This is a genomic window from Rhodopseudomonas sp. WA056, assembly GCF_010906995.1.
In the GTDB taxonomy this organism is placed as follows: domain Bacteria; phylum Pseudomonadota; class Alphaproteobacteria; order Rhizobiales; family Xanthobacteraceae; genus Rhodopseudomonas; species Rhodopseudomonas palustris_G.
The window spans coordinates 1-45890 of record NZ_QPFS01000023.1 but is presented as its reverse complement, the minus strand read 5'-3'; the positions used below and the strand labels follow the sequence as shown (position 1 = coordinate 45890).

At 63.6% G+C, this 45890-nt stretch carries 36 protein-coding genes, 1 tRNA gene and 1 pseudogene; 11 read left to right on the top strand and 27 right to left on the bottom strand.

Annotation, left to right across the window (positions count from 1 at the left end):
• Positions 1 to 1385, bottom strand: a 1385-nt coding sequence (gene nifA, locus DU475_RS07285; RefSeq protein WP_164631546.1) for a nif-specific transcriptional activator NifA, incomplete at its 3' end; no start/stop codon positions are given.
• 313 nt (positions 1386 to 1698) lie between these two features.
• Positions 1699 to 2520 carry an SDR family NAD(P)-dependent oxidoreductase gene (locus tag DU475_RS07280; protein WP_047307721.1) on the bottom strand — a complete coding sequence of 274 codons (822 nt, stop codon included), beginning with the start codon at positions 2518 to 2520 and terminating at the stop codon, positions 1699 to 1701.
• Between the two features lie 332 nt (positions 2521 to 2852).
• On the opposite strand from DU475_RS07280, the gene DU475_RS07275 reads away from it, so the two are divergent.
• Positions 2853 to 3707 carry a xanthine dehydrogenase gene (locus tag DU475_RS07275; protein ID WP_142883622.1) on the top strand — a complete coding sequence of 285 codons (855 nt, stop codon included), beginning with the start codon at positions 2853 to 2855 and terminating at the stop codon, positions 3705 to 3707.
• Positions 3708 to 3763: 56 nt separating this feature from the next.
• Here the strand turns inward: DU475_RS07275 and feoB are convergent, their stop codons facing one another.
• Complete coding sequence (feoB, locus tag DU475_RS07270) at positions 3764 to 5644, bottom strand: ferrous iron transporter B (RefSeq protein ID WP_047307722.1); 1881 nt, start codon at positions 5642 to 5644, stop codon at positions 3764 to 3766.
• Between the two features lie 34 nt (positions 5645 to 5678).
• Positions 5679 to 5969, bottom strand: coding sequence for a FeoA family protein (locus DU475_RS07265; RefSeq protein WP_164631543.1), 291 nt, complete (start codon positions 5967 to 5969; stop codon positions 5679 to 5681).
• 385 nt (positions 5970 to 6354) lie between these two features.
• On the opposite strand from DU475_RS07265, the gene DU475_RS24045 reads away from it, so the two are divergent.
• A complete protein-coding gene (locus DU475_RS24045) occupies positions 6355 to 6516 on the top strand; it encodes a hypothetical protein (RefSeq protein WP_013504452.1) in 162 nt (53 codons plus the stop codon).
• A 102-nt stretch (positions 6517 to 6618) separates the two neighbouring features.
• On the opposite strand, the gene DU475_RS07260 is transcribed toward DU475_RS24045, so the two are convergent.
• From DU475_RS07260 to DU475_RS07225, 8 genes are all read right to left on the bottom strand, one after another.
• On the bottom strand, positions 6619 to 8310 hold the full coding sequence (locus tag DU475_RS07260) for a methyl-accepting chemotaxis protein (protein WP_013504453.1): 1692 nt from the start codon (positions 8308 to 8310) through the stop codon (positions 6619 to 6621).
• 346 nt (positions 8311 to 8656) lie between these two features.
• Positions 8657 to 10351 carry a methyl-accepting chemotaxis protein gene (locus DU475_RS07255; protein WP_164631541.1) on the bottom strand — a complete coding sequence of 565 codons (1695 nt, stop codon included), beginning with the start codon at positions 10349 to 10351 and terminating at the stop codon, positions 8657 to 8659.
• Between the two features lie 190 nt (positions 10352 to 10541).
• Positions 10542 to 10943, bottom strand: coding sequence for a hypothetical protein (locus tag DU475_RS07250; RefSeq protein ID WP_013504454.1), 402 nt, complete (start codon positions 10941 to 10943; stop codon positions 10542 to 10544).
• Positions 10944 to 11236: 293 nt separating this feature from the next.
• On the bottom strand, positions 11237 to 12622 hold the full coding sequence (locus DU475_RS07245) for a ribulose-bisphosphate carboxylase (protein ID WP_047308411.1): 1386 nt from the start codon (positions 12620 to 12622) through the stop codon (positions 11237 to 11239).
• 58 nt (positions 12623 to 12680) lie between these two features.
• Positions 12681 to 13766, bottom strand: coding sequence for a class II fructose-bisphosphate aldolase (gene fba, locus DU475_RS07240; RefSeq protein WP_164631539.1), 1086 nt, complete (start codon positions 13764 to 13766; stop codon positions 12681 to 12683).
• A gap of 59 nt (positions 13767 to 13825) precedes the next feature.
• Entirely contained in the window at positions 13826 to 15841 is a 2016-nt protein-coding gene (gene tkt, locus DU475_RS07235; protein WP_164631537.1) for a transketolase, read from the bottom strand.
• 34 nt (positions 15842 to 15875) lie between these two features.
• The gene (locus tag DU475_RS07230; protein WP_013504458.1) at positions 15876 to 16751 is read right to left on the bottom strand and encodes a phosphoribulokinase; all 876 of its coding nucleotides are present in this window, start codon (positions 16749 to 16751) and stop codon (positions 15876 to 15878) included.
• A 37-nt stretch (positions 16752 to 16788) separates the two neighbouring features.
• Entirely contained in the window at positions 16789 to 17820 is a 1032-nt protein-coding gene (locus tag DU475_RS07225; RefSeq protein ID WP_047308378.1) for a class 1 fructose-bisphosphatase, read from the bottom strand.
• 471 nt (positions 17821 to 18291) lie between these two features.
• On the opposite strand from DU475_RS07225, the gene DU475_RS07220 reads away from it, so the two are divergent.
• Positions 18292 to 19041 carry an alpha/beta hydrolase gene (locus tag DU475_RS07220; RefSeq protein ID WP_164631534.1) on the top strand — a complete coding sequence of 250 codons (750 nt, stop codon included), beginning with the start codon at positions 18292 to 18294 and terminating at the stop codon, positions 19039 to 19041.
• Between the two features lie 152 nt (positions 19042 to 19193).
• Here DU475_RS07220 and DU475_RS07215 read toward each other — a convergent pair whose 3' ends face one another.
• From DU475_RS07215 to DU475_RS07190, 6 genes are read right to left on the bottom strand one after another with little or no spacing between them, the layout of a single operon-like run.
• Positions 19194 to 20105, bottom strand: coding sequence for a flagellin (locus tag DU475_RS07215; protein ID WP_164631532.1), 912 nt, complete (start codon positions 20103 to 20105; stop codon positions 19194 to 19196).
• Positions 20106 to 20116: 11 nt separating this feature from the next.
• Positions 20117 to 21880: a flagellar hook-associated protein FlgK gene (gene flgK / locus DU475_RS07210; RefSeq protein ID WP_164631529.1), complete on the bottom strand. Its 1764-nt coding sequence runs from the start codon at positions 21878 to 21880 to the stop codon at positions 20117 to 20119.
• Between the two features lie 21 nt (positions 21881 to 21901).
• The gene (locus DU475_RS07205; RefSeq protein ID WP_164631527.1) at positions 21902 to 22357 is read right to left on the bottom strand and encodes a flagellar protein FlgN; all 456 of its coding nucleotides are present in this window, start codon (positions 22355 to 22357) and stop codon (positions 21902 to 21904) included.
• Positions 22354 to 22638, bottom strand: a complete 285-nt coding sequence (locus tag DU475_RS07200) for a hypothetical protein (RefSeq protein WP_164631525.1) — start codon at positions 22636 to 22638, stop codon at positions 22354 to 22356. The genes DU475_RS07205 and DU475_RS07200 overlap by 4 nt, the downstream gene beginning before the upstream one ends.
• Positions 22639 to 22641: 3 nt before the next feature.
• Positions 22642 to 23910, bottom strand: a complete 1269-nt coding sequence (gene flgE / locus DU475_RS07195) for a flagellar hook protein FlgE (RefSeq protein ID WP_164631523.1) — start codon at positions 23908 to 23910, stop codon at positions 22642 to 22644.
• A gap of 18 nt (positions 23911 to 23928) precedes the next feature.
• Positions 23929 to 24597, bottom strand: a complete 669-nt coding sequence (locus DU475_RS07190) for a flagellar hook assembly protein FlgD (protein WP_164631522.1) — start codon at positions 24595 to 24597, stop codon at positions 23929 to 23931.
• An 87-nt stretch (positions 24598 to 24684) separates the two neighbouring features.
• Between DU475_RS07190 and DU475_RS07185 the strand changes: the two genes are divergently transcribed.
• A complete protein-coding gene (locus DU475_RS07185) occupies positions 24685 to 25209 on the top strand; it encodes a hypothetical protein (RefSeq protein WP_164631520.1) in 525 nt (174 codons plus the stop codon).
• 50 nt (positions 25210 to 25259) lie between these two features.
• Here the strand turns inward: DU475_RS07185 and DU475_RS07180 are convergent, their stop codons facing one another.
• The 4 genes from DU475_RS07180 to DU475_RS07165 form a co-directional block, all read right to left on the bottom strand.
• On the bottom strand, positions 25260 to 25664 hold the full coding sequence (locus DU475_RS07180) for a flagellar export chaperone FliS (protein ID WP_164631518.1): 405 nt from the start codon (positions 25662 to 25664) through the stop codon (positions 25260 to 25262).
• Positions 25665 to 25666: 2 nt separating this feature from the next.
• Positions 25667 to 27361: a flagellar filament capping protein FliD gene (gene fliD / locus DU475_RS07175; protein WP_164631516.1), complete on the bottom strand. Its 1695-nt coding sequence runs from the start codon at positions 27359 to 27361 to the stop codon at positions 25667 to 25669.
• Between the two features lie 67 nt (positions 27362 to 27428).
• Positions 27429 to 28244, bottom strand: coding sequence for a flagellin (locus DU475_RS07170; protein ID WP_164631515.1), 816 nt, complete (start codon positions 28242 to 28244; stop codon positions 27429 to 27431).
• A 141-nt stretch (positions 28245 to 28385) separates the two neighbouring features.
• Positions 28386 to 29042: an RNA polymerase sigma factor gene (locus DU475_RS07165; RefSeq protein WP_164631513.1), complete on the bottom strand. Its 657-nt coding sequence runs from the start codon at positions 29040 to 29042 to the stop codon at positions 28386 to 28388.
• A gap of 591 nt (positions 29043 to 29633) precedes the next feature.
• Between DU475_RS07165 and DU475_RS07160 the strand changes: the two genes are divergently transcribed.
• Both DU475_RS07160 and DU475_RS07155 read left to right on the top strand, forming a co-directional pair.
• Complete coding sequence (locus DU475_RS07160) at positions 29634 to 31016, top strand: hypothetical protein (RefSeq protein WP_164631511.1); 1383 nt, start codon at positions 29634 to 29636, stop codon at positions 31014 to 31016.
• 299 nt (positions 31017 to 31315) lie between these two features.
• Positions 31316 to 32680 (top strand): tyrosine-type recombinase/integrase, encoded by a 1365-nt coding sequence (locus DU475_RS07155; RefSeq protein ID WP_164631509.1) that lies wholly within the window; start codon positions 31316 to 31318, stop codon positions 32678 to 32680.
• Here DU475_RS07155 and DU475_RS07150 read toward each other — a convergent pair.
• On the bottom strand, positions 32658 to 33155 hold the full coding sequence (locus DU475_RS07150; protein ID WP_155413296.1) for a hypothetical protein: 498 nt from the start codon (positions 33153 to 33155) through the stop codon (positions 32658 to 32660). The two genes, DU475_RS07155 and DU475_RS07150, sit on opposite strands and share 23 nt — an antisense overlap.
• A gap of 635 nt (positions 33156 to 33790) precedes the next feature.
• Entirely contained in the window at positions 33791 to 34435 is a 645-nt protein-coding gene (locus tag DU475_RS07145) for a GIY-YIG nuclease family protein (protein ID WP_164631507.1), read from the bottom strand.
• 159 nt (positions 34436 to 34594) lie between these two features.
• On the opposite strand from DU475_RS07145, the gene DU475_RS07140 reads away from it, so the two are divergent.
• The 5 genes from DU475_RS07140 (at position 34595) to DU475_RS07115 (ending at position 43284) form a co-directional block, all read left to right on the top strand.
• Positions 34595 to 35299 (top strand): recombinase family protein, encoded by a 705-nt coding sequence (locus DU475_RS07140; protein ID WP_164631505.1) that lies wholly within the window; start codon positions 34595 to 34597, stop codon positions 35297 to 35299.
• Positions 35300 to 36892: 1593 nt separating this feature from the next.
• Positions 36893 to 37258 (top strand): hypothetical protein, encoded by a 366-nt coding sequence (locus tag DU475_RS07135; RefSeq protein ID WP_164631503.1) that lies wholly within the window; start codon positions 36893 to 36895, stop codon positions 37256 to 37258.
• Positions 37258 to 38289 carry a hypothetical protein gene (locus DU475_RS07130; protein ID WP_164631502.1) on the top strand — a complete coding sequence of 344 codons (1032 nt, stop codon included), beginning with the start codon at positions 37258 to 37260 and terminating at the stop codon, positions 38287 to 38289. Before DU475_RS07135 ends, DU475_RS07130 begins: the two co-directional genes overlap by 1 nt.
• A 231-nt stretch (positions 38290 to 38520) precedes the next feature.
• On the top strand, positions 38521 to 41031 hold the full coding sequence (locus DU475_RS07125; RefSeq protein ID WP_164631500.1) for a hypothetical protein: 2511 nt from the start codon (positions 38521 to 38523) through the stop codon (positions 41029 to 41031).
• A gap of 294 nt (positions 41032 to 41325) precedes the next feature.
• On the top strand, positions 41326 to 43284 hold the full coding sequence (locus DU475_RS07115) for a DEAD/DEAH box helicase family protein (RefSeq protein ID WP_164631496.1): 1959 nt from the start codon (positions 41326 to 41328) through the stop codon (positions 43282 to 43284).
• Between the two features lie 553 nt (positions 43285 to 43837).
• Here the strand turns inward: DU475_RS07115 and DU475_RS07110 are convergent.
• The 3 genes and pseudogenes from DU475_RS07110 to DU475_RS24235 all read right to left on the bottom strand — a co-directional run.
• A tRNA-Ser gene (locus tag DU475_RS07110) sits at positions 43838 to 43927 on the bottom strand.
• Between the two features lie 156 nt (positions 43928 to 44083).
• Positions 44084 to 45577 (bottom strand): alpha,alpha-trehalose-phosphate synthase (UDP-forming), encoded by a 1494-nt coding sequence (gene otsA / locus DU475_RS07105; protein WP_164631494.1) that lies wholly within the window; start codon positions 45575 to 45577, stop codon positions 44084 to 44086.
• Between the two features lie 142 nt (positions 45578 to 45719).
• Positions 45720 to 45890 (bottom strand): annotated as a pseudogene (locus DU475_RS24235) (trehalose-phosphatase); the annotation flags it as partial.

The window sequence follows — 45890 nt, the reverse complement described above, 5'->3', positions numbered from 1 at the left end:
GGGCCCCCTGCGAAGGTCGCAGTCCGGCGCACGCAGTTCTCCAGCTCGCGGACATTGCCGGGGAACGAGCACGCTTTCAGCAGATCCAGCGCGTGCTGCTCGAAAGACAGCTCGCGCCCGTTCTCCTTGTTGAAGTTTTTCAGGAATTCGGTCGCCAGCAGCGGAATGTCGGTGGGCCGGTCGCGCAGCGGCGGAAGGATCATCGGCACCACGTTGATGCGGTAGTACAGGTCGGCGCGGAATTCCTTGCGCGCCACCGCTTCTTCCAGATTGCGGTTGGTGGCGGCAACGATCCGGACATTGACCTTGATGGTCTGATTGCCGCCGACCCGCTCGAATTCCTGTTCCTGGAGCACGCGCAGCAGCTTGGCCTGGAAGGAGGCCGAAATCTCGCCGATCTCGTCGAGAAACAGCGTGCCCTTGTCGGCGAGTTCGAACCGCCCCTTGCGCGAGGCGATCGCACCGGTGAACGCCCCCTTCTCGTGACCGAACAGTTCGGATTCCAGCACCGATTCCGGCAGCGCCGCGCAGTTGATCTTGATGAATGGGCCGTTGGCGCGCGCCGACAATTCGTGGATCGCTTTGGCAATCAGCTCCTTGCCGGTGCCGGACTCGCCACGCAGCAACACCGGTGACTGCGACTTCGCAATAATGCTGACCTTGGCCAGCAACTTCCTGATTGCCGGGCTCTCGCCGACGATACCGTCGACCTTGACCCGCTTGCGCTCGCGCTCGGGCTTCAGCTCGGACAGTTCCTTCTGCAGCCGGTGGCTTTCCGCCATCAGCCGCTCGCGATCGCGCGTCACCACCCGATGCAGCTTCACGGTCTGGCCGATCAGGTTGGCCACCATGGTGAGAAAGCGGACGTCGGCGTCCATCCGGAAATGCGACCGGCCGTCACGGACGCGATCGATGCTCAGCGTGCCCACCACCCGCGAATCGATCCGGATCGGCACCCCGATGAACGACACCCGGATCTCGTCGGTGGCGCCGAGCGCCAGCGCGTCGGCGGCGGTGAACATCGGGTGGCTGGAGACATTGTCGGCGACCAGCGGGACCGCGGTCGCGACGATCTGGTCGATCGCCTTCTGCGGCAACCGGGCGCGGTAGCGATTGTCGCTGCCCTCGTTCCAGCCGACGCCGACGGTAATATCGGGCACGCCATCGTCGGCGAGCAGCGACACCACGCCATTACGCATCTGCAAAAACGACTGCAGCAGGTTGACGACGTTGGCGAGAGTAATCTCCAGCCGCGCCGGGGATGTGAGGATTTTCGAAATCTCGAAAATGCCGGTGAGCGCGATATCACTCAGCGGTATTGGGGGATGGGTCATCGATTGCGACGGATACTCGTTTTCGACAAGGCGGATTTCGCGCTGAGCCATAGCTCGTCTCCATCGCTCCCGAGCCTTCCCCCGTCAGATCCGGAGCGTTTCGAGATTGTGGATGAATTCCAACCAGATGTCGTGCTCATCTTGGCTGCATCGCTGCGGAAGTTATGGCTAGCTCTGCTTAGTTCGTTACCACCGGCGAAAATGCTGATAATCAACTGATTACTACTCTAGCACCAGTCCGGCGCCGGTACCGCATTGACGCAGCGCAAAATAGATCGACCAAAAGATCGGCAGCCGGCACACGGCCCAAGTGATTGCCAATCAGTTGCAGACTAACGGCTGACTATTCGCCACGGCTGACGTGTCAGACGTGCTGCCCGCCATTGATATGGATTTCCTCGCCCGTGACGTAGCTGGCCGCATCGGAGCACAGAAAGAACATCACCTTGGCGACCTCCTCCGGGGTTCCGATCCGCCGCATCGGAATCGTCGGAGCCAGCATCGCCTCGGTTTCCGGCGACAGAATGTCGGTCTTGATCTCGCCGGGCGCGATCGCGTTCACCCGGATGCCGTAGGGCGCGTAGTCGTGCGCCATCTCCCGGGTCAGACAGGTCAGCGCCGCTTTCGAAGTCGCATAGGCGCTGCCGGCGAACGGATGCACCCGCGAACCGACGATCGAGGTGACGTTGACGATCGAGCCCTGGCCGGCGCGCAGTTCGTCGAACAATCCCTGCGCCAGCATCACCGGCGCCAGCAGGTTGACGTGGAACACGCTCATCCAGGTGCCGACCGGCGTGTTCAACGAGGTCAGCCGTTCGCCCTCGGCGCTCTTGGGCGAGATTGCGGCGTTGTTGATCAGCGCATGCAGCGGACCGCCGGCCAGCTTCTCCTTCAGTTCGTCGATCGCCCTTGGCACGGCGCGGTGATCGGCAAGCTCGACCGCGACGTGGTTCTCGAGGCCGGTCGCCCACGGGCAGCGATCATCAGCAAACGGCTGCCGCGAGCAGGTAATGATGCGCCAGCCGGCGTCCGAGAACAGCTTGCCGGTGGCATGGCCGATGCCACGCGATGCGCCGGTCAGCACCAGGGTCTTCTGCTTACCGGTACGCGCCTCGCGCTGATCGTTGTGAAACGGGCAGGCGCCGCCGGCGGCGGCCGGCATTCCTGCCGGCATACCGGGCGGCATCTCGGCAGGACGCGTAGCTGGATGCGATGACGGTGCGGAATCGGGCCGCTCGGCGTGCAGTGGTTCTGGGTGCACGGGACGGTCTCCAGTGATTTCGTTGCAGTTGAGCTTGCATGAACCGGGCCAACCGCTACGACCTTTGATTTAGGCTGATAGATCACGTCCAGTTGCCAAGGGATGTCATCAGAGCGACACCAGCCGCGCCGCGCATCCGACACAACGTTGGCTTTCCGACATCACATCCCGCTACTGGGTACCACTGACAGCGATCCACCGCTCTGGTCCGGCTCTTGCTTCAAGCCATTCCGAACAATGGACACAGCGTGGTGGTGATGACGCAGTTTCTCCAGCTCGGCGCCGGCGGCTTTGCGGTCGTACTCGGGACCAACGAGATCGCCTCCGCCGTGGCGGTTCATCTGCATCGCGCCGGCCGCTGTGTGGTGATGTCCCACGATCCGTTTCCGCCTGTGATCCGCCGCAAGATGGCGTTCCACGACGCACTGTACGGCGACGAGGTCACAATCGAAGGCGTCCGCGGCGCACGCGTCGACCACGGCACCGAGATCTTCCAGGCGCTGCGGCAGTCCGACAGCGTGCTGGTGACCTGGCTGGCACTTGCCGACCTGCTGCCGATCGGCCCGATCGACATCCTTGTCGACGCGCGGATGCAGAAGCACCGCGTTACCCCTGACCTGCGGCGGCTGGCGCGCGTCAGCGTCGGCCTCGGCCCCGGCTTCTCGACGTCCGCGAATTGCGACGTCGCGATCGAAACCCGCCCCGGCCGCAGCGGCGTCGTCATCGGCGCCGGCTGGACCGATGCGGCCGACGGCATCGCCAGTCCGCTGGGCGGCGTCGGCGCCGAACGCTTCCAGTATTCGCAGGCCGGCGGAAAATGGCGAACCGCGGTCGAGATCGGCAGCCGAGTGTTCAACGGCTTTCCGGTCGGCCATCTCGGCGGCATCCCGGTACGCGCGCCGTGCGACGGCATCCTGCGTGGCGTGGTCCGCGACGGCCAGGACGTGCCGCAAGGCGTCAAGCTGATGGAAGTCGACTCCCGCGGCCGCCATGCGCAATGGACCGGGATCGACGATCGCGGCCGTGGGATTGCCAATGCGGTCCTGCGCGCCGTGCAGCCGCAGATCGACGCCCGCACCAACCGCACTGCGCAGCCGCTCTCAGCGTTCTAGGCCGAGCGACTGGCCGCTATCGGTTCCGGATAGTCACGCCCGGATCGGCGCCGGCGCTAGCCGGCGCCGAGCGCGACTGCGACGTTGTAGGTGATCAGGCTGGCGATATAGGCGAGCGCGAACATGTAGATGAAGGTGACGCCCATCCAGCGCCAGCTTCCGGTTTCGCGCTTGATCACCGCCAGCGTCGAGGCGCATTGCGGCGCGAACACGAACCAGGCCAGCAGCGACAGCGCGGTGGCGAAGCTCCATTTCGAGGCCAGCACCTGGCCGATCTGCTCGGCTGCTTCCTTACCGCCCTCGATCGCATAGACGGTGCCGAGCGCTGCCACCGCTACTTCGCGCGCCGCCATGCCGGGGATCAGCGCGACCGCGATCTGCCAGTTGAAGCCCAGCGGCGCGAGCACCGGCTCGATCGCGTGACCGATGATCGACGCCAGACTGTAGTCGATCGCCGGTTCCGTCGCCCCGGCCGGCGGACGCGGGAACGACGCCAGGAACCAGATCAGCACCATCATCGAGAAGATGGTGGTACCGGCGCGCTGCAGAAACATCTTGGCGCGCGTGTAGATGCCGATCGCCACGCTCTTCAGCCGCGGCATCTTGTAGTCCGGCAGTTCCAGCATGAACGGTGCCGGCTCGTAGTCGCGCCACATGAAGAACTTGACCAGCGCCGACACCGCCAGCGCGCTGGCGATACCCGCGGTGTAGAGGCCGAACATCACCAGCCCCTGCAGATTGACCCAGCCGAACACCTGTTCGGCCGGGACGAAGGCGGAGATGATCAGGGTGTAGACCGGGATGCGCGCCGAGCAGGTCATCAGCGGCGCGATCAGGATGGTGGTCAGGCGGTCGCGCTTGTTGTCGATCACCCGGGTCGCCATGATGCCCGGAATCGCGCAGGCGAAGCTCGACAGCAGCGGAATGAAGGCGCGGCCGTGCAGCCCGGCACCGCCCATGATGCGATCCATCAGGAATGCGGCCCGGGCCATGTAGCCGAGATCTTCCAGCAGCAGGATGAACAGGAAGATGATGATGATCTGCGGCAGGAACACGATGACGCTGCCGACGCCGGAGATCACGCCGTTCTGCAGGAAGCTCTGCAACAGCCCTTCGGGCATGTTGGCCTGCACGAACGCGCCGAGCGCCTCGAACCCGCCGGAGATCAGTTCCATGATCGGCTGCGCCCAGGAAAACACCGCCTGGAACATCACGAACAGGATGAGGATCAGGATCAACAGACCGGCCACCGGGTGCAGCACGACACGGTCGACCTGGGCCGTGAGGGTATGCGGCCGCGCCGGCAGGCTGACGCATTCGCCAATGATCCGGTCCGCCTCGCGCTGCAACGCGCGCAGCTCGCTGGTGGTCAGCGGTCGCCAGTGATCCCCGACGGAGGGCGCGGGCGCCTGGGCGGCAAATTCATCGGTCCGCTTCAGCAGCTCCGCGGTCCCGCCCTTGCGGACCGCGATCGAGGTCACCACCGGAACACCAAGCTGCGCCGACAGCTTTTCGACATCGACCGTGACGCCGCGGCGCATCGCGATGTCGTACATGTTGAGCACGAGCATCAGCGGCCGACCGGTCGCCTTCAATTCCAGCATCAGCCGGAAGGTCAGCCGCAGATTGGTGGAGTCGGCAACGCACAGCACCAGATCGGGCACCGTCTCGCCGGGCTTGCGGCCGAGCACGACGTCGCGGGTAATCTCTTCGTCCGGGCTGCGCCCGCGCAACGAATAGGTGCCGGGCAGGTCGACCAGGCTGACGACACGACCGCCGGGGGTCGTGAACAGGCCGGTTTTGCGCTCGACCGTCACGCCCGGGTAGTTCGCGACCTTCTGGCGGCTACCCGTCAGTGCATTGAAAAGGGACGTCTTGCCGCTATTCGGCGTGCCAACCAACGCAAGGTTGAACGGCTGGGATTCGATAGAACTCATCGCGCAATCGCCACATCAATCTGCAATCAGCGCGTCACATCAACACGACTGCCATCGCCTCGCGCCGGCGGACGGCAATGGTGATGTTGTCGACCCGGACCGCGATCGGATCCCGGCCGATGATACCCTCGTGCAGAACCTCGACCTTGGCGCCCTCGACGAAGCCGAACTCGATCAGTCGGCTCTCCAGCTCGATCGGCTGCAACGACGACGTTCCACGCTGCGGATCGATCGCCTGCACGACGCCGCGATCGCCGCGACGCGCATTCCCCAGCAGGATGGGCTGGTTGAGGCTGAGGCCGTTCTGAGAGGGACTGTTGGTCATTATTTGTTTTTCCAATCGGCGCCGCGAAGGTCAAGACAGTGAAGCCGGCGCCGTTGGGAATTTAGAACGATTGTAACAGGCGCTATCATTCGCATCTAACAAGAAAGCGCCGGAAATTGGTTTGATTTCGCACAAATCGGCGGCCTTGCGACGGCCGATTCAATCGGCGAAGGCCGAGCACGCCGGTGCGTATTGCCTCGCCTTGAGCAAAAGCCCGGAGCGCGGGCGGTGCCGGGATCCGTAACCATGGAGCGCGATCGACGGTCGCCCACATGTCCCGTTAAGGCTTCAGCCAACGCCGCGCGCGACAATCAGCACAAAATCTCCCCCGATCGCTTCACGGCCGAATCGCGAGAGACGATCGCAGCTCCCACCGGAAAGCACGATGTCAGCCAAGACCACCAAGACAAAACGACGGAGGCCGGCCGCTTCGGCCGGCGACTCGTGGTTCAGGGTGCTGACCCGGAACCTGACCAATATGGCGACGGTGCTGGCTTCATCGGGATCGGTGCTGCTCTGCCTGCTGATCGCCAAACGGTTCGTCTGACCGAACGAAGCAGCGCTACGATCGGAACGCCGGCCACATCAGCGACATTCGCGGGGCCTCGTGCCCGCCGCCTTCGCGGCGGGCGCTTTGCGGCAGACCCGATCAGGCCGCCCGAACCGTATCGAGGAAGTTGGCAACTTCGATCTTCAGGCGGCTGGACTCTTGTGACAGGGACTGCGCGGCCGACAGCACCTGAGACGACGCCGAGCCGGTTTCGGTGGCGCCGCGCTGCACATCGGTGACGTTGGACGACACTTCCTGGGTTCCCCGCGCAGCCATCTGGACGTTGCGGGAGATTTCGCGGGTCGCGGCCCCCTGCTCCTCGACAGCGGCCGCGATGGCGGACGAAATCTCCGACATCCGCCCGATCGTGAGGCCGATCTCACGGATCGCATCGACCGACTCGTTGGTGGCCGACTGAATTCCCGTAATATGCTGGCTGATCTCGCCGGTGGCCTTCGCCGTCTGTTCCGCCAGCGCCTTGACCTCGGCGGCCACCACCGCAAAGCCACGCCCCGCCTCGCCGGCGCGGGCCGCCTCGATCGTGGCGTTGAGCGCCAGCAGATTGGTCTGGCCGGCAATGGTGTTGATCAGCTCGACCACGTCGCCGATCCGGCTGGCAGCCTCCGACAGATCGCCGACGCTGTCATTGGTCTTGCGGGCCTGCTCCACCGCCTCCGAGGCGATCCGGGAGGATTCCTGCACCTGACGGCTGATTTCGGTGATCGAAGACGACATTTCCTCGGTCGCCGAGGCGACCGACTGAACGTTGGTCGACGCTTCCTCGGACGCGGCAGCAACCGAGGTCGCCAATTGCTGGGACCGATCGGCGGTCGAGGTCAGGGTACCGGCCGAGGCTTCGAGCTCGGTCGAGGCCGACGATACCGTTTCGACGATCTCGCCGATCGCGCGCTCGAACTGCCGGGTCGCGGCATCGACGCGCTGACCGCGCGCGATCTTCTCCTCGGCCTCGCGCGCCGCGGCCGCGTCAGCGTCGCGCTTGGCGATCAGCGCCTCCTTGAAGATCTGCAGCGCATCGGCCATCGCGCCGATCTCGGTCGACTCGCCACGGTGCGGAACTTCGGCCGCCAGATCGCCTCGACCAAGGGCCTGCATCGGCGAAATGATCGAGGCGATGCCGCGGCTGATGTCGCGAATCACCAGATAGCTCGCGACGACCCCGAAGGCGACCGCCAGCGCCAGAATGCCGACGACGATCATAGTCGCCGAGCTGTAGGCAGCCTCCGCCGCGGCCGTGGATTGATCGGAGCCCTTATTGTTCAGGTCGACGCTCTTCTGGAGCACGGCATCGACCCGCCCCCCGATCGGCCCGAGCGTCTTGGTGAGGTACACGCCCAGTTCCGCGGTCGATTGCCCGAGGCTCTGCTGCGACATCTCCACCGCCTTCTTGGCGCCGTCGAGATAAACCTTCAGCTCCTTGTCGAGCTGATCATACAGCGCCTTCTCTTCAGGCGACGTGATCATCTTCTGATAGCTGGCGATCTGCTTGTTCAGCACCTCTTCGACGCCTGCGATCCGCTTCGCCGCGGTCGCCTTGCCTTCCGCCGTCACTTCCATCGCGTGGGCGCGCAACGTCACCCGGTACATCGCCATGGTGGTGCGAATATCACCGAGGACACGCACGCTCGGCAGCCAATTGGTGGCGATGTCGACCGTCGAGTTGTTCAAGGTTCGCATCTTGAGCAGGCCGAGGCCGCCAATTCCCGCCGTCGCCACGAGGAGAAGCGCCACGAGCGCGATGATCTTGGTACGAATCGAGAGACTGGACAACATCGGCTTCTACTCGCCTGGGGAAGATGGTCGGACAGGTTGTGACCGTCACGCCCGATCCATCCCGCAGGGAGATGAAGCCGGACGTGGGAACGATCAATGGAACCAACTTGCAGCTATGCGTATTGAGAGGGTGTTAAAGCGCCGCCCCGTAGAACTACCGAATTCGTCGAACCACCAACGCCCGCCTTGGTAGCGATCAACGGAACAGACAACTCCGAACTGCATCTTGCACCGCACGCAAATCGTCGTTTACCGGGACGCGCCCGGCCAGGACGAGATTGCGCTCAAGGGCGGGAGCCTTGCGCCGCAAGCCGACCAGGCGACACCGCACACGTTCGGCCGCCGCTCAGGCGGCCCGCACCGTGTCGAGGAATCTGGTGACTTCGACTTTCAGCCGGTTGCTGTCCTGCGACAGCGATTGCGCCGCCGACAACACCTGCGAGGACGCCGAGCCGGTCTCGGTGGCGCCGCGTTGAACGTCGGTGATGTTGGATGACACCTGCTGGGTGCCATGCGCCGCCTGCTGGACGTTGCGCGAGATTTCCTGGGTCGCGGCGCCCTGCTCTTCGACCGCAGATGCGATCGTCGATGCGATTTCCGACATCCGCCCGATGGTCTGGCCGATCTCCTTGATGGCATCGACCGACTGGCCGGTCGCACTCTGAATGCCGGCGATGTGCTGGCCGATCTCGCCGGTCGCCTTTGCGGTCTGCTCGGCCAGCGCCTTGACCTCGGCAGCGACCACGGCGAAGCCGCGTCCGGCCTCACCGGCGCGCGCCGCCTCGATGGTGGCGTTCAGCGCGAGCAGGTTGGTCTGGCCGGCAATGGTGTTGATCAGTTCGACGACGTCACCGATCCGCGCCGCGGCGTGCGACAGCGTGCTGACGCTCTCGTTGGTCTTGCGGGCCTGATCGACCGCATCGTTGGCGATGCGCGCCGACTCCTGAACCTGACGGCTGATCTCGGTGATCGACGAGGTCATCTCCTCGGTCGCCGACGCCACCGATTGCACATTGGTCGAGGCCTCCTCGGAAGCCGCAGCGACCGACGTCGCAAGTTCCTGGGATCGCTCGGCGGTCGAGGTCAGGGTGCTGGCCGAGGCTTCGAGTTCGGTGGACGCCGAGGACACGGTGTCGACGATCTCGCCGATGGCGCGCTCGAACTGCCGGGTTGCGCTGTCGACCCGTTGGGCGCGGGCGATCTTCTCTTCGGCCTCCTTGGCCGCGGCGGCATCGGCGTCGCGCTTGGCGATCAACGCCTCCTTGAAGATCTGCAGCGCGTCGGCCATCCGGCCGATTTCGGTCGCCTCGCCGCGATGCGGCACGTCGGCGGCGAGATCGCCCTTCCCGAGGTCCTGCATCGGCGCGATGATCGACGCAATCGCCAGGGTGATGTCGCGGATCACCAGCACGCTGGCAAAGACACCGCCCACAATCGCAAGAGTCAGGATCGCGACGACAATGAGGAACGCAGAGCTGTAAGTCTCCGCCGCCGCGCTGCTGGCGTCGGCCGCACCCTTGTTGTTCAGGTCGATGTCTTTCTGGAGATAAGTGTCCATCTGATCGGCGAGCGGCGTCAACGTCCCCGCGAGCAAGCTCGCTCCCTCGACCGAGATCTGCCCGCTGTTGGCCTTGCGCGAAAGCTCGATCAGCTTCGGCACAACGGCTTTGTATTTGTCCCAGTTCGCGACCCAGCTCTGGTAGATCTGCCTCTCCTCGGGCGAGGATATCAGGACTTCGTAGCGCTTCTGGGCATCCTTGATCCTGCCATCGATCGCCTCGATCTGCTTTTCGATAGCCACCATCCGGTCGTCGCTGGTTTCAAGAAGGTGATCGCGCAGCTTCATTCGATAGGACAGGACCTGCGCCCGCATCTCGCCAAGAGCCGTCACCGTCGGCAGCCAGTTGGTGGTGATCTCGACGGTATTGGCGTTCATCGAGCTCAGCTTGAATACGCTGAGGGCACCGAGCCCCGACAGCGCGATCAGCAGCAGCGCAACGAGCGTCACGATTTTGATACGAATGGACAGCTTGGCGAGCATCGACATCATCCTGTGAGAAAGACCACGGCGCACACCGTCACCTGACGAAGTCCAGGCGTCGAACCGGATTCGCAATCAGTGAATCAGCCGATACGACTGCGCTCCTGCACCGCGGCCACTCTGAGTCTCGCCGCTTGCGGGTTTCTTAATTTGGCGATGCGTACAACTACGTAGAATTGTCGCCAACGTCCTAACGACGGGAGAACTCCGCGCCCGGATGCACGGAATCAGCACCGACCCAGCGCAACAGGTGCCTGCCGAACCACCCCCTGTGCGCCTCGTGTGGTTCCGGGGGAGGCGCTGCCTCCCCGACTTCGGCAGCTTCCGAGGCGGAAGCCGGCGATTCGTCGTCTTCTTCAAGATGCGGATGGGCGGCCGCCGCAGCCGCGCGGGCGAGATGGTCACGAACGAGCTCGCCAGCAAGGAACTCCGCCAGGGCCAGCGGCGGCATCATGCCGAGCAGCGCTGTGCGTTTCAGGCCCGCCGCCGTCACGGTGATCAAACGGTTGTCGATCAGCACGAACGTACTCGCGTAGTTCACACCGTTGACGGCGATCTGAAACTGATACGGACCGGAGCGAGTGTGAGTCATCTGTGTTCTCCGACGTTACGGCGCCCGCCGAAACCAGCAGAACGCCGACGCGAATTGACCCGTGACTACAGCCCAGCATTGCACGGGCGGCCGGAAACGCAAGCCGTCACCGCCGAACCGGCGCCGATCGTTTCTTTTCAGTTGATGCTTCCGGTGCGGTTGAGATCAATTCAACGGCGAATGCAACGGATCTACGAATTCGTCATCCCAAGGCTCGACGTACTGCGAGGCCAAAGCAAACGGCCCGCGCCGGAGCGCGGGCCGTGAGAAGATCGTGTCGGTCTGCGAGAAGCTTACGCCGCCTGCGGCTTCAGCTTGGCGCGCCAGTTCGGATACAGCTTGTCGGCGTCCTGCGGGAAGCTCTCGAACGCGCGGGCGAATTCGCGGTGATCCTTGGCGAACTCGACCGGGTCTGCGCCCTGCTTCCAGCACTGTTCGGCCTGACGCAGCGACTTGGCGCCCGCCGCGCCGCCATCGACGTGGCCGAACGCACCGCCGCCCGCCGTCATGATCAGGTTGGAATGGCCGAGATTGTCGAAGAAGCCCGGCATCCGCAGCGCGTTCATGCCGCCGGAGATGATCGGGGTGGTCGGGTTCATACCGAGCCACTCCTGGTGGAAGTACGGACCGTCGGCCGCATCCTCGGTGATCATGAAGGCCGCGGCCCGATCGGAGGCTTCACCTTCCATCTTGCCGAACCCCATGGTGCCGACATGGATGCCCGAGGCGCCCTGCAGTCGCGACATCTTGGACAGAACGAAGGCGGTGTAGCCGCGCTGCGATTGCGGCGAGGTCACCGCACCGTGGCCCGCCCGATGATAGTGCAGGTACTGCTTCGGGAACGCGCGGCGTGCGGTGGTCACCGCCGCCGGGCCGGCGACGTAGCCATCGACCAGGAAGGCGACGTGGTCGGCATTGTCGGCGAAGGTCTCGAGAATGAACTCGCCGCGCGCCAGCATCTCGTAGTGATCGTCGGCGGTGATGTTGAACGAGAACAGCTTGGCCTCGCCGGTCTTGTCCTGCGCCCGGCGCATCGCCTCGGAGACGGCACGCACCGTATCCTTGAACGGCGCGAACACCTGGTTGCCCTGCGGCTCGTCGTTCTTGATGAAGTCGCCGCCCAGCCAGAAATCGTAGCAGGCATTGGCGAACGGCTGCGGACGCAGGCCGAGCTTCGGCTTGATGATGGTGCCGACGATGAAGCCGCCGTTGATCACCGGCCGGCCGAGCACGCGCCACAGATCCCGAATCGTGGTCGACGGGCCGTCGAACAGCTTGAGATACGCCGGCGGCACGTAGAAATCGTACATCTTGGCGTATTCGACGTCGCCCATGCCCTGGTTGTTGCCGATCGTCAGGGTGAGGAACGAGGCGATCATGGCGCGGCCATCGATCACGTTGCGATCGAACAGCTCGATCGGGTACGCGATCTTCATCAGGCCCTTGGCCTCGTCGATCTCGTACACCAGCGCATCGACGCCGCGGGTGAAGTCGTCGGTGGTGGAGACTTCGACGTTGGTGCCGGTCGAGGATTCGGCGGCGAAGTGCGCGGCGGTCTGGATGAAGTTGCCGAAGCCGGCCTTCGGCTTCATGATGTAGGCGCACAGCACATGCCGTCCGCCCGCGATCAGCTCGCTCTCTTTGAGGTTGAGGTTGGCGTAGCGGTTCGACTGGTCCATGGTGATCTCCTGCAATGCGAGGCGCGGCGGCGCGCTGGCCGCCGCGGATTAATCCCGGTTACTCCGCGGCGCGGGCGACCTGGCCGATCTGCGGATCGAGCGCGCCGGACTTGTAGCGCTTGGCCATTTCCGACATCGGCACGACCTTGATCTTGCCGGCATTGCCGGCGGTACCGAACTGCTCGAAGCGCAGCTTGCAGATGTCGCGCATCGCATCCATCGCGGGCTTCAGGAACTTGCGCGGATCGAACTCCGCCTTGTTCTGGGTCGCCACTTTCCGGAACACGCCGGTCATCGCCAGACGGCAGTCGGTGTCGATGTTGACCTTGCGGACGCCGTGCTTGATGCCGCGGACGATTTCCTCGACCGGAACGCCGAAGGTCTGCGGCATCGCGCCGCCGAACTCGTTGAAGATGTCCTGCAGTTCCTGCGGCACCGACGACGAGCCGTGCATCACCAGATGGGTGTTCGGCAGACGGCGGTGGATCTCCTCGACCACCTTCATGGCCAGCACGTCGCCGTCCGGTTTGCGGCTGAACTTGTAGGCGCCGTGCGAGGTGCCCATCGCGATCGCCAGCGCGTCGACCTTGGTGGCGCGCACGAACTCGACCGCCTGGTCCGGGTCGGTCAGGAGCTGCTCGCGGCTGACCTTGCCCTCGACGCCGTGACCGTCTTCCTGCTCGCCGCCGCCATGCTCCAGCGAACCGAGCACGCCGAGCTCACCTTCCACCGAGGCGCCGACCCAGTGCGCCATGTCGACGACGCGGCGGGTGATGTCGACGTTGTACTCGTAGTCGGCGGCGGTCTTGGCGTCGGCCTTGAGCGAGCCGTCCATCATCACCGAGGTGAAGCCGTATTTGATCGCGGTGGCGCAGGTGGCCTCGTCGTTGCCGTGGTCCTGATGCATGCACAGCGGGATGTCCGGATACATCTCGGCCAGCGCGTCGATCATCTTCGCCAGCATGATGTCGTTGGCATAGGAGCGGGCGCCGCGCGACGCCTGGATGATCACCGGCGCGTCGACCGCAGCCGCCGCCTCCATGATCGCGAGGCCCTGCTCCATGTTGTTGATGTTGAACGCGGGCACGCCGTAGCCGTGCTCGGCGGCGTGATCCAGCAATTGCCTCAGGGTGATACGCGCCATGATGTCTCCTCAAACTGACTGTGTGACGACAGGGTCGTCCTGATGTTCAAAAATCGGGCTCAGTGCTTGCCGCGGGCGATCGCGCCCTTGGCAGCTTCCACCACCGCATCCGCGGTGATGCCGAACTTCTGGTACAGCACCGGCGCCGGCGCCGAGGCACCGAACCCGGTCATGCCGACGAACGCGCCGGTATCGCCGATCCAGCGGCGCCAATCGATGTCGCGCGCCGCTTCGATGCCAACCCGCGGCGCGGTGCCGAGCACGCTGGCGCGGTAGGCGTCGTCCTGTTCGGCGAACAGTTCGAAGCACGGGGCCGAAACCACCGCCGCCTTGACGCCGGCTTCGCCGAGTTTCTTGGCGGCTTCGAGCGCCAGCGACACTTCCGAGCCGGTGGCGATCAGGGTGACGTCACGCTGGCCCGGATCGACCACGACGTAAGCGCCGCGCGCCACCGGATTGCCGCTCGCGCCGTTCGGACGCGGCAGTGCCGGCAGGCCCTGGCGCGACAACGCCAGCACCGACGGACGCGAGGTCTGCTTCAGCGCACAGTCCCAGGCCTGCGCGGTCTCGATCGCATCGGCCGGGCGGAACACCAGGACGTTCGGGATCGCGCGCAGCGAGGCGACGTGCTCGACCGGCTGATGGGTCGGACCGTCTTCGCCGAGGCCGATCGAATCGTGGGTCATCACGTGGATGACGCGCACGCCCATCAGCGCCGCGAGGCGGATCGCCGGACGGCTGTAGTCGGCGAACACCAGGAAGGTGCCGCCGAACGGCACGAAGCCGCCGTGCAGCGCGATGCCGTTCATCGCCGCCGCCATGCCGAATTCGCGGATGCCGTAGTGCAGGTAGTTGCCGCCGAACGCGCCGGGCTTCACCGACGTGGTGCCCTTGGCATGCGTCAGGTTGGAGTGCGTCAGGTCTGCCGAGCCGCCGAGGATGTTCGGCGACGCCGGCACGATGGCGTCGATGGTGAGCTGCGACGCCTGACGGGTGGCGATGGTCGGCTCTTCGGCGTCGAACTTGGCGATCAGGCCCTGCAGCGCGCCTTCGTAGTCCGCCGACAGCTTGCCGGCGAGCGCATCGGTGAAGCCGGTGCGGGTCGCAGCGTCGGCCGCGGCCAGCCGCTGATTCCAGGCCTCGTGCGCCGCCTTGCCGCGGCCACCAGCCTCGCGCCAGCGCGCCAGGATGGCATCCGGGATCTCGAACGGCGGATACGGCCAGTTCAGCGCGGCGCGGGTCTTCTCGACCTCCTCGGCGCCGAGCGGTGCACCATGCGCCTTCTCGGTGCCCGCCACCTTCGGCGAGCCGAAGCCGATGGTGGTGCGGCAGGCGATCAGCGACGGACGGTCGCTCTTTTTGGCCTGCTCGATCGCAGCCGCGACCGCTTCCGGATCGTGGCCGTCGACGCGGGTGGTAGCCCAGCCCGACGCGGCGAAGCGCGCGAGCTGATCGTCCGAGCACGACAGCGAGGTGTCGCCGTCGATCGAGATGTGATTATCGTCCCACAGCACGATCAGCTTGCTCAGCTTGAGGTGGCCGGCCAGCGAGATCGCCTCGTGGCTGACGCCTTCCATCAGGCAGCCGTCACCGGCGATCACATAGGTATAGTGATCGACCAGCGCATCGCCGTAGCGCGCGTTCATCATGCGCTCGGCGAGCGCCATGCCGACCGAGGTCGCAAGACCCTGGCCGAGCGGGCCGGTGGTGGTCTCGACGCCCTGGGTATGGCCGTATTCCGGATGGCCCGGGGTCTTCGAACCCCACTGCCGGAACGCCTTGAGCTGATCGATCGTCACGTCCGGATAGCCGGTCAGATGCAGCAGCGCGTACAGCAGCATCGAGCCATGGCCGGCCGACAGCACGAAGCGGTCGCGGTCGGCCCAGGCCGGATCGGCCGGATCGAACTTCAGGAAGCGGGTGAACAGCACGGTGGCGACGTCGGCCATGCCCATCGGCATGCCCGGGTGGCCGGACTTCGCCTTCTCGACGCCGTCGATGGCGAGAAAGCGGATCGCATTCGCCATGTCGCGATGCGTGACCTTGTCGTGGATGTCGCGTGCGGGAACGTTCAAACCGGCCTCCCCAGATTTCTACAGATGTTGGGCATTACTTCACGCTTCGCTTGCGGTCGATCAGTTGCATGATCAGCGGCGTCAGGATGAGCTGCATCGCCAGATCGAGCTTGGCGCCGTGGATCACGATCGAATTGGCGCGCGACATGAAGCTGCCCTGGATCATCGACAGCAGATACGCGAAGTCGATGCCGCGCGGGTTCTTGAAGCGGATCACCACCATCGATTCGTCAGCGGTGGGGATCCAGCGCGCGATGAACGGGTTCGAGGTGTCGACGGTCGGCACCCGCTGGAAGTTGATGTCGGTCTCGGCGAACTGCGGCACGATGTAGTGCACGTAGTCCGGCATACGGCGCAGGATGGTGTCGGTCACCGCCTCGGTCGAATAGCCGCGGGCCGCGCGGTCGCGGTGCAGCTTCTGAATCCATTCGAGGTTGATCACCGGCACGACGCCGATCTTGAGGTCGGCGTGCTGTGCGACGTTGACCTTCTCGGTGATCACCGCGCCGTGCAGGCCTTCGTAGAACAACAGGTCGGACTGCGGATCGAGGTCGCGCCAGCCGGTGAAATTGCCGGGCGGGACGCCGTGCAGCGCGGCTTCCTCGTCGTCGTGGACGTAGTTGCGGGTGCGGCCGGTGCCGGTCTCGGCATAGCTCTTGAAGGTCTGCTCCAGCTCCTCGAACAGGTTGGTCTCGGGGCTGAAATGGCTGAAGTGGCGGTTTCCGCGCTCGGCTTCCTCCGCCATCTTGTTGCGCATGTCGACGCGATTGTAGCGGTGAAACGCATCGCCCTCGATGAACGCGGCGTTGACGTTCTCGCGGCGGAAGATCTGCTCGAACGTCTTCTTCACGGAAGTGGTGCCGGCGCCGGAGGAGCCGGTGATGGAGATGATCGGATGCTTACGGGACATGAGGAGGTACTTCCAATTCCAACCGGGGGAGACGACGTCAGACGCGGAACAGGCCGCGGCGGGCGAACAGCGGCGCCGAACGCGAGGCCGCACTCGGATCGGTGTGCAGCAGTTCGATGCGCTTGACCTTGTCGATCGACCCCATGATCAGCGGCGAGCGCTGGTGGATCGTCTTGGCGGTGAGATCGAGTACCCGCTCGCGCCCGGTCGAAGCGGCGCCGCCGGCCTGCTCCATCACGAACGACATCGGATGGGTTTCGTAGAGCAACCGGAGCCGGCCGTTGCCGTAGCCGGGACGGTTGTCGCCCGGATACAGGAAGACGCCGCCGCGGGTGAGGATGCGATACACCTCGGCCACCAGCGAGCCGATCCAGCGCATGTTGAAGTCCTTGGCGCGCGGGCCGTCGGCGCCGGCGATGCACTCGTCGACGAAGTCGCGGATCGGCTGTTCCCAATGGCGATGATTGGAAGCGTTGATGGCATATTCGGCGGTGTCGGCCGGCACGGTGACTCGCTCGCGGATCAGCCGGTACACCTTGGCCTTGCGGTCGAGCGTGAAGATGTCGACGCCGTCGCCGAGCGTCAGCACCAGCGAGGTCTGCGGCCCGTACACCACGAACCCCGCCGCGATCTGACAGGAGCCGGGGGCGGTGAACGGCTTCACGCCGGGCTGGTTCGGGATGATCGAGAAGATCGTCCCGACCGTCATGTTGGTGTCGATGTTGGACGAGCCGTCGAGTGGGTCGTATGCGATCGAGATCAGCGCATCCGGATCGCCGTCGAGCAGGGTGTCGGACTCCTCGGAGGCCAGCGACGCATACGGCACGTCCTTCAGCGACGCGACGATGATCTGTTCGGCCTTGACGTCGAGATCCTTCTGCACGTCGCCGTCGGCATTGCTGCCGCCGTGCGCGGCGCCGGTGATCCCGGCCAGAGCCCCCTGCCCGATCAGCTCGGAGATTTCGACCGACGCCGCGGCGATCGCGCCGACCGCGGCGGCGACAGCCTTTCGCTGCGGATCGACCGCGTATGAATCCAAGAGAACTGAGAGCGTTTGGCCCTGATCCATGATGACTCCCCCACAACGCAGCGCGGCCGATTGGCTCTCGCGGGCTCCGTTGCGCGGAGCTTGTGAGCCGATCGATCACATAAGAGAAATTGCATTTTCCTTGGTACCACCAAAGGAATTTTTATATAGAGCGCCGCTACCCTGTATTTGGTTACCGGATAATGGCGGCGCGGCGTGCATTCTGCACAATTAGTCGAAGGCCGCCGTGATTTAGATCAGAAGTGGAAGCCTCCGATCGGAGGATTTGGCTCCCATCGGGCAGGAGACTCGCCATTCTTATACTTTAGAACAGCAGGGCATCCACAGCCCTAGCGGGTCTTTGCCGCTGCCGCGAGGCGCGAAAACGCGCATCGCGGCTCTCTTGACGCTCGCGGCGATTTCTGGGGACATAGGAAAACTGAACCAAAACAGATGGTTGAGCGACCGGAGCGATGCGCGCGACGGCGCCGCCATTTTACCGGGGGAAACCACATGAGCGAAGCAGTGATGGCCGGCGCGGAGGCGTTCGCGTTCGACGGCGGCAAGACCGGCGTGTTGCTGGTGCACGGATTTACCGGCAGCCCGCAGAGCATGCGCTATCTCGGCGAACGGCTCGGGGAGCGCGGCTATTCGATTCTCGGCCCGCGGCTGCCCGGACACGGTGTCTCCCCGGCCGCGATGGCCGAGACCGCCGCGAGCGACTGGGTCGATTGCGCCGAGGACGCACTGCTCCAGCTGTCCGCCAGATGCGACAAGACCTTCGTGGCCGGGCTGTCGATGGGCGGCACGCTGTCGCTGTATCTGGCGGCGCTGCATCCGGACAAGGTCGCCGGCGTGATCCCGATCAACGCCGCGGTGCAGATCGACTCGCCCGACCTCGCCGGGCTGGCTTACGCCCGCGGCCTGCCGGAATTCGTCCCCGGGATCGGCTCGGACATGGTCGACACCACAACCAGGGAGCTGGCCTACGACCAGGTGCCGGTGACCTGCGTCAAGCAGGTGATGGGCCTGGCCGCCACCGCCCGCGCGCTGCTGCCGAAGATCAAGTGCCCGACCCTGGTGATCAATTCGCGCGTCGACCACGTGCTGTCGCCGACCAACGCGACGGTTATCGCGAGCCACGTCGGCTCCAGCCGGATCGAACTGCGGTGGCTGGACAACTCCTATCACGTCGCCACGATCGACAACGACAAGGACTTGATCGCGGCGGAGATAGACAGCTTCGTGCAGCGGAATCTGTGAGGATCAGGCTTGATCGGGCCGAGGCCGCGCGACCCGAGCGGATCGCGCGGCGACAGATCCAGCCGCGCAGCTTTCCCCCGACTCCGGATTTGTCGACATCGCCGCTCGTTTCAGGGGGCGCTCGGCCAACCTCGGTATCAACACCCGACGTTCTATCTCAGGTAATTCGCGAGATTCAGGCCTTGCACGGTGGCAATCGCGGAATATGACGCCGTCAGTTGCGCCTGATAGGTCGACAGCGCGGCGGTCACCGCCGCGACGTCGACGCTGGTCAGGTCGGTGGCCAGCGATTGTGCGAACGCTTGATAGTCGGATTGGACCGTGCTGGCGCGCTCGATCGATGCCGCCGAATTGGAGATCCGGCTTTGCACGATGCCGATCGCATCGGTGGCGCTGGTGACCAGATCGAGCGCCTCCTCCAGCGTGTCGGACGACAGCGACGAAGCGTTGGCGATCAGGTTCATCGCCCGCATCGCCTGCTCGAACGCCGGATCGTCCGCGGTGACGCCGTAGGTCACCATCTGGGTGTCCGATACCCGCGCCGACGCCCGTTCGTCGTCGCCCCGGTAGTACGAGGTATCGGCGCTGGACGGCGTCGTCGCGGCCGGGTAGGTGGCGCTGGACACGTCGACCGGGGCGGTATCGGTGCGGGCGCCGCCGAACAGATATTGGGCGCCGTATTTGCTGTTCAGCAGCGCGGCCATTTGATTCAGCGCGTCCTGTGCGGACTGGATCACGCTGGATGAATCCGTGCTGGCGGTGTTGCTCGCCGCGGTCAACGTGCTGCGGAAGCTCGACAGCAGGTCGGCGATCGAATTCACCGACGCATACATCACCTCGATCTTGCTGCCGGCCTGGGTCGCGGTGTCGATGTAGGTCTGGGCGCGGGCGACCGAGACCTGCAGGTTGACGATCTGCTTGGCCCCCGAGCCGTAGCCGCCGAAATCGGTGGAAACGACGCCCGACGCCTCCTGCATCTGCATCGTGGTCATCGTCGCCTGGCCCTTGAGCGCAGCGGCGATCATTTGCTGACTGGCCGCGAAGGTGGCGACACGCATCGTCATGGCGGTCTCCCTCAGCCCGCGCTCTGCACCGCGGAGAGCAGCGCGTCGAACATCTCGTTGATCGCCTGGATCAGTTGCGCGGCCGCCGCATACTGGTTCTGCAGATTGCTGAGCTTGGCGGTCTCCTCGTCGACGTTGACGCCGCTCTGCGACGACAGCGCGCTCGACAGCGTCGACTGCGCGGTCTGCTTGGCGGTGTAGGCGTCCTCCGCAGCGCTGGCGATGGTGGCGACGTGGGCGATGATTTCTGCGGCGTAGTCGGCGAACGAGCTGTCGCTGGCTCCGAGCCCGCCAACCGCCGCGAAGCTGGTGGTCCCCGTGAGCGCCGAATACAGCGCGTCGGTGACGGTCGACGAGCCGGCACTCAACACGGTGCTCCCCGCCGTCAGGCTGGAGGCCGACGACATCGACGAGGTCGGCAGTTTAGAGGAGTCGGCGAGAAGTCCCGCCGCGACCTTGAAGTCCGCGGCGCTGGTTGCGGTCACGACGTCGTTGAGGCCGAGGTAGTCGGACAGGCCGAGGCTGTCGTCGCCGACCGATCCGGTCATATTGGCGATCGCGATGCCGTTGCTGGAGCTGGAGGCCACGATCACAACGTGACCGGACGAGTCGATCGACGCCGACAGGCCGGAGATGCCGTTGACCGCATTGACCAGATCGCCGACCGTCGCATAGTTCGCGAGATCGAGGTCGCCGTAGCTGACCAGCGCCCCCTTCTGATCGGTCACCGCGATGCGCACCGTCCCGGTGCCGTTCAGCGCATCCGACGCCGTGACCGCCGTGGTGCCGGTCAGCGTCGATTTCGGCGGCAGCGCGGAGCCGAGATTAGAAACCGCGTTCAGGCTGTCGGCCAGCTCGGTGGCGAGCTGATCGAGCTGCGCCTGGGCCGCCGGCAGTGTCGTATCGCGCAGCACGATCAGTGCGCCGATCGATCCGGACGAGATCTGGCCGGTGACATCGACGCCGTCGACGGTGATGCCGGAGAAACCGCCCGTCGACGATGCGCTGTAAGTGGTGGACGACGTCACCGTCGCGGCCGGCGTGTACGTCAATTCGTGCACCGTGCTGTCGAGCAGCGCCCGACCGGACCCGGTGTAGATCTGCATGTCGCCGCTCGACGAAATGAAGTAACTGACGTTCATCCGGCTGGCGATCTCTTGCACCGCGGTGTTGCGCTGGTCTTCGAGGTCGCCGGTGGCCTGTCCGGACGCGGCGGCGAGCCTGATCTGGGCGTTGAGGCCGGCGATCAGATTGAGCTGCTCGTTGACGACGTCGACCGCAGCGTCGATCGATTGGTCGGCGTCGCTGCGCAAATCCTGAATACCGCTCGACGTGTCGCGAAGCCGGGTGGCGAGCGTGTCCAGCGCGCTGATCACGTTGGCCTTCAGCGACGAACTGCTCGGATCGCTGCTCAGCGACGACAGCGCCTGCTCCAGCGTCGTCAGCGTGTCGGCCAGCGAGGTATTGGAGCTGTCGCCACTGGTGCCGTACAGCGCCTGCAACTGGTCGAGATAGCTGTTGGTGGTGGTCGCCGATCCGAGTGCCGACGTCGCCTGGACCAGCGACTTCAAGAGCAGCTTGTCGACGGTGCTGGTGATCCCGGTGATCGTGGTGCCGGTGCCGACGCCGCCAGTGACGGTGGCGGACTGGTTCGCGGTCTTGACGGTGTAGCCCGTGGTCGACGCGTTGGAGATGTTAGACGAGGTGACGCTGATCTGCACCTGCGTCGTCATCAGGCTGCCGAGTGCAATGCTGCTTGCGATATTGAGCGACACGTCGACCTCACCGTCGGGGCGTCAGGCCCGGATGTTGGTGCCGCTGGAGGCGCTGCGCTGGACGACGCGGCCGCCGGCTCCGTAGGGCGACGTCCCGGCCATCTGCTCGCGGATCGCGGACATCACCATCTCGATGCGGTGCTGGCTGGCCTCGATCGCGGCACGCAGCCGGATCAAGTTCTCGTCCATCGATTGCCGCAGGCATTCGATCCGCGCCGTGAACTTCGCCTGCAGTGCCGCATTGTTCGCCGGAAGCCGGAGACGCCGCGCCGAGACTTCGCCCACCCACAGCTCGAAATAATCGGCGAGCCGGGTTTTCACCTCGGTGTGGCGCGACTGCGACGCCGGCAGGCCGATCGCGAGGGCGGTGTTCTCGGCGGCGATCACGTCGATCAGGGCATCGATCAGCTCGATCAGTTCCTCGATCCGTTGCGCGCTCTCGGCGTCGCTGGTCGGCCGCACTTGATCCGGCGTCATGTCACGTCCTCACTTGTCTTGCCGTTTGCTTGTGGAGCGTGGCGCGGCGTCAGTGCGGCGCAGCGCGCATAGGCGGTGACGGCGCCGGATCGGGCGCGGGCGCCGTTGATCTCGGCCAGCACATGATCGCGGCGCGCGACGATGGCGGCGCGGAGCCCGCCGATCTCGCTTTCCAGCGCCAGAAGCAGGCGCTGGTCGTCATCGCGCGTCATCGCTGCTGCTGCGGTGGTGGCACGCCGCAATCGTCGCAGCAACCGATCGTCGTCTTCGCGCGCGAACATGCCTTACCTTATGGCCGAGATCAGGGTGTCGTACATCTCGTTCACCGCCGAGATCACCTGCGACGCTGCCGAATACGCCTGCTGCGCCGAGATCATGCTGCTGAATTCGGTGTTGGTGTCGGACGTCGACGCTTCCAGCACGCCGCCCTCGATGCTGCCGGCGCCGTTGGTCCCGGAAAGCTGAACCACGGCGGTCCCCGACGCCAGAGTCGCAGCGTACATGCCGTTGTCCTTGGCCTCGAGCTGGTCAGCCGCAGCGAAGGTGGCGACCGGCACCTTGTAGATCGTGGTGGTCTTGCCGTTGGAGTAGGTTGCACTGACCGTACCGTCGTCGCCGATCGCGATACTCGACAGCTTGCCGTAAGCCATGCCGTCGGATTCGATGCTGGTGAGGTCGACGGCCGGGGTGGTTGCACCGGACGAGTACTGAGTGAGACCGTCGGTGCCACCAGCAGTGCCGAGATCCATGGTGATGACGCTGTCGGCCGCGCCGTTGGTCCAGCCGGTCACGCTGATCGTCGCCGGGCTCGGGTTGGTGCTCGCCAAGGAGCCGTCGCTGTTGAAGCTGATGGCGATTGATCCCGACACCGTTCCGGTCGCGGTCGCGGTGTTCGAGGCGAGGGTGGGATTGGCGAAGGTAGCCGTCCAGCTGTTCTCCGCCGTCTTGGTCCAGGTGATCTGCATCGAATTCGCCGTGCCGAGCGAATCGTACAGCGACATCGACGTGGTGAAGGTGTCGTTGACCGCGGCGTCGGCCGGAAGGTTGGCGGCGACGGTGGTCGTCGTGGTGGCGCTGCCGCTGGTGGCTGCGACACTGGTGTCGATCGGCACCATCGTGTCGGCGCTGGCGCCGCCCACCACGTTGCCGTCGGCGTCGGTGCGCCAGCCAAGCAGATAAGCGCCGGAGGCGTTGACCAGATAGCCGCTGTTGTCGAGCGTGAACGAGCCACCGCGGGTGTACAGCGTGGTGCCGCCCGTGACCGCCGTCGTCACCGGAAAGAAACCGTTTCCGGAAATGCCGATATCGGTCGAACTGGTGGTGGTGGTGAGCAGCCCCTGCGTGGTGATGTTGGACCTGGCCAACACCGTGACGCCGCCGGACGAGTAGGTGCTGGCGCCGGACGCGGCGGTGACCAACTGGCTGAACGACGCCGAGGTCGTCTTGTAGCCGACGGTCTGGGAATTGGCGATGTTGTCGCTGATCATCGCCAGCGACTGGCTCTGCGCGTTGAGCGCGGAGATTGCGGACGACAGGGCTCCGGTCAGACTCATCTCGAGGCTCCGAACTGATTACGAGGTGACGCCGATGACGCTGGAGACGGCGACGGAGGTGTTGCCGATCTTCAGCATCGCGGTGCCGGACGAGCTGTCGATCCCGGTAACGGTGCCGGTCACGGTGGTGTAGCCGTAGACCGAGTTGCCGGATGAATCGGTGGCGGTCACCGCCAGCGAATACGCACCTCCGTCCGCGAGCTGCGTGCCGGACGTCGTGGTGCCGTCCCAGGTGAAGCTGTTACTACCGGCCGCAGTGGTGCCGTCGCCGGACCAGACGACGTTGCCGGAGGAGTCCGAGATCTGGAGCTTGACGCTGGACGCCGCCGAATTCAGCGAGTAGCCGAAGGTGATCGAGCCGTTCTCCAGCGTCCCCGAGTCCGCCTTGGCGGCGACCGTCTGGCCGATGTAGTTCGACGAATTCAGCGTCAGCAGGCTGTTCAACGATGCCGTGAGCGAGCTGAGGTTGCTGTTAAGGGCCTGTTGTTGTTCGAAATTGGCATACGATGTGAGTTGCGAGACGAAATCGTTGGTATCGGTCGGCTCCAGCGGATTCTGATTCTGTAGCTGGGTCACAAGCAGAGTGAGGAAGTCATTGGAGGTCAGCGTCGACGAGGCGGTCGATGACAATGTCGTGGTGGCGCTCGTGCTCGCGTAGGCGGACGAGGTTGTGGCAGCGACGCTCATGGCAAGCTCCGGCGCGCACCGGCACGCTGTGCCGGATCGGCAATCGGTTGATGTCGTGAATGGAGAACCCGTTCGAGATTGAAACGGATGGGCGCGCGCGATCAGGCAGGTTTTCTGCGCGCCGGCCGCCGGGAAATTGCGAGCGGCGACATCCGGCGCTGCACGCACGGCGCCTCGCGCGATGCCTCACGGCAGCGCGGCGGCGATCTGTTCAGAAACGTTGCTTTGGGAAAGTGTCGGAACCGCTCAGCCCGGATCCCGATCGGTGCGGCGCGGCGACAGCGTATTCGGGGTTGCGGACGAATCGCTGCGTTCGCGGCGAACGCGATCCATGATGCGGTCGACCAGACCGTCGGGCGCGGCGACCGGCGAGGGGCTCAGCAGGCGTCGCAGCCGCTGCGCATCGGCGAGCGCGGCGCGGGCGGGTTCGGAGTCGCGCAGCAGCAATTCGGCGTCGTGACGCTGCTGGTCGGGCCAGCGCGACAGATCATCGCCAAGTCGATCGAGCAGATTCTGGAAATCCGCAGCGTCCATCATCTGCATCCCATTCTGGGGAGGATTTGTGACCGGTTCGGGTCACCAATGTGCAGAGATTTAGCAGATCGCGATTGACGGAATCTTAAGCAAGCCGGGTCGCGAAGAAAGTCCGTACCTCCACGGGGTCAGCGCTGCGGCGACGCACGGTCGGGGCCGGCCGCCACCGCACGCCACGCATCGCGAAGCTCGGTGAGGCCGGTGATGATCCGATCGTAGCGAGCCTTGGCGTCGGGCCGGCCGTAGGACGTCAGGCTGGCCATGATCAGCGCGTGATAGGCCGTGAACAGCCGGTCGCCCACCGCGGAGCCGCGGCTCAGGTCGAGGTGATGGCTGAGCCCGCGCAGGATCGTGACCGCCCGCATCAGGTGCGCGTGGCCTTCCTCGAAGCGCTTGTGTTCCGCGGCGAGCACGGACCGGCGCAGCGACAGAATCGTCCCGTCGATCAGCATAATTACGGCCTGCAGCGGCGGAACCGTCACTGCGGCGCGCTGGTAGAGCTGGGTGGCGAGTTGTGTGTTCGGGTAGGCCATGATCAGTCGCTGCTGGCGTTGAGGAGGGCTTTGAGGTAGTCCAACGTCGAATTCGCGGACTCGATCGCCGCCTGATACTTTGCGTAACGGAGCCGGAGGTTCTCTTCGAAGGTGGCGGCAGCCGAATTGATGGTATCGGCACGCTCCTGCAGCGTGTCATTCTGGCTCTGCAGATCGCTGATCAGCGTCTGAAGGCTCCCCGATGTACTGTTCGAGGCGTTGCTGGCGATCGAGGTCAGCATCGCCGCGATGCCGGTCGAGGCGGTCACCGTGATCGACTCCGAGCTGGTGCCCCGGAAGGTGAACGCAATGCCGGCGTAGTCGGTGCCGGCGGCGCCGATGATCGATTTGCCGCTGATGGTGAACAGGCTGCTGTCGCCGTTGACCGAGACCGAGCTCACTGCCCCGCTGCTGTCGACCTCGATGTCCAGCGTGAACGAGGAGGGCGGCGAGACATTGGTGTTGATCACGCTCAGGCTGCTGGATGACGGTGTCAACCGCGTGCTCAGGAGCGCGATCACGCCGTCGAGGTTGCTCGACAGCGTCGAGGTCAGCGTCGAACTGTCCAGCGACAATTCGTTGCTGCTGTCGAACGTCAGGCCGAGATCGGCCAGGGACAGCCCGCCGACCGTGGTGTTCAGCGCCGCCGAGATCTGCGTCATCAGATCGCGCAGTGTGCTGTCGCCGAATAGCACGGCTTCGTCGCTGGCGGTGCCGTCGCTACTGGTCGCCTGTTGTCCGACGATGAATTCGCGCACGGCATTGTAGTCAGTGACGAATTGCTCGACGGCTGCGACGATGGTGTCGGCGTCCGGCTCGATATCGAAACCGATCGACGATCCGCTCGGGGTCGCCTGCAACAGATTGAAAGTGACGCCATCCAGCACGTCGTCGATATCGTTGCTGTCGCGGCTGATCGTGATGCCGTCGAGGGTGATGATCGCCGGCTGCGGCTGCTGCACCTCGTTGGTGAACTCGCCCGAATCGTCGGTGATGCCGAGCCCGGCCATGACGTCGGAGCCGGAGACGGAGCTGATCTCGATCGCCGCGTTGTCGACCGAGGCCGAAAGCAGCAACTCGTAACTCGTGCTCGACACTTTGATCACCGAGGCCTGGACGTTGGTGGTCGCACTTTGGGCGTTGATCGCGCTGGCGATGTCGGTCAGCGACATGCCCTCGGTGACGCTGATGTCGACGCTGTCTCCGCCTTCGACGCCGATCGAGAATACGCCGTTGTAGCCGAGAGCTTCTGTCTTGTCGGCGACGCTGCCGCCGAGCACCTTGTGGGCGGTCGCGACCTGAGTGATGGTCAGCGTGTGATCGCCGGTCACCGCACCGTCGTCGATCGACATCGACAACACCGAGCTGGCGGAAACGTCGCCGGTCGTGCTGATGGTGGCGGCGCGCGCGGCGAACGCGCTGCCGGACAGCGAATTGATGATCGAGCTGGCGAGACTCTTGGTGTTGGTCGCCAGCGTGTCCAGGAGACCCTGGAGCTCCTGATAGGCCGTGACCTTGGCCTCGTTGGCGGTGATCTTGGTTTCGATGCTGTCCGCCCGCGCGGTTTTGGCGCCGACAGCGGCTTCGATCAGCGTGTCCCAATTGATGCTGGTCGAGTTGCGGGTCCCGGTGGTGGTGATGGTGGCGGAGTTGGCGATCGAAGCGGCGCTGCTGGTGCTGCTGCTGACGGATGTCATGCGATGATGCTCCGCTGGAGTGAAGCGGACCGCACCGGGCGGTCCGCTTTCGGTCGTGGAGCTGCGATCAGTTGAGCAGCTTGAGCAGATACTGGGGCATCTGGTTGGCTGCGGATTCGGCGGCGACCGCGGCCTGGACCTTGACTTCGGCCGAAGCCAGCTTGGCCTGCTCGGAGGCGATGTCGACGTCGGCGATCGCCGAATTGGCGGCCTCGAGGTTCTCCGATTGGGTCGAGATCGAGTCCGACGAAAAATTGAAGCGCGACTCCAGCGCACCGATCGAGGCCCGCGCCGAGGACACGGTGTCGATCGCGGCGTCGAGCGCGGTCAGCGCCGTGGTGGCGCCGGCCTGGGTAGCCACGCTCAGCGCGTTGACGCCGAGCGTCGTAGAAGTGAGGTCGCTGAGCGACACCGAGATGGTGTCCGTGGTCGAGGTGCCGACCATGATCGAGGTGGTGGTGAAGTCACCGTTGAGCAGACTGGTGCCGCTGTAACGGGTGCCGCTGGCGATGCTGTCGATCTGCGAGATCAACTGCGAGAATTCCGACTGGATGTAGCCGCGGCTGTCATCGGTGACGTTGCCGGACGACGCCTGGGTCGCCAGCGATTTCATGCGCGCCAGGATGTCGCTGATGTTGGAGGCGCCGCCGTCGGCCGTCTGCAGGATCGAGGTGGCCTGCGAGGCGTTGGTGGCGGCCTGCTGCAGCGTGGTGATGTCGGAAGAGATTCGGGTCGAGATCGCGAGGCCTGCGGCGTCGTCGGACGCCTTGTTGATCCGCGACCCGCTCGACAGCTTTGCCAGCGAGCTCGACTCCTGTGCGGAGTTGACGTTGAGGAAACGCACCGCGGTGTTGGCGGCTGTATTGGTGGAGATGACGGGCATCTGCTCGTTCCTTCGAATGATGCGGCGGCGCCTGCCGCCTGTCGGGGACAATCCCGGACGCGGGGCGCCCCTCGTCCGCTGCGTACAACGGACGGACACCCGCCGATCAGGCGGACGGCGATGACGGCAGACGGCGTATGGTTAGTAATCGGTGAAGATGTGCCGGATGTCGCGCTCGTTCCGGCGCAGCAGATCGCGTAGTTGCTGTCGGCCGCGCTTGAGCAGCGACTCCACTGCGGACACCGTGGTCTCCATCACGTCGGCGATCTCGCGATTGCTCATGTTCTCGTGGTACGACAGGATCACCGCGATGCGCTGCTGCTCGGGGAGTTGCTGCATCGCGCGCTCCAGCAGGATCGTGACTTCGTCGCGCTGGATCGCCGAGACCGCGTCGGGCTGGGTGTCCGCAGGCTCGGGCACGGCGTCGACATTGTCGGTGCGCGGCTGGCGATGCAGGTCGATGCAGCGATTGGTAACGACGCGATAAAGCCAGGTGGAAAATTTGGCGCGGCCGTACTCCCACTGTCCGCGCCGCGTCCAGACCTTCAGCATGGTGTCCTGCACGACGTCCTCGGCATCGTCACGATTGCCCAGGATCCGCAGCGCAACGCTGAAAGCTCGATCGATGTGGCGCTCGACGAGACGGCGAAACGCGCCCTCGTCGTCGTTCGCGAGCCTATCGAGCAGTTCGTCGTCTTCGTCGCGCGGGCGCGCGCCGGTGATCGGCATGTCGATCGCAGGCGAGGTCATCTGCTGTGCGACCTCGACCGGAATGCTGATATCGAGCGCATAGGCCATTCCTATCTCCCGACCCGTTGTGCCGAGCTTATGACGGCGTCGAAGATTGAAACGGGCTCGCGGGCGAAACCAGGCGGACGAATTTCATCGATTGACCAATGACTTAGGCGGAATATTTTGCCGGGTCGGCGGCAATATTTGCCGACTCCAAGGTGCCGCGCAGGAGCGTTGGCGTAACCTGAAACGTCGACCGTGGCGACGACGAACGAGCGGTGACGGAACCACCACTGAAATCCATCGAACGTCATCCACCGTCCGCGTCTGCGACCGGACCGGTCGCTCCAGATCGTTCTCATCGTTGCGATCACTGTCTCGCGCGGCACTCGGGACTACTTTCCGATTCGACGTCGTCGACGCTATCGCAGATGCACCGATCGATAGTTAAGAGAAAGGATCAGTCATGCATTATGTCGTGACGCAGTGAGCGCGGGTTGCGTTCAGCGCAGACGTGGTAACGACCAGAAATACGACAGACAAACCCAGCAACGAATCGAAGTGATCGTCGTCGAACGATGGCTCGCTCCACAACATCGCCGCCCGAAATCGAGCGTTCGGCCGTACCATTGTCGACATAGTCTGAAAGACTCGGCGATGATCCTTGTGAATGAGTTGCCTTCCTACTCCGCGATGCCTCGTCTGGGTGAAGCACAGCGTGCGCGCCTCCGGCAGCTCGCGGAGCGCTGCACCGGGACGGTCTTTTGGGACAAGGCCACCACGACCGTGGCGCCGGGCACACTGGTGATCGTGCCGGAGCCGATCGACGCGCTTCGCGCCGAAACGCTGGTCGACTCACTGGACGAGACGTCGGTCGTCGTTATTCCCACGGGCGCCAGCCCTGCATTCGACCCGCTCAAGGCGAGGCTCAAAGCGCACGGCGTGATCGGGACCGACGGAGCCGCCTCGCCGCATCAATTCTGGTGGGGCGGTCGCAGATCGCTCGCACCGCAGACCGGCATCTACCGACCCGATGGCATCGTGCTGGCGTCCTGCTGCCTGGCCGGGACGCAACCCGATGACACGCTGGCGCGGCTGCGGTCGGAAATCGACCTGTTCGGGCTGACGGGAATGGTCGCCGAGCTGCCGCGCGCAGAGGTCGGTTACGGCACCTGGAAGATCGATTTCATTATCGACCAGCTCGACGAGCGGGATCTGCCGCTGCTGTGGTTGGCGCCAGACGTCTCGGTGAAGCGATACCCGGTTCTGGCGCAGGCGCTCGATTGCGACTTGGCGTTTCATCGGCGCGCGAACGGCGTCGTGGACCCACGGGTGATGGTGTTTCGCCCGACCGAGGCGACGCACGCTCTGCTGCAGGTATGGCGCAAGCTGAGTCTTGCCTGTCCCGATCTTCCCGAGAGCTTCGTGTTCGATCAGGCCTGGATCCTGACCACCGCGCAGACCCCGCTGGAGACGGCATCGCTGCCGCAAAGCTACTGCGAAGCCGATCCGACGATACGTGCCGCTACGCTCAGAGTGCCGCCTGTCTTCGACGATACCGTGATCTGCGCGGGGCGCTATCCGCGGATCGCTCACCGGTTCGGCCGGCCGCGGGCGCCGGAGCCCGCACTGATCATGAAGAGCCCTGAGCCGCGCCGGCAGCCAGTCATCGTGGTGATTTCCGCGCACCGCGACGCGCCACAGGGCAGCGCCTGTGCCGCGCTCCAGTCGCTCGCGTCGGCATTCGCCGCCGACTCGGGCGGGTTCGCACAGTTGGAATTGGTGTTGTGCGAAGAAACTGCCGAGATGAGTCAGTTGATGGCGAGCTACGACGAGGGCTGGGTGGTGCCGGCGGCGACGGATGGATACTTTCCCTCGGACACCTTCGTCCGCCTTGCAGAGCGAACCCGCGCCGCCTGTTCGCTCGACGTTTCGGCACGCGGCTCAGTCGCCGGTCTCTTCAGCGCAGCGATTAGCGCCCAGGCCAGGTGGAGCCAATATGGGCTCGGCCCATTCATCCGCCGTCCTCTCCAGCGCTGAGGCGGCCGCGCGTCCGGCACCGTTTCCATTGCCGGCATTGCGGCCGGGCGGCTTGCCATAGGTCGATCAAGAACAAAGCTCGGCGATGAGATCGACCCGAGGTTCGGTGCAGCGACTTCGGTGAAGCCGTTTCGCGTCGATTTTGCTGTTCTTGGAACGCACCGAAATACCGACCGCGACATTTCGGTCAGGTCTGGCGGAGAGAGTGGGAACCTCACCCACAAACATCAGAAGACCAACAATGCCTTGTTTATCACGCCTTTCGAGGATAGCAAGGTGTGGTTTTCGGGTGTGGTTTGATGGCGGACACGAAGTATCTTCAGAAGAAGGGCAACACCTGGAGGGTGGTTGTCGAGATACCTAAGCCGCTCCGCGCAGCGCTCCAGGGGAAGCCACGCTTCATCAAGTCCCTTGGCACCGAGAGCCTTACAGAGGCCAACAGGCTGAAGCACCAGCACGTTGCCGAGTTCAAAAGGCGGATCAAGCTTGTAGAGCAAGGCCGCACAGACCCCCTCGCCGCAGCGATCGAAAGCGCCATAGCCTTCCGGGAGGCATTTTCCTCTGTCGGCAATGAATACCTCGCCTTCCATGACCAGGAGAGCACAGCGGCCGAAGAACTGCTGGAGGTTGTCAATCACGAAGCGCAAGCTCTGCTGGAAGCCCAAGGTCCTGAAGCTGAGCGGCTGTTTCGAAGCCTCGCGACGGGCGACGCCACGTTGATGCGGGACCACTACCCAACGTGGTTGACCATCTGCAACGGCACTGAGCAGACCAAGGCGCAGCATTTGGCAGCCATAAAGCGGTATCTCGCCTGGGCCGGGGATTTCATGTCGATCCCAGGCACTGACCGCCGAAAGGCGGGCGACTACGTCCAAGTCCTGCGAGACGAAAAGCTGTCGGCCAAGACAATCCAGCGGCACCTATCCTCCCTCGCCTCCCTATGGACGTGGCTGGCGAGCAGAGGGCTCACAGCCGCATCGGATCATGACAATCCCTGGAGAGGCCACGGCGTCGGCCGGAAGCCGCGCGGGATCAGAAAGGCCGCATCTCGAAAGGGGCTGAGCAATGAGAAGGTGCTTAAGCTCCTCAAAGGACGGCACCGCACACCACGCTATTCGACCATCTTAGCAGACCTGACGCGGCTAGCCCTGCTCCATGGCGCGCGCTTGGACGAACTCTGCTCTCTGAAGAAGGCCGACATAGAGAAGCTGGACGACGGCTATTGGTTCTTCATTCGGGAAGGCAAGACCGAGGCGGCATCTCGCAAGGTCCCGCTTCATCCTCTCGCCGTGCCGATCATTGAACGACGCCTGCAAGGGCCGGCGCAGGATTATCTATTTGAGGGACTGGCGCCGGGTGGTCCTGACCGCAAGCGCTCCTGGAACGTCAGCAAGGCGTATGGCCGCTTCCGCAAGGAAGTAGGTGTCAAAGAGCGCTTTGAGGACTTCCACGCCCTTCGCAAGACATTCACTGACTTGATGGAGGGCCTGGAAGTCCCGGAGAGCACCGTGAAGCTGCTCATCGGTCACGACCGCAGCGGCGACATCACCTATGGTGTCTATTCGACCGGGCAGCGAGTGGATTTGCGGAAGGTTATCAATCGGGTTGACTATGGACCGGAGGTTATGAAGGCCATCGGCGCTATGGTGACTGCCCCTCATTGACGTAGCGATAGGCACCTGCCAGCCGCACAAACGGGACCTCTGGATCAGACGGCGCTTCAAGGTGGAGTATTTGGATCGCTCGCGGGAGAAATCCCAAAGTTTGAGGCCGCACTAGGTGAACCACGGTGGCTACAATAACCCGAGAGCCACGGGTGATTTGGACACTCTGCGGCACGAGATTGAGTGCCCCGTCGACAATTAACGGCCGCTCCTGCGATAGGAACCAAGCACAATGCTCACCTGTCAATGTATCATTATGAATTGGCGTGACGAACTTGTCGCGACCATATGCTTGCGTTCGCTGCCCAAAGCGGTGCCGAATGTGATGCAGGCGAGCGTGAAACGAATGAAACCCCTCCTTTTCGAAGACGCCTCTCAAACCGAAGGAGAAGCGCGCTATCGAGAGAGGTAAATCATCCAAAACCTGCGTCACCATGAGCGTGGGTGTCAGCAATTCAACCAAATCATCAGCCATCACAGCCCCCAGAAAGCACTAAGGCTGTCACAACTCTAGTCGCTTGCCTAATGCTTACTCTTTCCGTTTGACTGCAAGTGTATTCCTCCTATCGCCGAAACATCCTACGTACTCTATTTACGATCCGGGCACAGGCGCTCCCGGGAGACGCCAATAGCCATCCATCGGAAAATCCCAGCGACCGGATGAGCGTCCCCCTCGCGACGCACTAGCTCCTATGGCGCTGTCAACTGCCCGGTCTAGGTGAGAAAAAGCAGAGAAGACCGAGCACAAATCGGCAGCATGATATATCGCCTCGCGTTGCATGTAGCGAAAGCTAAAATCTCTGTGGTGCTTCGCCAAAAGACCGACCAGCATGTCCGCGCCACTGCAATACAGCCCCTCCGATACGCACATCGCATGGAGCTTGATGAGGTCATGCCTTACGTTACGGCCTCTGAGTGAGCCCTCGCTGTGCCCCTTATGCAGAAGGTAAGCTTTCAAGTAGAGCTCCACAGCGAAGCCGCACAGCATGTGGAAGCCCATGAACAGGCTAGTGTCATCGACCGTCTGCAACCGACAGGGGTTGCTCATCATAGCATAGGCTGACTGCACGTAGCCCTTTGCAACGGCGTAAGGCTCCTCGGCGGCCCGCGTCATATATCTTCGGCCTGACTTTTCGAAATGAAGTCAGTGATAGCAGTGCATGGGGAGAACCATTCTCTTCCAACACGATGCGATGCGAATTTGCGATGCAATGCTTGTTCTAAATCGCGCGATCCAGGGATGAGGCAAAGAACGCGAAGCGCTTTCGGCGTTCCAGTCCGGAGCGCCCGCAGGCGGCTTGCTAGATCGGTTGTGTGTCCAATCTTTATCAGATCGTCTCCACAGGCGATGAAATAGACTAGCGGCTCCCGGGCCGACAACTCTCCGCTTCGTCCCCTAGCGGCAAGCGCCGCCTTGTCATTCCACATCTGCCGTTGCGCGGCACTTAAGCTCTTATGAAGCTCCAGGTCTTTGGGGAAGGCACCCACCAGCACATCCACCATGACGGCATCTTCGTTTTCGTACGCTTCCGCTATCTCATCCACTCGCTCCTGTATTCGACGACGAACGATCTCAGCCTTGGCCTTTCGCAGCCATTTCACACGCTCAGCCGTCGTCGGTAGACCACGAAGGAGATAGCTGTCTGTGCACGGTATCCACTCTGGCAGGCCCTCCAGGTCCCATATGCCCGAGAGATCATCAACCAGCGCCTCAAAGAAGTCCGGCTCCGTGCTCTGCACCGGCTGATAACCCATCAAGAGAACCCCCCCGACCTGATTCGATCGGCAAATAGGATGGTCCGTTGCTGTAGCCATGCAAAACGGAATCCCTGCGATTCCAAAACGCACGTTCTGCTTGTGCTCAAATTGACCTAACGTCCGTTAGATCGATTTGTGGTGCAGGGAATTTTGGTCATGGCCTCAGGAAAGTTCGTCTCCTATCTGCGCGTCTCGACGGATAAGCAGGGTCGAAGCGGCCTTGGGATCGAAGCGCAGCGCGAGGCCGTCTCCAGCTACCTCAACGGTGGTCGGTGGACGCTGGTGGCTGAGTATGTCGAGACCGAGAGCGGCCGGAAGTCGGATCGGCCCAAGCTCGCCGCCGCGCTCTCGCACGCCAAGGCTATTGGCGCCAAGCTGGTCTTCGCCAAGCTCGATCGCCTCACCAGAAACGTGGACCTTCTGCGGTCTCTGGTAGCGAGTGATGTCGAATTAATCTTCTGTGACCTGCCCAGCGTGCCGCCCGGCCCAATGGGAAAGTTCCTTCTTACTCAGATGGCCGCTGTGGCTGAGCTAGAAGCGGGCCTGATTGGAGAGAGAACCAAAAAGGCCCTTGCAGCCGCTAAGGCGCGGGGTGCGAAGCTGGGCAACCCGAACGGCGCACGAGCCCTCCGAGGCAAGCAGACGGGCAATGCCGAGGCGGTGGCACGGATCAAACAGAAGGCGCAGCAGCGCGCAACGGACCTCAACGGCATCATTGAGGACTTCCGCCGCTCAGGCATCTCGACCGTCCGCGCCATCACCGACGAACTCAACCGGCAGGGCATCAACGCTCCGCGTGGTGGTCAGTGGCACCCAACAGCGGTGCAGCGGATGCTGAAAAGGCTCCCTAAAGCTGCTTAGATCAGTGGGTTACGCGAATGAGCGTCCTCCTGTACAGGGAAGCGGCCTAGATGCTGCTTCAGAACCATCGCGAAGACTTCGCACCACACTGCGAGAACGCGCGTGCTCATCCCAATCACCGCAGTGGCTCTCATCGTGTCCGCTTTGGTCCAGGACCGGACGCTATGCCTCGGAAGCCTTGCCGCTCTCGGTGCAGCTGTCTGGTTTGGCTAATGTCCGGAAGCGATCGACCGATTTCCAATCGGGGTTGATCGGTCACCGAGCGCCTGCGCTGGCGGCTGAGCGCCTGGGTGACCTGCCTGCCTTCTCCGGACGGCGGAGCCGCAACGGCCTTTAGGGTCCCTCCGCGCCTCTGGATTTGGCAAAACTCCCCCAAAATGGATTTCAAAAACCGGGCTTAAACCCGCCGTTGTTGTTAGATGAAATCGGTGTGTGAAAGTCCGTGGGTCCCCCGGTCCGTGCTCGGGGCGAATAGGGTCCCTCCGGGCTGGCAAATTCTGACGACGGGTCCCTCCGGGTCGCGCAGATGCTCAAGGGTCCCTCTGCCAATTGGCGATCGGCGGCGGGTCCCCCATGCGCGCGCGAAACAAGCTAACTGCGCGTCAGTCCACCTATGAACTCTCCTCAACATCCCGATCAGGACGCCTAAATCACCCAATAGGTTCGCTTCGGCAGTGGGTTACGCGAAAGCGGGGCCACCTACACACGGAAGGCGGCCTAGATGCTGCTTCAGCCTCCATGTAGCCCCGTCGATCGACTATGATCGGTTGCGAGGGCCTTAGCTGCCAGATCAATCTTCCACGCGAGGGGTAGGATCGGCGAACCGCCTTCGGCGTGCCCACATGAACACTGATAAACTAGCCAGTTGCTTCCCTCCTTCACGTCCGGGAGTTCCATGGTCAGTGGTGCCTCACGTCCGCATCGCGGGCACGTCTTATGCTGTTTCTTACGCATCACTGTCCTGCATTGGGCTTGGCCTGACAGAGGGTTACGCGAATGAGCGTCCTCCTGTACAGGGAAGCGGCCTTGGTGCCCTCCAGGCAGGCCATCCGGAGCGCAAGCCGCCACGACCCTCCAGACCGCTTAAGCAGGCCGTTAGCCAGCATCTTCAGCCGCCTAGCCGGATACTCGTCCCCCTGTACAGGGAAGCGGCTCTCGGCCGTCCTAGTGCGCGCTTCCAGCACGAGACCTTTCGCGCCGCCGGAGGCCTTAGCGTGCCTGGACGCGCCTGTGCCAACACACCAGCAACAACCAGCCAAATGACCATTCATCATCCCGGCCTTCGTGCCGAGTATCGCTATCTGCGCTCCATCTGCGGGAGCTTCCCGGAGCGTGTCACCCTTGGCCGTGCCATAGGCAACGGATGGGGCGCAGCCGACATCACCGAGCTTGCTAAGGGCTTCCAGAGCCTTCAGGGGCGCGCGGGGCCTGATGAGGCCGCGTACTTACGAGCCATCCGAGTAGCGTCAGAGCGGCTTCACGTTCCCGCTGAAGGCACCAGCTACCTGCGGATGCCGAAGGCTCCCCGATCGACGCCAATTGGCCGACCATCACCCACAACACCAGCACCAACACCACGCCCCGAAAGGCCGCATGATCACTGCAAACCACACGCCCACCCTTCGCGCTCTCCATCTCCTGTCCAACCATGCCGAATACGCCCTGACGCTGGAGGAACACGTGACCGAGGATGGCGGATGCCACCTCCTGGTCGCCCTTCACAACGAGCGTGCGCTAGGTCTCGGTGCCATAGCGACGCTGGTGCAACGGCTGTTCGCCCTTCGCATTTCATTTCCCGATGCGCCGCTGTACTGCATCGAGCCGAGCACGAATGACACAGAATGGGAGGAGTTCGCGGCGCTGTTCGGCTTTGAGCCCTTCGCCGATCTACCGTGCACCGACGACAAGGTTCGCCGTCTCTTCCGCAGTAGGCCCCTGACCGGCCGGAGCGCCGCTTAGTGTCCACATCGTCAACTCAGGAGACCTCCAGCACCACGGCTCCGTGGCAGGCACAGCAGCCCTATCTGAAGCAAGCCTGGGATCAGGCACAGACGAACCTCGCTAAGGCCAACGGCAACACCTACTCCGGCGAGCAAGTCGCTCAAATGACCCCGGAGCAGCTTGCGACGTTCCGACAGATGATCGGGGCTGGCAGCGACACGTCCAGCGCCACGACCGCCACCAATGCTGGCACCACGGCGGCTAACGCGGGCTCTGGTGCCCTTACCTCGGCCCTGAGCGGCCTCACTGGCTATTCGCCCTCTGGAGGCACCGACAGCAACCTTGCAGCCGCGACCGCCTACGCGAACAACCCTGCCGTTGACGGCATGGTGCAGTCCGCGATGCGCGACGCGACGCGACAGGTGACCGAGCAGGCCATGCCGCAGTTGGCGCGCTCCAGCGCGCTCAGTGGCAACACGATGAGCAGTAAGAGCGCCCTCGCTGAAGGCGTGCTGGCTCGCGGCCTCGCCGACAAGACCGCTGACACCAGCGCGACGATCCGGGGCAACCTGTTCAATCAGGGTCTCTCGCTCGCCGAGAACGGCCGACAGGCGGACAACGCCAGCAGGCTTGGTGCGCTCACTGGAGCGGCCGGCGCCGGCACCGGAGCCCTCAGCGCTGGCACCAACGCTCTCAACAGCGGCGTGTCTCAGCTCGGCAATCTGTTCCAACTCGCGACGGCAGGCGGCAGCGGTCTCCAATCCGCACTGCAATTGGCGATCGACAACGAGAGGGCCAAGACCGAGTACGGCAACAACGCTGCGGCGAACAACCTTGCCAACTTCTGGAACGTTGTGGGCAGCGGCAACTGGGGCGGTGAGAGCCAGGGGAAGACGACTTCGACGCCTAGCACCTGGAGCACTATTGCTTCCGCGCTTGGTGCGGGTAGCTCCATCTTCAAGCTGTTCACCAACCCAGCCTCATCCGTTGAAATGATGACCGGCCTAGGGAACGGGGCAGGAGGCCACCCCTATCCCATGTTTAAGTAGGGTAACGACTAACCCTATTGATGGACCAGCACCGAGGTTTAGCCGCTAGGCGAGTCCTAGAAGGCGCTGGGAGGGCTCAGGAGAGCGTAAGCGGTCTTGCGCTCCTTTGCCTGCCCGTGGGGTGCCGCGCGCTTCCTGGGACTCCTGACGCCCTCAGAGGCGTGGCCCTGCTGATGGCTATCCGAACCTCCTGCTTTGGTCCGGCAATCGACCAACAACCAATGAGGCTAAATGCCCGTTTACACGATCCAAGCTCCTGACGGTCACGAGATCGACATTGATGCGCCCGATGAGACTACTGCTATCACTGGCGCGCAACAGTGGTACGCGCAGAACGTCAAGACGAACAGCCAGAAAAAAGACACGTCCATCTCTGGAGCGCTCGGTCAGGGTGTGTCCGACCTTGTTTCGGGCGTTGGCAAGACTGTTCGGGAATACGTCAGCAAGGACGCTGGCGATGCCATCCTGAGCAAGGATGCCGCGAAGGCAAACCCGAACTACAAGTCTGCCACTCAGCAGTTCATGCACCCGGACGACGGGGCGGCGAACCACACCCTGGGTCTCGACTGGTCGTCCCTTCCTCGCGCGGCACTGGAGCAGGCTCCCGGCCTCGCCCTGGACGTCGTCGGCGGTGTCGCATCGCGCCGCCTCGGTCCTGTCGGACAGTACCTGACCGGCCTTGCCACCTTCGGCTCTCGGACGGCTGGCAACGAGGCACAGCGCCGCGCGTCCGCCCGTACAGGCGATGCCAACGCAGAGCCGACTGCTGACGACAAGCTCAGCGGCTTGCAGTCAACGCTGGTGCAATCCGCCCTCAACAAGATCGGCACCAACGTCATCGTCAATCCAGGCAAGGTTGCTGGGACGGGCATTACTGGCGCAGCGCAGGCGGCCGGAAACGTCGCCAAGGCTGGGGTTGTGGAAGGCGCCACCAGCGCGGCCCAGGATGCGGTCTCTCAGGGCATGGCGAACCGGGGCACGGAAGTCCCCTTCGACACGCAAACGATCCTTGGTGCTGGCGTCCTGGGCGGTGTCGGCGGAAGCATCTTTGCCGCCCCCAAGGGCGTGAAGGAGACCATCACCGCTTCCCGGATGCGAGATCAGTCTTCCAGCGAGGCCACGACCCGAGCCGCTAACCGTGTGCTTGAGGCCGCTGGAGGCACCGACAAGCTGGTCGATCCTAAGGCAGGCTATGAGGCCACTGCGGCTGCCATGGGCGACGTGCGGCGCGAGCTAGGCGATGTAGCCTCGACCGTCCGCAACGCCTCCCACGAGGCTGTGAGCGCCATTGAGCGCGCCAAGAGCGGCGGCGCCATCTCCGAGCGTGACCTGAAGGCGGTGGATGCTGAGGGCAACCCTCAACTGTCGGACCTCGTCAGGCAGGCGTCGGCCCTTCAGAAGCTGACGAAGTACGGAACCTTCAATGAAGCCGAAGGAAGGTTCTCCGGAGGTGGGCACCAAATCGTCAGGAAAGCCGCTTGGCCTCTCGTGAGAGATGCCACCAAGCTCGGTGCCGTTGCTGGTGCCGTGGCGGGTAACGTCGATCTTGGCATGATCACCTCTCACGTTCCGGAGGCCATGGGAGGGCTTGCGAGCGCGCTTGCGGCTTACAAGGGCCTCAAAGCCGTCGATAGGGCGTTGGGTCTCGCCTCGCCGGCCAAGACCTTCGCTGAGAAGTTCGGTGACGCCACCACAGCGATCCGGGGGGCTCAGCCTCTCAACCAGAGCCCTACAGGACCGAAGGTGGTCCCGCAGAACAGCCTGACGACGCCTCAGCCCTGGGGACCAATCCCCGAACCTCCGCAGAAGTTCAAGCCGGACATCGTAGAGCCAGGTATCGCGAAGATCGTCGCGAAGCTCCAAAAGGACAAGCAACAGCAGACCGCGAAGGAAGCCCTGCCTCTCCTCCGAAAGCTCGCAGAGCAAGCCAAACCTCCGGCCCCTGAGCCGCCTGACACGACCCTGCAAGATGCCATCAAGGCCGGAAAGCAGGTCGTGAAGGACCGTCAATGGGCGGACCAAATGAGGCAGCAGTACGAGGAAGCGAGCGCACCTCAGGACACCCCACAGGTGAAGATGGAGGATGTGTTCAAGGCTACTCAGAAGCTCGCCAAGGGGCTCCAGCAGATGGCTGACCTTCGCCAGAAGGGCCTGGGCAGCAATCAGGCTGAGGCTGAGGCGGCTGTCAGTCCGTTGATCGACAGCGTGGGAGGTCTCGGAGAGGTTCGCAACCCTGCGATGGGTAAGCGAGCCAGCGAACTGATCAGCGCAGCCAACGCCCTGAAGAAGCTCCGGGCGGTCCCTGAAGCCGATAGCACCGAAGCACCGACGCAACCAAGCGCGGAAGCTCCTCAGGCGGACGCACCATTCGTGCTTCCGGAAAGTCCTCACGTATTCAAGGAACCGAAGGACGCGGCAGAGGCGATCTATGCCGAGGCTGTCGCTGGAGGCAAAGCCATTCGGCACGCTGAGGGCTTCAAGGCTGGCACCACGCGGCGGTTGGCCGGTGAGGAAGCGATCTATAACCAGATCAGCAACAGCCTAGCGAACGTCTCTGAGCGCGGAGCGTTCCACAAGTACCTATCGGCTCTTTGGGGCTCTGACAGCCCTGAGGTGGTTCGCCAAGTCCGGTCGCACATGCTGGGCGAGTTTCCCCAGCACGCGGGAACGATCATGAAGCACCTCTCAGACGAGGCGATTAAGGGGCTGTGGACCAAGCCTAAGAAGGCTGGGAAGGGCTAGGACAGGCTCTGTCTCGACATCGGAGGGATGGCTTAACAGCCGTTCCGGGGGGGCACCAACCATCATCAAAGCAAATGTCGTTGATGGCGTTGGCGCAGCCTAGCAGGCCGGCAGGGCTCCTCAGGAGCATTCGGGCGGCTTCATGCCTCCTACGCTTTGACCATTAATGCACCCCGAAAACCTCCTAAGTATTCTTTTAGGGACTTAAAGGGGTGCTTTCTTCGCCGTGGTCGCCGCCCTCAGAGCGGCTTGGACCTATCGCGGCATCTTCACCAACAAAGACAAGGTTTCTTAATGCAAACCACTATCGGTCTGCACGAGCACGGCTATGCCCTCGTGCCACCGCAAGAGTTCACCAAACGGATGAAGGAACTCTGGACTGCTGACTACGGCCTTTGCTCATCTCAACCGCTAGAGCAGCTTTGGACGATCATGGCAGAGACATTCAACAGTGCCATTGATGATGCTGTGAATGGTGTTCAAGCGCCTTGGCGCATTCTCCAGCCGGCAACAGGCTCAGGCAAGACGACTGGTGCCTGCGTTTTTGCCGCGATGCAGGCAAAGCGCAATAGAGCCTCTAAGGGGCTTCAAAGCCCTGTAGGCTCCGTTATCGTCACGCGGCTCATTGAAGATGCTGAGAAGATCGCCAAGGCCATCAATAGCTATGCTGGCGGTGCCGTCGCCATAGCGCACCATTCGTCCGATCCAAAGTCGCCGGACGTGCTGTTCTCTCACGACACCATCGTCATCCCGCACCAAGCTTACCTCAACGCATCGTCTGCTCGTGGTAGCCGGTGGGACAGCTTCATGACCTGGAGAGGTGGAGAGCGCCTTCTGACCATTGTTGATGAGGCACTGGCGAACGTCGTGACTAGCTCCAAGGTTACATCATCCGATCTGGCTGAAGTGCTGAGGTACATCACACCTGAGATGGAGCGGGAGTTCCCCACAGAGCAGTGGGCCTTACACGTGCTGAAGATGAACTTGGACAATCATTCTCAGCACGCCAGTGCCGAGGACGGGTTCTCCCGTGGCCTATGGGCGGAGGGGATCAACCACGGCGACGCTCCTCTGGTTGACTTTGGCCCTCTGAAAGTTGCTCTCCGACAAGTGGAGTTTGATCGCCTTGGCGCCAAAGCTGAGGACGGTGACGCTCGCAAGCGTATTCGACAATGCGTCGAAAAGACCTTGGACGGCTCCCAAGCCCTGTACGACCAATGGACCTACTACGCCAAGACGGGAGGAGAGCACGCGCTTCACTCTGCCGCTTTGGCTGTGCCCTTAGATGCTCCTGGACCGGTGGTGCTTGATGCTACCGCCCGTTCTGACCTTCTGTGGGACCTGTTTGAACGCCGCGCACAACGCATTCAGACACCTAGCCGGGTCCGAAGCTACCGCAACGTGACCCTGCACGTGGCGAGAGCGCCCAGCCTGGGCAAGCGTTCGATGATTGCCAACTTCAGCAAGCGCTTTCCGCGTTTGCTTGCGGACCTGGAGCAAAAGTTAGGCCCTGATCGCTCAGTGTTCCTCTGTCTTCACAAGGGTAACCGTTCGCCCGCTGCGAGCTTCTTGCCGAAGAACGCCAACGGTCAACCCGGCCCCTTCTCATTTGGGCATTGGGGGGCAGTGGACGGAAGCAACGAATGGCAGGACTGCGATACAGCCGTGATCTTTGGTATGCCGTACCGGGATCAAGTGTGGTCCACCAACACGTTCTTCGCCTTCCAGGGCTTCAAGGGCGACGAGTGGCTTGCCGACCCTAAATGGAAGGCACACCGCAACGTCCATCGCGCGATGAGGCAGCGCCAGCTTTCAGTCTCGATCATCCAGGCAATCGGCCGCATTCGGCTCCGCCGCGTCACCGATGAGCACGGCAACTGTCCGCCGGCAGACGTGTTCATTGTCTTGCCGAAGGACATAGATGGCGATGAGGTGCTGAAGAACATCCAAGCAGACCTTCCAGACCTGAAGGTCGCTGATTGGGATTTCCAGATGGATGGACCGAAGGTGCGGAGGCCGCGTAAAGGCTCCAACGCTGAAGCCTTGGCTCTGCACATGGAGATGCGCGGCCCTGGGACTTGGTCCTTGCGAAAGGTGCTCAGTGACATCGGCATCCCCAGCGCCCTTAAGAAGATCAGAGAGGACCTGAATTGCCCTGATAGCGGACTTGCGAGCCGCCTCGCCGAGCTTGGCGTGACCTACCAGACCGAGGGGCGCGGCAGAGGGGCAAAGAGCTACCTCGTGAAGCATTAAGCGGCCTAAGAGGCGCACCACACCTAAAGACTTCGACCGGTCGGACTGCCCTTGATGGGTGCCGATCGGTTGTTTTCTCAAACCGAAGTGCGTGCGGCGTCTCGTTCCAGGTGTGTTTATTGGGTTACATCGATCGAAGTACGGCGAGACAAAGAAAAAGGCCCCGTGGAAAGCCCACGAGGCCCTGGTGGTCCTTGGCCGCTTTGGGGCGACCCTATGCCTTTCTTCGGGCCCTGGGGGCCTTCGGAGCGCCCGGAGCTTTCACAGCCGCTCTCGGCTTCCGGCGCGTTTGAGGAAGACCCGCGTAGGCTTGGTGCACCTCGCAGAAAGGCACGCCAGCCGTTTCGGCTATCTGCTCCAGGGAGCCGCCGACCTGATCCGCCAGCGCATCCAGTTCGGCACTGAGCTTCGAAGCGGTCTGCATCAGCCCTAGCAGCGTCGCGAGGGCCGCAAGCTGACGCCGGCTATGGGTGTGGTTGGCGGGTGTGGTTTTGGATTTTGGGCTCATCGCGAAGTCCTTGATAATGTTGCACTATCGGACTTCTTGGATGACTGGCGGAGAGAGTGGGATTCGAACCCACGGTACGGTTTCCCGCACACACGCGTTCCAGGCGTGCGCCTTCAACCACTCGGCCACCTCTCCGGGTAGCCCTCTCATGACCGCGTCGAGCGGATTTGGCAAGCGATTGCGCCGCCCGCTGGGGAAATTCCTCCCGGATTCGGCTTCTGGCGGGCGACCGCCGGGCCTGACCGGCCGCCGACGGCCGATCGGCAGCCCGGCCGTCCGAAGTCCGGCGCCTTACTGAAGCACCGCGCCGCCTGCAGCCCGGGGTGACCGGCGCGACCAGCCGCCGGCCAGCATGATGGTCGATGGCTGCGCCGGAGGGGCAAGCTGGACCGGACCGACGCTGCGATTGCCGGCATGAGCCCGCTCCAGCGCCGCGACGAAATCGCCGAACCAGCGCTGGATGCTGTTGTCGCGCAGCCTGGCCATCATCGCCTCCCAGCGCAGCCGCCGCTCGGTCAGCGGCATCGCAAGCGCGGCGGCGATCACCCGCGACATGCCGTCGATGTCGTGCGGATTGACCTGCAGGGCGGTGTCCAGCTCGTTGGCGGCGCCGGCGAACTTCGACAGCACCAGTACGCCCGGGTCGACCGGATTCTGCGCCGCGACGTATTCCTTCGCCACCAGATTCATGCCGTCCTGCAGCGGCGTGACCAGCCCGACCTGCGCCGACCGGTACAGCCCGGCCAGCACGCTCTGGCGATAGCCCTTGTTGAGATAGCGGATCGGGGTCCAGTCGACCTCGCCGAGCCGGCCGTTGACGTCGCTGACCAGCTTGGCGAGATCGCCCTGCAGATTGCCGTAAGCCTCGATGGTCCCGCGCGACGGCGTCGCGATCTGCAGCAGCGACACCGTCCGCAGCAATGCAGGCCGGTCCGACAGCATCTTGTCGAACGCCTTGACCCGATTGATCAGTCCCTTCGAATAGTCGAGCCGATCGACGCCGATCACCAGCTTCTCACCATTGAGACTCTTGCGCAGGCGCGACACTTCCGGATGGGTCATCGCCTTCTGGGCCTGCTGGGCGAATGCGCCGGCGTCGATACTGATCGCGAACACCTCGCAGCGGGTCGCCCCGCGCGCGGTCGAGACCACCCCATCGGCGACCTTCAGGCCGAGTTCGGAGGCGACGTAGCCGAGGAAATTGCCACGATCCTCTTCGGTCTGGAATCCGATCAGGTCGTAGGCCAGCATCGCCTCGATCAGTTCGCGGTGATGCGGTACGCAGCCGATGGTGGCGCGTGACGGCCATGGCGTATGCAGGAAGAACCCGAGGGGATGATCGACGCCGAGCCGGCGAAGCTCGGCGCCGAGCGCCAGAAAGTGATAGTCCTGGATCCAGAAGGCTGCGTCCGGCTTGCGAAAGCGCAGCAGCGCCCGCGCCATGAACGCGTTGACTTCGCGATAGGAGCGATAATCGTCGTGCGAGACCCGGATCAGATCCGGGCGGGAATGCAGCGCAGGCCACAAGGCGGAGTTGGCGAAGCCCTCGTAGTAACCGCCGTAATGTGCGGCAGGCAGATCGAGCATCGCGAGCGCGCCGACGCCGAGCGGCTCGATCTCGGCAAATGGTTCGCGATGGACACCGTCACGAACCCGGCCGCTCGACCCGACCCATATCGCCCCGGATTTTTCCACCACCGGCAGCAGCGCTGCCGCCAATCCGCCCGTCATCGGCTCGTTCCCCGACGCCCGGGCAACTCGGTTCGAAACCACGATCAGGTTCACGTCTCCCTCCGACTCCCCATTGCCTGGTGCGTCTGTTCGACGCTGCGGAGATTAACATCCATTCATCGTGATCGTTCCATGGCAACTTCGGAACTTTTCCGGGAACAAGGCGTTTCGTTGGGTTTTTCGTCCGGAACCGTACTCAACTAAGCGGTGGCGCAAGCAGCCCGGCAAGCCAGTTGCGAACATCACGCGGCTCGTCGAAGTGGCCGGCGGTGAGTTCGCTGTGCCGCCCCACCGAAAACGCCAGCCCGTCGAGATCCGGCATGATTGCAAATACCGTCTCGTCGGTGACGTCGTCGCCGAGGAAGAT

What these genes read in the sequence shown, in the direction of transcription:
- DU475_RS07280 (WP_047307721.1), bottom strand. Translation starts at nt 2,520, where the DNA reads ATGCCGCCCGGTATGCCGGCAGGAATGCCGGCCGCCGCCGGCGGCGCC.
- DU475_RS07275 (WP_142883622.1), top strand. Translation starts at nt 2,853, where the DNA reads ATGACGCAGTTTCTCCAGCTCGGCGCCGGCGGCTTTGCGGTCGTACTC.
- feoB (WP_047307722.1), bottom strand. Translation starts at nt 5,644, where the DNA reads ATGAGTTCTATCGAATCCCAGCCGTTCAACCTTGCGTTGGTTGGCACG.
- DU475_RS07265 (WP_164631543.1), bottom strand. Translation starts at nt 5,969, where the DNA reads ATGACCAACAGTCCCTCTCAGAACGGCCTCAGCCTCAACCAGCCCATC.
- DU475_RS24045 (WP_013504452.1), top strand. Translation starts at nt 6,355, where the DNA reads ATGTCAGCCAAGACCACCAAGACAAAACGACGGAGGCCGGCCGCTTCG.
- DU475_RS07260 (WP_013504453.1), bottom strand. Translation starts at nt 8,310, where the DNA reads ATGTTGTCCAGTCTCTCGATTCGTACCAAGATCATCGCGCTCGTGGCG.
- DU475_RS07255 (WP_164631541.1), bottom strand. Translation starts at nt 10,351, where the DNA reads ATGCTCGCCAAGCTGTCCATTCGTATCAAAATCGTGACGCTCGTTGCG.
- DU475_RS07250 (WP_013504454.1), bottom strand. Translation starts at nt 10,943, where the DNA reads ATGACTCACACTCGCTCCGGTCCGTATCAGTTTCAGATCGCCGTCAAC.
- DU475_RS07245 (WP_047308411.1), bottom strand. Translation starts at nt 12,622, where the DNA reads ATGGACCAGTCGAACCGCTACGCCAACCTCAACCTCAAAGAGAGCGAG.
- fba (WP_164631539.1), bottom strand. Translation starts at nt 13,766, where the DNA reads ATGGCGCGTATCACCCTGAGGCAATTGCTGGATCACGCCGCCGAGCAC.
- DU475_RS07230 (WP_013504458.1), bottom strand. Translation starts at nt 16,751, where the DNA reads ATGTCCCGTAAGCATCCGATCATCTCCATCACCGGCTCCTCCGGCGCC.
- DU475_RS07225 (WP_047308378.1), bottom strand. Translation starts at nt 17,820, where the DNA reads ATGGATCAGGGCCAAACGCTCTCAGTTCTCTTGGATTCATACGCGGTC.
- DU475_RS07220 (WP_164631534.1), top strand. Translation starts at nt 18,292, where the DNA reads ATGAGCGAAGCAGTGATGGCCGGCGCGGAGGCGTTCGCGTTCGACGGC.
- DU475_RS07215 (WP_164631532.1), bottom strand. Translation starts at nt 20,105, where the DNA reads ATGACGATGCGTGTCGCCACCTTCGCGGCCAGTCAGCAAATGATCGCC.
- DU475_RS07205 (WP_164631527.1), bottom strand. Translation starts at nt 22,357, where the DNA reads ATGACGCCGGATCAAGTGCGGCCGACCAGCGACGCCGAGAGCGCGCAA.
- DU475_RS07200 (WP_164631525.1), bottom strand. Translation starts at nt 22,638, where the DNA reads ATGTTCGCGCGCGAAGACGACGATCGGTTGCTGCGACGATTGCGGCGT.
- flgE (WP_164631523.1), bottom strand. Translation starts at nt 23,910, where the DNA reads ATGAGTCTGACCGGAGCCCTGTCGTCCGCAATCTCCGCGCTCAACGCG.
- DU475_RS07190 (WP_164631522.1), bottom strand. Translation starts at nt 24,597, where the DNA reads ATGAGCGTCGCTGCCACAACCTCGTCCGCCTACGCGAGCACGAGCGCC.
- DU475_RS07185 (WP_164631520.1), top strand. Translation starts at nt 24,685, where the DNA reads ATGGGCGCGCGCGATCAGGCAGGTTTTCTGCGCGCCGGCCGCCGGGAA.
- DU475_RS07180 (WP_164631518.1), bottom strand. Translation starts at nt 25,664, where the DNA reads ATGGCCTACCCGAACACACAACTCGCCACCCAGCTCTACCAGCGCGCC.
- fliD (WP_164631516.1), bottom strand. Translation starts at nt 27,361, where the DNA reads ATGACATCCGTCAGCAGCAGCACCAGCAGCGCCGCTTCGATCGCCAAC.
- DU475_RS07170 (WP_164631515.1), bottom strand. Translation starts at nt 28,244, where the DNA reads ATGCCCGTCATCTCCACCAATACAGCCGCCAACACCGCGGTGCGTTTC.
- DU475_RS07165 (WP_164631513.1), bottom strand. Translation starts at nt 29,042, where the DNA reads ATGGCCTATGCGCTCGATATCAGCATTCCGGTCGAGGTCGCACAGCAG.
- DU475_RS07160 (WP_164631511.1), top strand. Translation starts at nt 29,634, where the DNA reads ATGATCCTTGTGAATGAGTTGCCTTCCTACTCCGCGATGCCTCGTCTG.
- DU475_RS07155 (WP_164631509.1), top strand. Translation starts at nt 31,316, where the DNA reads ATGGCGGACACGAAGTATCTTCAGAAGAAGGGCAACACCTGGAGGGTG.
- DU475_RS07150 (WP_155413296.1), bottom strand. Translation starts at nt 33,155, where the DNA reads ATGGCTGATGATTTGGTTGAATTGCTGACACCCACGCTCATGGTGACG.
- DU475_RS07145 (WP_164631507.1), bottom strand. Translation starts at nt 34,435, where the DNA reads ATGGGTTATCAGCCGGTGCAGAGCACGGAGCCGGACTTCTTTGAGGCG.
- DU475_RS07140 (WP_164631505.1), top strand. Translation starts at nt 34,595, where the DNA reads ATGGCCTCAGGAAAGTTCGTCTCCTATCTGCGCGTCTCGACGGATAAG.
- DU475_RS07135 (WP_164631503.1), top strand. Translation starts at nt 36,893, where the DNA reads ATGATCACTGCAAACCACACGCCCACCCTTCGCGCTCTCCATCTCCTG.
- DU475_RS07125 (WP_164631500.1), top strand. Translation starts at nt 38,521, where the DNA reads ATGCCCGTTTACACGATCCAAGCTCCTGACGGTCACGAGATCGACATT.
- DU475_RS07115 (WP_164631496.1), top strand. Translation starts at nt 41,326, where the DNA reads ATGCAAACCACTATCGGTCTGCACGAGCACGGCTATGCCCTCGTGCCA.